Raw genomic sequence first — 41,021 nt, forward strand, 5'->3', positions numbered from 1 at the left:
CGTGTTCCAGCCCTGGCGCCACTGGGTGCTCTACCGGACGAAGCGGCCGGTGCTGCAGGCGCTGCGCGCCCTGTTTCTCGCCGGCTCGACCTTCTTCAATTTCCTCGCCGTGCACGAGCTGCAGCTCGACATGACGATATCGATCGGCTTTTCCGCGCCCTTCATCACGGCGGCGCTGGCGGGGCCGATCCTCGGCGAATGGGCCGGCCCGCGCCGCTGGGCGGCGATCATCGTCGGCTTCGTCGGCGTGCTGATCATCACCATGCCGGGGTTCGGCGATTTGAACCCAGCCGTCTTCCTGTCGCTCGCCGCCGCCTGCTGCAACGCCTGCTACATCCTCTCGACCCGCATGCTCACCCGCTCGGATTCGAGCGTCGGCATGCTGCTCTATTCGGCCGTGGTGCCGCTCATCCTGGTGACGCCGGTGGCCAATCCGCTCGCCGCCGTGCCGTCAAACGTCGTGGTCGGCATCTGCCTGCTGCTCACGGGTTCGCTCGGCTTCATCGGCCACTGGTTCCTGATCCGCGCCCACCACCATACCGCCGTGCCGGTGCTGGCGCCGTTCATGTATACCGGGCTGATCTGGATGATCCTGCTCGGCTATTTCATCTTCGACGACGTCCCCGCGCCGCGCACGCTGGTCGGCGCCTCGATCATCATCGCGAGCGGCCTCTATTTGCTCTATCGCGAGCGCGTCCGCGCGCCGGGCGACGCCTGAACGGGCGCAGAAAGCTGCGGCGCGCCAAACTGAAACGCGCTACAAGCTCCCTGCCCGCCTCGATGCCGTCATCGTCCGGACCATCCCGCATACCATCCAGAACAGAGCGCCCCAGCGCTTCCGGACATCCCATGGACCGCCCCGACAATCGCCAGGCGCGCTTCTTCGTCGCCCTCGCCATCATGGTCGCGCTGCTGAACAGCACGGCCGCCTCGCCGCTCTATACGAGCTACCGCGTGATGTGGTCGCTCGACGCCTTCACCGTGGCGTTCATCTTCGCGATCTACGCCGTCGGCACGCTGATCGCGCTGTTCGTGCTCGGGCGGCTGTCCGACCGGCTGCCGGACCGGCGGCTCCTGATCCTGCTTTCGCTCGGCATCGTCATCGCCGGCGCGCTGATCTTCGCCTCGGCCGGCAATCTGCCGACGCTCCTTCTCGGCCGGCTGCTCGCCGGCGCCGGCACGGGCGGGCTGACGGGCGTCGCCAACGCCGCGCTGATCGAGCTCGATCCCAAGGCCGACGCGCGCGCCAATGCCGTGCTCGCCACCGCCGTCTTCACCGCCGGCTGCGCGCTCGGCCCGATGATCAGCTCGGCCGCGCTGTATTTCGACGCCTGGCCGCTGCAACTGCCCTTCATCCTGATCGCCACGCTGGCGCTGATCGCCATTCTCGGCCTCGCCACGGCGTCCTGGCAGCCGGCGCCGCGCGCGCTGCCCGTCGCCTCGAGCCCGGCCGGAACCGCGGCGCCGGCCGGCCGCTACACCGCCTTCGCCGTCGCCGCCGGCGCGGTCATCCTCGCCTGGGCGGTCGGCTCCACCTTCACCGGCCTCGGCGTCACCTTCGTGCATGAGCTGCTCAAGGTCGAAAGCCAGGCGGCGTCGGGCGTCATCGTCGCCGCCTTCCAGCTCGTCGCCGGCATCAGCCAGCTTGCCAGCCAGCGCGTCGATTCAAACCGCGCCATGATCTGGGGCACGACGCTGATCGCACTCGCCATCCTGCTGTGCGCCTTCGCGATCTGGACCGGTTCGCCGCTGCTCTTCGTGCTCGGAACGGTCGGCAGCGGCATCGGTTACGGCGCCGCCTTCGTCGGCTCGGCGGGCATCGTCAACCGCATCGCGCCGCCGGACCGCCGGGCCACCTGGGTCTCGGCCTATTACATCACCGGCTATCTCGCCAACGCGCTGCCGGTTCTGGCGCTCGGCTTCCTCGGCGACAGGCTGGGCCTGTTCGGCGCCTTCCTGTGCCTGACCGCCTTCACCGCGATCGGCACAATCGTCGTCAACGGCGCGGCGCAGATCGTGCTACGCCCGGCATCGCGCCGCCGACCGTGATCGTCAGTCGAGTTCCTGCGTGCCGCCGCCGGAGACGGTCAGCACCTGGCCGCTGATCCATGCGGCCGCCGGCGAGCAGAGGAACAGCGCCGCATTGGCGATATCCGAGGGCTGGCCGAGCCGGCCGAGCGGAGTGTGCTTCAGCATCGCCTGCTCGATCTCGGGCGTCAGCACGCTCTCAAGCGCATCGGTCTTGGTCGCCCCCGGCGCAATGGCGTTGACGCGGATGCCCATCGGGCCGAGATCGAAGGCGGCGTTGCGGGTCAGGTGATTGACGGCGGCCTTGGAGGAACCATAGGAGGCCATGCGCTGGTTCCTGTTCTCGCCCGCCATCGACGAGATGTTGAGGATCGCTCCGCCGCCGGCGTCCCGCATGTGCGGCGCGCAGAGCTGCATCAGCCGGAACGGCGCGAAGACGTTCAGCGCATAGGCCCAGTGAAAATCCTTCATCGGCATGTCGAACGGCTTCGGGCCGCCGCCGCCGGCATTGTTGACGAGCAGCGTCAGCCGGCCATAGGCGGCGATCGTCGCGTCGACGACGGCAGCGAGATGCGCGTCCTCCGTGACATTGCATTCGAGACCGATCGCCCTTCCGCCCGCCGCGGTGATCGCGTCGGCCACCGCGAGCGCGCCCTCGAGCTTCAGATCCGTGACGACGACGGCGGCGCCCGCCTCGGCAAAGGTCTGCGCGATGGCGCGACCGATGCCGGCCGCGGCGCCGGTGACGATGGCGACGTCCGAACCGAGATCGAGGAGATGGTTGATCGGCATGAGGCACCTGAGCTTTGACCAGACAGGAAAGTCAGACTGGCATGGCCGCCCGCTGCCGTCACCCGCGCCGCTCAGCCCCGGTGTCCGGCCCAGGATGCCTGGATGGCGGGCGAACCTCTTTTTGGAACCTCCCCCTTGAGGGGAGGTCGAAAACGCCCTTTGCGTTTTCGGGAGGGGGTGTCGTCCCCGCGGCTTGCGCAAATCCGACGAAGACCCCCTCCCCAAGACCGCCCGAGGCGGTCTTGACCCTCCCTCAAGGGGAGGGTTCAGGCGCGAGGTTCCGTCGTTGAAGAATGAGCCGCCCCTCAGATCCCGGCATACCATTCGTAGCCGCGATCTTCCCAGAAGCCACCCTTGCCGCCGTCGATGTCGGCGAAGCCGGCCACCGCCTCGATGCGCATGACGTATTTCGCCATCTTGTAACCGAGCTGGCGCTCGACCCGGAGCCTGAGCGGCGCGCCATGCGGCACCGGCAAGGGCTGGTCGTTCATCTCGTAGGCGAGGATGGTCTGGGCGTGATAGGCGTCCTCGAAGCCGAGGCTCTCATAGTATTTCGAGTCCCCCGCCAGCGTCTGCTCCAGCGTATCGGCGCAGTAGAACACGATGTAGCGCGCCTCCGGCTTCAGCCCGGCCTTGTCGAGCAACGCCTTCAGCGGCACACCCTTCCACTTGCCGATGCAGCTCCAGCCCTCGACGCAGTCGTGCCGGGTGATCTGGGTGCGCGACGGCATGGCGCGCAGATCCGCCAGCGAATATTCCGCCGGCCGCTCCACCAGCCCGCCGATCTTGAGCCGCCAGTCGACGAAGCCGTTCGCCGAGAGCGCCAGGTAATCGGCGTCCTGCGGATCGATGCTGCCGTTCGGCTTGAAGTCGGGCGAGATGTCGGCCTCGCTATATTCGCGCGCCATGTCGTTGGGGCCGAGGACGGCGCGCTGCGCCGTGCGGGTCAGCGTCTCGGCCCGGACCAGCATGCGGCGGACCCAGTCGACATTCGAGAGTTCCTCGCAGCCGGAGAGTAGCAGCGCGCCGCCGAGGACGAGCGACCGCTTCAGAAAGCCGCGACGATCCAGACCCTTCTCAGCGCGCATCGGACTTCTCCTCGGGCTCGATGACATAGCGGCCGGTGATCATCGAGCGCAGATTGTTGAAGACGCCGGAGACCAGCACCATGACGAGGTGGACGACGATGAACAGCACCACCAGCGTCGCGCAGATGAAATGGATGGTGCGCGCCGTCTGCCGGCCGCCGAAGAGATCGACGAGCCAGGGAAAGGCGGCATCGACGCCGGGCGACATGGTGAGGCCGGCCAGCACGAGAAGCGGCAGCACGACGAGGGCGATGCCGAAATAGGCGAGCTTCTGCAGCACGTTGTAGTGCCGCGCTTCCTCGCCCTTCGGGAAGCGGAGCCGCATGTGCTCCCATATCGAGCCGCCGATATGGCGGAGCTGGTCGCGCGACGGCACGAGCTCGCGCAGATGGCCGCTGGCCGCGCTCCAGGCGAGATAGACGAGGCCGTTGGCGACGAACAGCCAGGCGAAGAAGAAGTGCCAGCGCCGGCCGGTGGCGAGATCCTGATAGCTCGGCAGCGTCGCCCAGCTCGGGAAGCCGCGCTCGACCCATTCGCCATTCTCGCGCGAGACACCGAGAACGCCGGTGGTGGTGAAGTCGTGGCCAAGAAGGGTGGTGACGCCGACCGGCTTCTCCGTATCCGCCCCCTGCCGCATGGCGAGCACAGGATGATCGAAATGCGAGCGCTGGCCGAGATAGAGCGCCGGATGGGCGTTGAAGATCTGCATGCCGCTCATCAGCAGCACGGCGATGCAGAGGACATTGATCCAGTGCGTGATCCGGACCGCCAGTCGGTGGCGGTAGATCAGGCGGCGTTCAGGAACGCCTTGTTCGGAAATCGCAGACATGGCCGGACTCCGCCGGCCCGGCACGCGGTCAAAACGGCCGCCCTCTTTCCGGGCCCAACCATTCTACGCCGATTTTGCCCAAGAGGTTTCGCTGGGGAGGCTCCCCCTCCATCCAAATCACAAGCCATCATCCTGAGGTGCCCGGCAAAGCCGGGCCTCGAAGGAGGGTCCAGGGAACACCTACAGGACTGTGAGACGGATCCCGGCCGCAACCCCGAGCTACTCTGGATCCTCCTTCGAGGCTTCGCGTGCGCGAAGCACCTCAGGATGATGGCGGAGCGGGGCCGGCACAGACACCCTCGCGCGACCCGAAAGCTCCCCGTCATCCCGGCGGAGGCCGGGATCCATACGGCTGCGCCCTCGGGAGGATCGCGCGGTCAGCAACCCGGCGGAGTGGATCCCGGGTCAAGCCCGGGATGACGGCGAGCGGGGCACGTGGGCCGATGGGTGAGAGGTTCGTGAATCCTCCGGAGAGCACGTACCCCCTCACCCGGACCTATGGCCCGACCTCTCGCCATGGAAGAGGTGAAGACAGAGACGCGGCCTCAGTCCTTCAGCTTCGTGCCGTTCTGGGCGGCGATGAAGTCGGCGATCATCGGCACGAACTTCTCCGCCTGGCCCGACGCCGCCATCGCGGCAAAATTGTTCTTCACCGCCTCGCCCAGCGTGTTCACGGCGCGGGCGTCGTCGGCCATCGAGGCGAGGTAGCGCAGGTCCTTGTAGGCGTTGGAGATGGTGAAGGGATGGGCGTTCTCGTTGCGATCGATGACGTAGTTCATGAAGGTGTCGTAGAAGCCGCAGCGCATCCGGCCCTTGCTGATCACCGAATGGAACGTGTCCGGCGTGATGCCGACCTTCTGGCCGACGGCGAGCGCCTCGGAATAGAGCGCGGCATAGCCGAGCGACAGGAAGTTGTTGAGCAGCTTCATCTTGTGGCCGGCGCCGACGGGGCCGACATGCACGATGGTCGCGGCCCAGCAGGCGATCAGCGGCTCGATCGAGGCGAACACCTCGTCGGAGGCGCCGACCAGCGCCTGCAGCGTGCCGGCCGCCGCGTTCGCCGGCGTGCCGCCGAGCGGCGCATCGACGAAATGCGCGCCGATCGCCTCCAGCCGGCCCGCGAGGCGGGTGGTCGAGGTCGGCTCGGCGGTCGAGCAATCGACGACGATCAGGCCCTTGCGCGCGCCGGCGAGGATGCCGTCGGCGCCCTCGATCACGTTTTCGACGTCGGACGAGCCGGTGACGCAGAGGAAGATGACGTCGGCGCCGCGCGCCATTTCGGCCGGCGTCTTGACCTCGCTGGCGCCGAGCGCGACCAGGCGCTCGACCGCCTCGCGGCGGCGGTTGGCCATGACCAGCAGCGGATTGCCCTTGGTCAGGAGGTTGGTCGCCATCCCCTCGCCCATGAATCCAAGTCCGATGAAGCCAACGGTGCGGTTCGCCATTGCAGCAACCCCTTCCTGGGTGTTTGCATTTGATTTCGTTCGCAGATTAGAGTGCGTCGCGGGTTCAGGACAAGGCGGCGAGCGGCCTGTCCGTCCAGGAATGTCCATCGAATTCGATCGTCCGGCCGTTTCCCGACGCGGCGATCGGATTTTCCTGTTATCGATCACAGCGATCCGGCCGAGGCACGCGCCGGCCGGGATCGCGCGCAGCCACATCCAAGGAGCGTCCATGTCTCGGCCAGAACTTCTCATGCCCGGCCGCATGCAGCAGAACATCAACGATGCCCTCGACGCCAAGTTCGTCGTGCATCGGCTCTACGAGGCGAAGGACCCGGCCGCGACGCTGGCCGAGATCGCGCCCCGCATCCAGGCTGTCGCCGTCGGCGGCGCCGTCGACGCGGCGCTGATCGACAAGCTGCCGAAGCTCGAGATCATTGCCTCGTTCGGCGTCGGCTATGACGCGGTCGATGCCAAGCACGCGGCGACCAAGGGCGTCATCGTCACCAACACGCCGGATGTGCTGACCGAGGAAGTCGCCGACACGGCGCTCGGCCTGCTGCTGATGACGGTCCGCGAACTCTCCGCCTCCGAGCGCTATCTGCGCGCCGGCAAGTGGCCCTCGGGCAATTACCGGCTCAGCGGCTCGCTGCGCGACCGCACGGTCGGCATCGTCGGCCTCGGCCGCATCGGCAAGGCCATCGCCCGCCGCCTCGAGGCGTTCGACGTCAAGGTCGTCTACCACAACCGTCGTCCGGCCGAGGACGTCTCGTACAAGTACTATGCCGACCTGACCGAGATGGCGAAGGAAGTCGACACGCTGCTCTCCGTGCTGCCGGGCGGCGCCTCGACCGAGAAGGTGATCAACCGCGCCGTCCTCGACGCGCTCGGCCCCGAGGGCGTACTGATCAATATCGGCCGCGGCACGGTGGTCGACGAGCCGGAGCTGATCAAGGCCCTGCAGGAGAAGCGCATTCTCGCCGCCGGCCTCGACGTGTTCGAGAAGGAGCCGCAGGTTCCGGCCGAACTGATCGAGCTCGAGAACGTCGTGCTGCTGCCGCATGTCGGCTCGGCCTCGGTCTACACGCGCAACGCCATGGGCCAGCGCGTCATCGACAACCTCTTCGCCTTCGCCGACGACAAGCCGCCGCTGAGCCCGGTCCACGAGACGCCGTTCACCGGCTGGAAGAAGAAGTAAGGCGCTCCAGGGTTTGTGAAATCCCCTCTCCCGCACGCGGGAGGGGGTTTTCCTTCACCTCTCCCTGAGGGAGAGGTGAATAGAGTGCCGGCCTGGAGTCACATTCCGGCCTTTCGCGCCGCCATCGCCCCACGCTCGCCGTCATCCCGGCCTCCGAGCCGGGATCCATTCAGCCGAAGTCCTGGGGAGTTCGCATGCCCCGATACCCGGCTGCATGGATCCCCGCCTTCGCGGGGATGACGCCTGCAAGCAGAGCCCCCTCAGAGCGAGAAACCGCCATCCGACAGATAAACCTGGCCGGTCGTGTAGCGCGACTCGTCCGACGCCAGGTAGATCGCGAGCGCCGCGATTTCCTCGGCCGTGCCGAGGCGGCCCATCGGCTGGCGGTCGATGAACTGCTGGCGGATTTCTTCCACCGTCTTGCCCTGCTTTTCCGCCTGCTCGGCGATGCGGCCGTCGAGCGAGGGCGACTGGATCGTGCCGGGCGCGATCGAATTGGCGCGGATGCCCTGGCGGATATAGTCGGCGGCGATCGCCTTGGTCAGGCCGACGACGGCGGCCTTCGACGCGCCATAGGCGTAGCGGTTCGGGATGCCGCGCACCGAGCTCGCGCCCGACGAGATGTTGATGATCGAGCCTTCGCCCTTTTCCAACATGCCCGGCAGGAAGGCGCGGATGGTGCGGTGCATCGCCTTGACGTTGATGTCGAAGGAGAAGTCCCAGTCGTCATCCGAGGTCGTCAGCACCGTGCCGTGATGCACGAAGCCGGCGCAGTTGAAGAGGATGTCGACCGGTCCGACCTGCTTGGCCAGCGCATCGACCGCCTCGGTCGAGCGCACGTCGAGCGTATGCACCTCGGCGACGCCGCCGGCCTTAAGATCGGCCATCCCTTCCGCCTTCAGGTCGGTCGCGATGACGTAGGCGCCCTCGGCCGCGAAGGCGAGCGCCGTGGCGTGGCCGATGCCGGCGCCCGCCGCCGTCAGAAAGGCGCGCTTGCCCGTGAGACGTCCAGTCATGAATTCTCTCCCGTTCTTCTCAGCTTGTTGTCTTGATCATGTGAATGAGGACGCGATCGGCGAGCTCCTCCCGCCTTTCGATCGCGTAACCGTGTCGCCGGTACCAGGCGATGTTGTCGACGAGCTTTTCGCCCGTGTAGAGCCGGAGCGTCGAAAGCCCGAACTCGCGCGCCCGCGCCTCGGCGAAGGCGAGCAGCCGGTTGCCGACGCCCTCACCCCGCGCTTCCGGCGATGTCGCGACGCTCCAGATCAGGAGGTCCTCCGGCCGGATTTCCAGCACCAGCGCGCCCAAAAGACCCGCGTCTCCGTCGAGCAGCCAGAATTCGTGGCTCGCGAACAGACCCGCATAATCGGCCAGAAGCGGCAGTGGCTCGACGCCGAGCCTGGCGCGGTTCGGCGCATAGGCGGCCCGCTGCAGCGCCTCGATCTCCGCGCGATCCTCCGGACCGCCGCGACGCGGCTGGCTCACGTCTCCGCCCCGCAGTCGAGGCTCGTCTTCTGCCGGCCCTCGGCGTCGAAATTGGCGGGATCGAGCCAGGCCTCGAAGCCCTTTTTCACGCGAGGCCATTCGTGGTCGAGGATCGAGAACCAGGCGGTGTCGCGGTTGCGGCCCTTGATGATCATGTGCTGGCGGAACGTGCCCTCGTAGCGGAAGCCGTAGCGCTTCGCCGCGCGCCGCGACGGCGCGTTCAGATCGTTGCACTTCCACTCGTAGCGGCGATAGCCGAGATCGTCGAAGGCGTGCCGCGCCATCAGATACATCGCCTCGGTGGCGCCGACGGTGCGCTGCAGCGCGGGCGTGAACAGGATGTTGCCGACCTCGATGGCGCGATCCTGCGGCGCGATGCGGAGATAGGTGGCGTGCCCGACCGCCTTGCCCGTCGCCCGATCGAGGATGGCGAAGAGGAGCGGATCCTCCTTCTTCGCGGCCTCGGCGTAATAGGCCGAAAAACCATCGAAATCGGCGAAGGGCCCGTGTCCGAGATAAGCCCAGAGGCCATCATTGGCGGCGCCGGCCGATAGCTCGTAGATGTCGCGGCCATGCGCCGCGAGGTCGAACGGCACGATCTCGACGTAGCGGCCCTCGAGCGGCACGCGAGCCGGGCGCGGCGCGGGCGTCGGGTCGACGGCGACGCCGACCGGATAGGTTTCGGATGTCACGATTGCGAACCTCCGGCGAAGGGCGCGAAGAAACGGTTCAGCTCGGCGCCGGGCTCGGCATGGGCGAGTTCGGTCAACCTGCCCGTCCCGGCCACCTCGCGCGCAAGGCGCAGGAAGCCGCCATAGGCGGCACGCGCCAGCGCGGTCGCGAGCGAGACGCGGCGAACGCCGGCCTCGGCGAGATCGGCGATCGACTGCGCGGGATCGAGCGCGATGACGTTGATCGGCTTGCCGCCGGCGGCGTCGATCACCCGGGCGATAGAGGCGGCATCGAGTTTGCCCGGCACTAACAGCACGTCGGCGCCGGCCTCGGCGAAGGCGGCGATGCGGCGGCAGGCCTCGTCCAGACCGCCGGGATGGCCGGTGAGTAGCGCCTCGCTGCGCGCCGTCAGCAGCACGTCCGGCCCGGCCGCGTCGATGGCGGCGCGCGCCGCGCGCACCCGGTCGACCGCGTGGTCGAATTCATAGAGCGAGCGATCCGCCGCCATGTCCTCGACGGAAAGCCCGGCGACGCCCGCCTCGACGCAAAGCGCGACATTGGTGGCAACCGCCTCGGCGGCGTCGGCGAAGGCGTTGCCGAAATCGGCGTTCACCGGCAGCTCGGTTGCCGTAACGATCTCGGCGATATGCGCCAGCATGGTGTCGCGGTCGACGGCGCCGTCCGGCAGGCCGCGGCTGAAGGCGAAGCCGCCCGAGGTCGTCGCCAGCGCCGGGAAACCGAGGCCGGCGGAAAGCCGGGCGCTGCCGACGTCCCATGGATTGGGCATGACGAAGCAGCCCGCGTCATGCAGCTTGCGGAAATTGGCGCGACGCGCCGCGATCGATGTCATGGTGTTCCTCGCCCTCGACCCCCGCCGATCTTAGCGATCAGGCGTCCGATGTCGATGCATCCGCGCCGCTTTCGCGCCGTTGCGGAAGGTTGATCCCCCGCCGCGCCAGTTCCTCGGCGATCAAGCGGGGCACGGCGCGGCAGCCGCAATTCTCGGCATGGGCGAGATGCCAGTCGACGCGCTGGTCGAGCGTCGCGTTTGGCGGCATCGGATGGGCTTCGTGCCAGGTGGCGTTGAGTTTACCCATGACGTCCCTCTCCCGATGCGCCAAAAAATCAGAACCGAGCCTCGATGTCCCAGTCGTCGTCGAGTTCGTCGCGGATCGCGGCGACCAGCATCTGCCCTTCGGCGCGCCAGACCACTTCCGCCTCGGCGCTCGGGAAACGCGAACCCTTCGGATCCTCGGGATCGAAGATAGCGTCGAAGGCGTCGCTCCACGCCTCGATCCGGTCGAGCAGATCATCGGAAAGGTCGAGATCGTCCGGCTCGATCGCATAGGCGGGCTTGTTGTCCGGAACCAGCCAGAAATGCGTGCCGATGCCCTCGGGCGAAATTCTCAGACGCGGCAAGAGAGCCTCCAACGGAATGGGAATGACGACAATTAAGGCAAGATCGATCCGGATGATATCCGTCCCGGAGCGATCCTCAGAGAGCTCTGCCGGGTTTGGTCTTGAGCCGCTCCTCGAGGGAGGTCGAAAACGCCCTGGCTCCTTTAGGCCGATCGAACGGCTCCACCATCATCCTGAGGCGCTTCGCGTCAGCGAAGCCTCGAAGGAGGCTCCAGCGGTGGCCCCCTCCCCCTTGTGGGGAGGGTCGGGGTGGGGGTACTGGCGCCGATCCATCCGAAGGCAATTCGCGCTCTCCCGAGACCAGCGAGGTGGTACCCCCTCCCTAACCCTCCCCACAAGGGGGAGGGAATGCGCGTCTTTCCCCCCGGGGTAATCTCGGCTCCCCTCTCCCTCAGGGAGAAGTGGAGAGCGTTCCGTGAAGAGCGTTCCCTGGACCCTCCTTCGAGGCCCGGCTTCGCCGGGCACCTCAGGATGATGGTCGAGTTTTGGGAATGCGAGAGATCCCCGAGATATCCTCCGCCGTCATCCCGGCGAAGGCCGGGATCCAGACACACCGGCCCGTGACGATAGAGCTGGCCCAATGCTTCCTGGCCGGTGTTCATGGGCCCCGGCCTTCGCCGGGGCGACGGAGCCCTGCCCGTGGGCCGTGCTCCGCGTGGCGACCTCCCTCCCCTTCACCTCTCCCTGAGGGAGAGGTCGGCTCGAAGAGCCGGGTGAGGGGTTAGGGAACCCTCAGGATAAGGCGCGACGGAGATCTGACTTTTGAGGCCGTAAACCCTCACCCGCCGCACTTCGTGCGTCGACCTCTCCCTCAGGGAGAGGTGAGGAGCGTTCCGTGAAGGGCGTTCCCTGGACCCTCCTTCGAGGCCCGGCTTCGCCTGATACCTCAGGATGATGGGCGAGCCTTGGGCGGAGAAAGTTCCCGGCGATAGCCTCATCCTCCGCCGTCATCCCGGCGAAGGCAGGGATCCATGCAGCCGCGATCCTTGCCGTGCCAGACACCCGATGCTCCGGCTGAATGGATCCCGGATCTCCGCTTCGCTGCGTCCGGGATGACGGCGCGGATGGGAGATACGGAGGCGCAAGGATCTACATCTCAAGAGGATCTGCACCTCAACCGGCCTTTCGCGCTGGCTGCATCATCCCCCCAAAACGACATGACCGGCCGCGAGGGCCGGTCATGCAGAGAGCAAGATGTCGGGAAAGCCTGGGCTTTCCCGATGCCGCTTAGTGGTTGTCGCGCGGGATGCCGTAGGTCTGGTGGACCCGCTGGTACTTGACCGCGGGCTTCAGCACCATGCCGTCGGCGAGCTGGTCGGTCAGCGCGCGCTGGATCTCCTGCCACGGCGTCTGGCTCGGCGGGATCGGGAAGCCGCCGGCGGCGTTGAGGGCTGCGCGGCGAGCCGCCAGTTCCTCGTCCGAGATCAGGATATTGGCCGAACCCTTGTTCAGGTCGACGCGGACGCGGTCACCCGTCTGCAGCAGCGCCAGGCCACCGCCGGCGGCGGCTTCCGGCGAGGCGTTCAGGATCGAGGGCGAGCCCGACGTGCCCGACTGGCGGCCGTCGCCGATGCAGGGCAGCGAAAGGATGCCGCGCTTGATGAGGGCTGCCGGCGGCTGCATGTTCACGACCTCGGCCGCACCCGGATAGCCGATCGGGCCGGTGCCGCGGATGAACAGGATGCAGTTCTCGTCGATGTTCAGCTCGGGATCGTCGAGGCGGTGGTGGTAGTCCTCCGGACCGTCGAACACGATCGCGCGGCCCTCGAAGGCCTCCGGATCGTTCGGGTTCGACAGGTAGCGGTCGCGGAACTCCTTCGAGATCACGCTGGTCTTCATGATCGCGCTGTCGAACAGATTGCCGCGCAGCACGATGAAGCCGGCGTCCTGCACCAGCGCCGTCTCGAAGGTGCGGATGACGTCCGGCAGCTCGATCTCGGCGTTGCGGCAGTTGTCGCCCATCGTCTTGCCGTTGACGGTCATCGCATTCTCATGGATGAGGCCGTGCTTCATCAGCTCGTTGACGACGGCCGGCACGCCGCCGGCATGCTGGTAGTCTTCACCCAGATACTTGCCGGCCGGCTGCAGGTTGACCAGCAGCGGCACCTTGTGACCGACCGTCTGCCAGTCGTCGACGGTGACGTCGACGCCGATGTGGCGGGCGATGGCGTTGATGTGGATCGGCGCGTTGGTCGAGCCGCCGATCGCCGAATTGACGACGATGGCGTTCTCGATCGCCTCGCGGGTGATGATGTCGGACGGCTTCAGGTCTTCCCAGACCATCTCGACGGCGCGCTTGCCCGTCTCGTAGGCGATCTGCTGGCGCTCGCGGTACGGCGCCGGAATGGCGGCCGAACCCGGCAGCTGCATGCCGAGCGCCTCGGCGAGCGAGTTCATCGTCGACGCCGTGCCCATCGTGTTGCAATAGCCGGTCGACGGCGCCGACGAGGCGACGATCTCCATGAACTCTTCATAGTCGATCTCGCCGGCGGCGAGGCGCTCGCGCTGCTTCCAGACGATCGTGCCCGAGCCGGTGCGCTCGCCCTTGTACCAGCCGTTCAGCATCGGGCCGACCGACAGCGCAATCGCCGGGATGTTGACGGTGGCGGCGGCCATCAGGCAGGCCGGGGTCGTCTTGTCGCAGCCGATCGTCAGCACGACGCCGTCGAGCGGATAGCCGTAGAGGAGCTCGACCAGGCCGAGATAAGCGAGGTTGCGGTCAAGCGCGGCGCCCGGACGCTTGCCCGTCTCCTGGATCGGATGGACGGGGAATTCCATGACCAGACCGCCGGCTTCGCGCACGCCCTCGCGGACGCGCTCGGCGAGAACCAGGTGATGGCGGTTGCACGGCGACAGGTCCGAACCCGTCTGCGCGATGCCGATGATCGGCTTGCCGGACTGCAGTTCCTTGCGGGTCAGGCCGTAGTTCAGATAGCGCTCCATATAGAGCGCGGTCATGCCGGGATTGTCCGGATTGTCGAACCAGGACTGGGAACGAAGCTTGCGGGGTGTGGTGGACGACATGGTAAGAGGCTCTCCCGGAAAATCGGATTTGATTTTGGCCTGAGGATGCGCTGAAACATCATACGAAATCAATGGCCGTGTCGTCGCGGCCATCAACAAAATCATACCCCGCAAAGACATAGCCCGGGAGGAAAGAAATGTTCCAGACAGTCGCCAACTTCGAACGCATCGGCGAGGAGAACGCCTTCGCCGTGCTCGCCCGCGCCACCGACCTGGCGCGCCAGGGCCGCGACATCATCAATCTCGGCATCGGCCAGCCCGATTTCCGCACGCCCGACCATATCGTCGAGGCGGCGGTGAAGGCGCTGCGCGACGGCGAGCACGGCTATACGCCGGCGACCGGCATCCTGCCGCTGCGCGAGGCCGTCGCCGCCGACGTTTCGAAGCGCACCGGCGCGCCGGTATCGCCCGACAATGTCGTGGTGGTTCCCGGCGGCAAGGTGACGATGTTCGCGGCGATCCTGATGTTCGGCGAGCCCGGCGCCGACATCCTCTATCCGGATCCCGGCTTCCCGATCTATCGCTCGATGATCGAGTTCACCGGCGCCAACCCGATCCCGGTGCCGATCCGCGAGGAGAACGGCTTCGCCTTCTCGGCCGAGGAGACGCTGGCGCTGATCACGCCGAAGACGCGGCTGATCATCCTGAACTCGCCCGCCAACCCGACCGGCGGCGTCACGCCGAAGGCCGAGATCGACAAGCTCGTCGCCGGCCTCGCCAAGTGGCCCGACGTCGCGATTATGTCCGACGAGATCTACGGCCAGATGATCTATGACGGGCTGGAGCACACCTCGCTGCTCTCCTATCCGGAGATCCGCGACCGCGTCATCCTGCTCGACGGCTGGTCCAAGACCTACGCGATGACCGGCTGGCGCATGGGCTATTCGGTCTGGCCGACGGCGCTGATCGACAAGGTGCGCAAGCTGGCGGTCAATTGCTGGTCCTGCGTCAACGCCCCGGCGCAGTTCGCCGGCCTCGCGGCGCTGACCGGCCCGCAGGACGCGGTGCATGCGATGGTGGCCGAGTTCGACCGCCGCCGCGCCGTCGTCGTCGAGGAGATGAACAAGATCGCCGGCATCACCTGCGCAACGCCCAAGGGCGCGTTCTACGCCTTCCCGAACATCAAGGCGACGGGCTGGAAGGCGAAGCCGCTCGCCTCGGCGCTGCTGGAACAGGCCGGCGTCGCCACCATCGGCGGCCCCGATTTCGGCGTCTATGGCGAGGGCTATATCCGCCTCTCCTACGCCAATTCGACGGAAAACATCCGCAAGGCGATCGCCCGCATCGACGAATTCCTGCAGGCGAACATCAAGGCGGCCTGATCTCGGCGGATCGCAGTCAAAAGAAAGGGCGCGGAACCGACCGGTTCCGCGCCCTTTCCGTAAGCATCGGGGCGATCAGGCCGACGCGCCGGCGACCGCCTTCTCGATCGACGCCTTCAGGTCGGCGTCGAGGCCGAGGCGGGCGGCGAGCATGTCGAGATAGCCGCGCTCGGCCGGATGGTCGGGATTGATGGCCAGGATCGACGCGGCATAAAGCTGGATCGCGTGTTCGGGACCGGTGGCCGAATCCACGATCTTGTTGATGTCGAGCGGAGCGGCGAACTCCTTGTTGAGGAACTCGCGCTCCTCGCCGGTCAGGCCGCCCTCGCCGAGCTTGCCGAGGATCCTCTGCTTCTCGTCGGCGTCGATGCTGCCGTCGGCCTTGGCCGCCGCGATCATCGCCGAGACGATCGAGAGCGCAACCGCATCGGAGCCACCCGGGGCATTGGCGGGATGGAAGGCGGAATCGGCCGGCGGCAACGCCGCCGGGGTGCCGGTCGGCGCCGAACTCGCCGGCGCGTCGGGATTGTTGACCTTGTATTGCTGGTAGGCCTTGTAGGCGAGCGTGCCGATCGCGGCGAGACCGCCCAGCGTCAGCGCGTCGGCCTTGAGTTTCGGGCCCTTGCCGCCGAAGAGAACCGCCGCGAGGCCGCCGGCCGCCGCGGTCGAAAGGCCCGGATTCTGCTTGGCGTATTCGGTCACCTTGCCGACGACGTCGCCGATGCCGCCCCCGCCGGAACCGCCGGCGGCCGAATTGCCGTTGCCGCCGAGAATGCCACCGAGGAGATCACCAAGACCGCCGGCGCCGCCGCCCTGGCCACCGGCCTGACCGCCTTGGCCGCCGAGAACGCTGCCCAGAAGGTCGCCGAGGCCGCCCGCCTCGCCGCCGGCCGGCTGGCCGCCGCCGCTGCCGAGCGAGCCGCTCATCCGGCTGAGATCACCGAAGCTGCCTTGTCCCTGGCCGCCGCCTGCCCCGGTTGCCGCGCCGAGTAGCTGGTCGAGAATGCTTTTGCCGTCGATCATCTCACTCTTCCCTATCTGGAACCGCGTCCATACGCATGGGGGAAGTAGTGAGCACCGATTGCCGCGACAAGGCAAGATGGCGACCGAACGGACAGAATCGTTCCGGCGAGATCGTTTGGCGCGAAAGAAAAAGGCCGCCCCTGCGCAGCGCAGAAGCGGCCCGTTTGTCTCATCCTGCCGTTGCGGAGCGGGCCTTCCGGATCCCTGGAGATCTTTGCAGGCGGCGCCCTTCTACAGAAGGACGATCCGTAATTCAGGCGGCGCGGAGCTCGAACGCTTCGCGCGCCAGCGTGGTGATCGCCGCCCAGTCGCCGGCAGCGATCGCGGCGGCCGGGGCCACCCACGAGCCGCCGACGCACATGACGTTCGGCAGCGACAGGTAGCTCAGCGCGTTCTTCAGGCTGACGCCGCCGGTCGGGCAGAACTGCAGCCCCGGCAGCGGCGAGGCCAGCGCCTTCAGATAGGGCGCGCCGCCGGCCTGCTCGGCCGGGAAGAACTTTGCCGCGCCGTAGCCTTCCTCGAGCAGGAACATCGCCTCGCCGGCCGTGGCGACGCCCGGCAGCAGCGGCACCGGCGAACCGGCCGCATGCGCGATCAGCTTCGGGCTGGCGCCGGGGCTGACCAGGAAGCTGGAGCCGGCCGAGACGGCCTCGTCGAACTGCTTCGGGTTCAGGATCGTGCCGGCGCCGACATTGGCGCCCTCGACCTCGGCCTTGATGGCGCGGATGCAGTCGAGAGCGGCGGGGGTGCGCAGCGTCACCTCAAGCGCGGTCAGGCCGCCGGCGACGAGCGCGCGAGCCAGCGGCACGGCGGTCTTGACGTCCTCGATGATCAGCACCGGGACGACCGGCGCGGCTTTCACGATCGGGAGAAGGGCGGAGAGGTTCTGGGTCATGAACTGCTTTTAGCCAAAGGGGTCTCAGGGCGGAATCGCTGCCGGATCGTATCCGATGAAAGGCGGAAAAAATACCGGCGGGCGGATGGGCGATACTGGTAGCGCCGTGACCACCCGCTCTCGGACGACCTTCGCGCCACCCCACGCTCCCGCGGTCGATCGGTCGCCGAGACCGTCCTCCCGAACAAACCTCCACCATCATCCTGAGGTGCCCGGCACAGCCGGGCCTCGAAGGAGGGTCCAGGAAACGCCCCCTTTGAGGAGGCGGCGGGCAGATTTCGTCCGAGCATTGCAGCGCTCTACTGGATCGTCCTTCGAGGCTTCGCTCACGCGAAGCACCTCAGGATGATGGCGGAAGTGGTTGATAGGCTGGAAGGCTCGAAGCCTCGAAGGTTTGGACAAACCTGCCTTCCCAAGCAGCCCCCTCACCCAACCCTCTCCCACAAGGGGAGAGGGCTTTTGGCCGGCGCGCTTCATCGATCCCGAGCGCGGCGACAAGCGCAGGCGCGCGCCCCTCCCCTTGTGGGAGAGGGTTGGGGTGAGGGTTCTTCACCCCACGCTCCGCCGTCATCCCGGCGAAGGCCGGGATCCATGCAACGGAAGGCTGCAACGGCCGGATCCTTGGCCCTCCCCCCGAGAAAAGACCCTTCGAGCCAAAGCAAGGCCCTCACCCCACCCTCTCCCGCAAGGGGAGAGGGCTTTTGGCCGGCGCGCTTCATCGATCCCGAACCGCAGCGACAACCGCAGGCGCGCTCCCTCTCCCCCAGGGGGAGAGGGTTGGGGTGAGGGTTCTTCCTTCCCCGTCTCCTCCTCCGACCCGACCCTCTCGTGATAAAATTCCGCCAGCCTGTCGAAGTCGCTGCCCCTCGTTCGTCGGGCTTGCTGTAGGGCAGCGGTCGGTTGCGCCCGTGCGAAGTCCGCTTTTTTGAAGGATACACAGCATGACCGGTTTCAATCGCTGGCTCGTCGTCTTCGCGGGCGCCTTGATGGGCTGCGTCGCCATCGGGGCCATGTTCTCGCTCGCCGTCTTCCTCGATCCGATGTCCGCGGACACCGGATGGTCGCGGGCCGGCATATCGAGCGCCATGACGCTCAACTTCCTGATCATGGGCGTGGCCGGCATCGGCTGGGGCGCGGCGAGCGACCGTTTCGGGCCGCGCGTCGTCGTGCTGATCGGCTCGCTTCTGCTCGGACTGGCGCTCGTTCTCGCCAGCCGGGCGACCTCGCTTCTCGCCTTCCAGCTGACCTTCGGCATTCTCGTCGGCCTCGCCGCGAGCGCCTTCTTCGCCCCGGTCATCGCCGCCGTCACCGGCTGGTTCGACACCAACCGCAGCCTCGCCGTCTCGCTGGTCTCGGCCGGCATGGGCATGGCACCGATGACCATCTCGCCCTTCGCCCGCTGGCTGATCACCGCCTATGACTGGCGCGTCGCCATGCTGGCGATCGGCATCGGCACCTGGGTCGTCCTGCTGCCGGCGACGCTGCTGCTGCGCACCCCTCCCAGGACCACGGCTCCCGCCGCGATCCCCGCCGCCGACGGCTCCGCGGTCGGCGGCATGACGATGCAGGGCGCCCTGCGCTCGCCGCAGTTCTGGATCCTCGGCCTCACCTTCTTTGCCTGCTGCGCGGCGCATTCGGGGCCGATCTTCCACATGGTGAGCTATGCCATCGTCTGCGGCGTCTCGCCGATGGCGGCGGTCAGCATCTACAGCGTCGAGGGACTGGCAGGCCTCGGCGGCCGCATCCTGCTCGGCGTCGGCGCCGACAGGCTCGGCGTCAAGCCGGTGCTGGTCGCGGGCCTCCTGGTGCAGGCGATCGTCATCGCCGCCTACAGCCTCGTCGGCCAACTCGAGCAATTCTATCTGCTGGCGCTGATCTTCGGGGCCGCCTATGGCGGCGTGATGCCGCTCTATGCCGTGCTCGCGCATGATTATTTCGGCCAGAAGAACCTCGGCGCCGTGCTCGGCGCGGCGACCCTGCTGTCGAGCCTCGGCATGGCGCTCGGGCCGTGGATCGGCGGGTGGATCTTCGACACCTACCAGAACTATGCGTGGCTCTTCATCGGCTCGTCGATCGTCGGCCTCGGCGCGGTGGCGATCGCCCTGACCTTCCCGCCGCTCCGCCAAAGGCAGGCGCAGCCGGCCTGAGGCGACGCCAAGCGAGAGTGGTCGGCTCACTTTGAGGCGACCCAACAAGTCCTTGGGCATTCCATCGTCGGCTGACGCGATGGAATGCCCGTTGCTACGATCCCGAAAGCGATATCCGTCTATCGATATTGGTTCAAATTCGCGCAGGATCGAGCCCTGCAGCCCGGAGGCGCGGTGCGATCTTTTTCATCTTACTGAACTCAGTCCCCCAAGCGGCTCCGAGGCCAAGCTCTTCGCAGAACTCTTTTCCCGATACCTCTTCTAGATCAACGGCGAACTTAACGACCTGCAGATGAAGCTCAGCCACATAGCCATTACGGGGAGAGGCCTCGATCGCTCGCTTGATGCTTTCAAACACGTACTTCGTAGCCATGTCTCTTCTCCTCTATGCATTATGCATAATTATTAAATCATAATGCATAGAGACGCAAGCAGCATTCTCGCGCCGCTTCTGCCGGTAGGCGAGTTTGACAGTCGGTGCATCGAAGCGCCGCCTGCGACGAATGACCCAGCATAAGGCATGGGTCTATCGCATGCGGCAGGGCATGAGACACAAGCAAAGGCGTGAACGTTCCATGATAGAGCTGGTAACCGCCATCCAGCCTTTGAAGGAGCGCCCGTCTTCCTGCATGATGGCAAGATCCCGCCTCGGCGGGCTGGATGAAGCCTACCGCTGCCGGAAGCGCATGGAACGCCGCCATCCTACGTTCCTGCGAATCCGAGAGTGTCGATGCACTGGCAGCCCTTTCCGCAAGGTCCCTTCCGTTTCTTCGCGCTGGATGTGGAGACGGCCAACAACGATCGGGGCAGCATCTGCCAGATCGGCGTCGCCTGCGTGCGGGCCGATCATTCGATCGAGACATGGGTGACCTTCGTCGACCCGAGGACCGACATCTGGCTCTGGAGCGGTCTGCACGGCATCACGGCCGGCAAGGTGCGGGGCGCGCCGACGTTCCTGGAGGTTCTGCCCGTCCTGGAAACCGCGCTGGACGGCGCGATCATCTATCAGCATTCCGGCTTCGACCGCAGCGCCATTTCCGCCGCCTGTACAAATGCGGGGCGCGCCGCGCCGAGCTGGTCCTGGCGCGACAGCGTTCAGGTCGCCCGGAACGCCTGGCCCGAACTGAAGGGCAATGGCGGGCATGGATTGGCCCATCTCAAGATTCATCTCGGGCTCGAATTCCATCACCACGATGCCGGCGAAGACGCACGGGCCGCGGCGGAAGTGGTGCTGCGCGCCGAAGGCATCCGGCCAACCCGTGCCCCTTCCAGAGCAGCAACCGTGGCGGCGATGCTGGAGAGACCCGATGGAATCGGCAATCTCGACGAATTCGTCCTGCGCAGCCCCTCCCCCACCTGCGACAATTGACCCGGCGAAGGACACGCTCTATCGCATGCGGCATCGCACAATCCGCAAGCGGGGGCCGAAGGCTCAATGATCGTGCTCGAAGCGGTCAGCCATGATTTCGATGGCCGGCCCGTCCTGACCGGGATCGATCTCGCGCTTCCCGAGCGCCGCATCGGCATCGTCGGCGCCAATGGCTCCGGCAAGAGCACGCTGGCGCGGCTGCTGAACGGGCTGGTTTTGCCGAAGGCGGGGCGCGTGCTGGTCGACGGCGTCGACACGAGGAAGGACGTCAAGGCGATCCGCCGCAAGGTCGGCTTCGTGTTCCAGAACCCCGACCACCAGATCGTCATGCCGATCGTCGGCGAGGACCTCGCCTTCGGTCTCAAGGCGCGCAAGATCCCCAAAGCGGAGATCGACGCGCGCATCGACGCGGCGCTGGCGCGCTACGATCTCGGCCATCTGCGCGAGCGGCCGGTGCACATGCTTTCCGGCGGCGAGAAGCAGCTGGTGGCGATGTCGGCGGTGCTTGTCACAAATCCCGAAATCCTCGTCTTCGACGAGCCGACGACGCTGCTCGACCTCCGCAACCGCAACCGCGTCGCAGCCGCCATCGACGCGCTGCCGCACCCGGCCCTCGTCGTCAGCCACGATCTCGAGCTGATCGCCGGCTTCGAGCGCGTGCTGATGATCGAGGATGGCCGCGTCGCCGCCGACGGATTGCCGGGCGAAGTGCTGCCCTTCTATCGCGAGCGGATGCGATGACGATCGGGCTCTTCTATCCGGGCCATTCGAGGCTGCACCGCGCGACGGCCGGCGCCAAGCTTTCGGCACTGCTAGTCGTCTCGCTGGCGCTCTTCCTGGTGCCGTCAAAGATTGCCATCTTCGCCAGCGTGCCGCTCGCCTTCGCCGTCTATCTCTCGACCGGCGCGCCCTTCCGCAGCCTGATGGCGCAGTTGCGCGGGCCGGCGATCCTGCTCGGCGTCATCTTCGCCTTCCATCTCGTCTTCGGGTCGATCGCCGAGGGCCTTCTGACCGTGGCGCGCTTCGCGACGCTGATCCTGCTCGCCAGCGCCGTGACGCTGACGACGCCGGTATCGGAGATGGCGGAGCTGGTCGAATGGGGGCTCGGCCCGCTGCGGCCGCTCGGCGTCAATCCGGAGAAGGTCGGTCTCGCCATCGCGCTCGCCATCCGCTTCGTGCCGCTGATATCAGAGGAATTCCGCCATATCCGCGAGGCGCAGGCGGCGCGCGGGCTGGCCGCCAATCCGCTGGCGCTGATCGTGCCGCTGATCATCCGCACGCTGAAATCCGCCGATGAACTCGCCGACGCCATCGAGGCGCGCGGCTACGAGACTTGAAGACTAAGCCTTGGGGATCGAGGATCCCCCAACAGGAGACGACAATCCGATGAGCCGGGACGTTTCGACGCGTGACATCGTCTATATCGCGCTGTTCGCAGCCCTGATGGCGGCGATCAATCTGGTGCCGGCCTTGCAAGTCGGCTTCCTGCCGGTGCCGATCACCGCGCAGACGCTCGGCGTCATGCTGGCCGGCAGCCTGATCGGCGCCAAGCGAGGTGCGCTTGCCATCCTGCTCTTCGTGCTCCTGGTGGCGCTCGGCCTGCCGCTGCTTTCCGGCGGCCATGGCGGCCTCTCGGTCTTTTTCGGACCGACCGCCGGCTTCATCATCGCCTGGCCGTTCGCCGCCTTCGTCACCGGCTGGCTGACCGAATTGAACTGGCGCCGGATGAACGCCGTCTGGTTCTTCGTCTTCTCGGCGATCGGCGGCATCGGTGTCGTCTACCTGATCGGCATCCCCTGGCTCGCCATGGTCGCCAAGCTGTCGCTCTGGGATGCCGCCAAGGGATCGCTGATCTTCGTGCCGGGCGATCTGATCAAGGCGGCCGTCGCCGCGGTCATCGCCGAGACGGTGCGGCGGTCCTACCCGCTGATGCAGGCGGCGCGCTAACGCTTCGCTACCGGGACGCTAACAGGATCGGCGCTGTTAACCGGCGCCGATCCCGCCGGCTCTAGCGATCAGCTCGATCGAGCGCAGCCGCGCCGAGTGGTCGTAGACGTCCGAGACGAGGATCAGCTCGTCGGCGCCGGTCTCCTTGACCAGCGCCTGCATGCCGGCGCGGACAGTATCCGGCGACCCGACGATCGAGCGGGCCAGCATCTGCTTCGCCTGCGCCCGCTCCATCGGCGACCAGTAGGTCTCGATATCGTCGATCGGCGGCTTGGAAAGCCCCCGCGCACCGCGAAAGATGTCGGCGAACGACATTTGCTGCGTCGTCGCCAGACGCCTTGCCTCGTCATCCGTCTCGGCCGCGATCACATTGACGCCGACCATAGCGTAGGGCCGGTCGAGCTGTTCCGAAGGCTTGAAGCGGCTCCGGTAGATCTCGAGCGCCGGCAAAAGCAGATCGGGCGCGAAATGGGAGGCGAAGGCGTAGGGCAGTCCCAGCTCGGCCGCCAGCATGGCTCCAAAGTTGCTGGAGCCTAGGATCCAGAGCGGCACCTCGGTGCCCGCCGCCGGCACGGCGACGATGCGCTGGCTGGGACCGGCCGGCGCCAGAAACGCCTGCAATTCCAACACGTCCTGCGGAAAATTCTCGGCATTGTCGGGCGAACGGCGCAGCGCCCGCAGCGTGATCTGGTCCGTTCCCGGAGCCCGGCCGAGGCCCAAATCGATGCGGCCGGGGAAGAGCCGCGCCAGCGTGCCGAACTGCTCGGCGATCACATAGGGCGCATGGTTCGGCAGCATGATGCCGCCGGCGCCGACGCGGATGGTCTTGGTGCCGGCCGCGATATGCGCGAGCACGATCGAGGTCGCGGCGCTGGCGATGCCCGGCATGTTGTGATGCTCGGCCACCCAGATGCGGTTGTAGCCGTAGCGCTCGGCATGCGCCGCGACGTCGCGGGCGTTGTCGAGCGCGCCGCGCGCGTCGGTCTCCTCGGTCACGCGGACGAGCTCGAGAATGGACAAAGGCGTCATTTCAGTCCCCCGATCGTCCGGCCGAAACCGGGAAAATTTCGCCCGGCCGCGACCGGCCGGGCGAAAACATCAATCAACGTCGCGCCTTATCGCGCGACGCGGACGCCGATGGCGATCGGCTCGTCGAGCAGGCTCGTCTCGGAGACGAAGCCTTCCGGCTGGCCGTCGGTCGGGCGCAGCGTCTCGGCCAGCGTCTCGGCGCGGACCTGATCCTCATGCGCGAGGATCGCGGCGGCGGCGCCGTTCGCGATCTTCACCTCGATATGGATCCGGTCCGAGATGTTGAGGCCGGCTTCCTTGCGCGCCGTCTGCACCAGGCGGATGAAGTCGCGGGCGACACCCTCGCGCTCCAGCGCCTCGTCGACATGGGTATCGAGCACGACCACGCCGGCGGCGCCGTCGAAGGCAACCGCGTCGAGGCCTTCATTGGCCTTGAAGCGCAGCTCGTATTCGCCGGGCTCGATCGTCTGACCGGCGACGGCATAGCGGCCACCGCCGAGATCTTCCCACTCGCCGGCCCGCGCCGCATTGAGCACGTCCTTCAGACCCTTGCCGAGCCGCTTGCCGATCTTCGGATCGACGGCGAGCACGACCTGGCCGAAGGCGGACGGATCGACCGCCAGCACGACTTCCTTGACGTTCACCTCGTCGGCGATGACGTCCTTCAAGAGCGCCAGCTTCTCGAAGCCCGGATGCGCGATCGTCAGCGAGCGCAGCGGCAGGCGCGTGCGCAGGTTCTTGACCGTGCGGATCGAGGCGGCGGCCGAGGCGACCGTGCGGGCCAGATCCATGCGCTCGACCAGCGCCTTGTCGTCGACTAGCGCCGAAGCATCCGGCCAGTTGGCCAGGTGCACGCTCTCGCCGTCGACCAGCGCCCGGTGGATGTGCTCGGTCAGGAACGGCAGGAACGGCGCCAGGGCGCGCGTCATCGTCACGAGCACAGTGTAGAGCGTGTCGTAGGCGGCCTGCTTGTCAGCGTCCTTCTCCGACTTCCAGAACCGGTCGCGCGAGCGACGGATGAACCAGTTGTTCAGCGCCTCGATGAAGGGCGGGAACGCGTTGGTCGCGCCGGCGAGGTCGAGCTTCTCCATCGACGCCTCGATGCCGCGGATCAGGTCGGCGGTCTTGGCGAGGATGTAGCGGTCGAGCTCGGCCTCGGCGGTCGTCACCAGCCGGCCCTTGATGCCATCGATATTGGCGTAGAGCGTGAAGAACGAATAGGCATTCCAGATCGGCAGCATGACCTGGCGCACCGTCTCGGCGATGGCACGGCCGTCCTTCGGCATGGCGAGATCGCCGCCGGAGAGCAGCGGCGACGACACCAGATACCAGCGCAGCGCGTCGGCGCCGTAGGTGTTGAAGACCTCGATCGGGTCCGGATAGTTCTTCAGGCGCTTGGAGAGCTTCTGCTTGTTCTCGTCCAGCACGACGCCGTGGCAGACGACCGAGCGGAACGGCGCCTTGTCGAACAGGGCGGTCGCCATCACCATCAGCGTGTAGAACCAGCCGCGCGTCTGCGCGACATACTCGACGATGAAGTCGCCGGGGAAGTGGCCCTCGAACCAGTCCTTGTTCTCGAACGGGTAATGCACCTGCGCGAACGGCATCGACCCGCTCTCGAACCAGCAGTCGAGCACGTCCTCGACGCGGCGCATCACCGACTTGCCGGTCGGATCATCCGGGTTCGGGCGGGTCAGGTCGTCGATATAGGGCCGGTGCAGATCCTTCGGGCGCACGCCGAAATCCCGCTCGAGTTCGTCGAGCGAGCCATAGACGTCCAGGCGCGGATAGTTCGGATCATCCGACTTCCAGACCGGGATCGGCGAGCCCCAGAAGCGGTTGCGGCCGATGTTCCAGTCGCGCGCATTCTCCAGCCACTTGCCGAACAGGCCGTCCTTGATATGCCCAGGCACCCAGTCGATGCCCTGGTTCAGCTCGACCATGCGATCCTTGAAGGCCGACACCTGGACATACCAGGAGCGCAGCGCCTTGTAGATCAGCGGCTGGTCGGTGCGCCAGCAATGCGGATAGTTGTGGTCATAGGTCTCGTGCCGCAGGACCGCGCCCTGAGCCTTGACCTCGCGGATCACTTCCTTGTTGGCGTCGAAGACGTTCTGGCCTTCGAAGGACGGCGCCTCGGCGGTGAAATTGCCGGCGAAGTCGACGGGGTCGACGACCGGGATGCCGTTCGACTGCGCCAGCGCCATGTCGTCCTCGCCGAAGGCGGGAGCGATATGGACGACGCCGGTGCCGTCGGTCATCTCGATGAAGGCGGCCGCATGCACGCGGAAGGCGCCCTCTTCGCGCTTCGAGGCGAAGAAGGGGAACAGCGGCTGATAGGTGCGGCCGACGAGATCGGCGCCCGAGACGGTCGCGACCTCCTGGTAATCAGCCAGCTCATGCGCGTAGTTCGCCACCAGCGGCGCGCCGAGGATGACGCGCTCATTGCCCTTCTGGAGCACGGCGTAGTCAGCATCGGCCTTGACCGCCAGCGCCATGTTGGACGGCAGGGTCCAGGGCGTCGTCGTCCAGGCGAGCAGGCGCGTCGGCACGCTCTCGCCCTCGACCGGGTCAAGCAGGAAGCCGACCGTCAGCGCCGGGTCCTGGCGCATGCGGTAGGAGTTGTCGAGGCGCGTCTCGAAGTTCGACAGCGGCGTCTGGGCTGCCCAGCTATAGGGCACGACGCGGTAGCCCTCATAGATCAGGCCCTTGTCGTGCAGCTGCTTGAACGCCCACATGACGCTCTCCATGAAGGAGAGGTCCATCGTCTTGTAGTCGTTCTTGAAATCGACCCAGCGGGCCGAGCGCGTGACATAGTATTCCCAGTCCGCCGTGAACTGCTGCACCGAGGTGCGGCAATGTTCATTGAACCGGGCGACGCCATATTTCAGGATCTCGAGGCGACCGGAGACGCCGAGTTCCTTCTCCGACTGCATCTCGGCCGGCAGGCCGTGGCAATCCCAGCCGAAACGGCGGTCGACGACCTTGCCGCGCATCGTCTGATAGCGCGGCACCAGGTCCTTGACGAAGCCGGTGACGAGATGGCCGTAGTGCGGCAGGCCGTTGGCGAAGGGCGGTCCGTCATAGAAGACGAATTCCGACGCGCCCTGCTCCCGACGCTGTTCGATCGAGCGCTCGAAGATCTCGTTCTCTTTCCACCATGCGCCGATCGCTTCCTCGATCTTGGGGAAGGAGGGCGACGACTCGGCGGCGGGATAGACGGTCTTCGGCTCTGTCATGGCGAATGTCTTTGTTCTTGTCGGAATTCGTGGGCGGAAATCGGGCCTTCGATAGCGCCTTTGCGGCAATGGCGCCACCCCTGACGGCAAGGGCCCTGATATGGGGCGTCAAGCGGCAAACCGAAAGGCCCGGCTGCATAGCCGGCACAGCGCTTGTCGGCGAAACCGGCTCCACCCCTCCCACGGGCGGAAGGGATGGAGGATGTCGTTGACCACGCTCAGCGGCGGCGCGGCGAAATCCGGTTCACATGGCCCATCTTGCGGCCCGGCCGGCTCTCGCTCTTGCCATAGAGATGCAGCCGCGCGCCCGGCTCGGCGGCGAGATCCAGCCATGCATCCGCCTCGGCGCCGACCAGATTGGTCATCACCGCATCCGAATGGCGCTCGGTCGAGCCGAGCGGCCAGCCTGCGATGGCGCGGATATGGTTCTCGAACTGCGAGACCAGGCAGCCGTCCTGGGTCCAGTGACCGGAATTGTGGACGCGCGGGGCGATCTCGTTGACGAGGAGCCGCTCCGAGCCCGCCTCCTCGACGACGAACATCTCGACCGCGAGCAGGCCGACATAATCGAGCGCTTCCGCCACTTTGGCCGCGATCGCCCGCGCCGCGTCGGCGGTCGCGTCCGAGAGCTGGGCCGGCACGGTGGAGGTGGCGAGGATGTGGTTGCGGTGGACGTTCTCGACGATGTCGTAGACCGCCGTCTCGCCGCTTCGGCCGCGAACGACCAGCGCCGAAACCTCGCGCGCGAAGGTGATGAAGCCTTCGAGCACGGCCGGCTTGCCGGCAATCGCCGCGAAGGCGGCCGCCGCGTCGTCGCCGGCGCGGATCGCCACCTGGCCCTTGCCGTCATAGCCGAAGCGTCGGGTCTTCAGGATCGACGGCCGGCCGAGCGCCGTAAGCGCCGCCCCCAGCCCGGCGACGTCATCGACGGCGGCAAACGGGGCGACCGGAATGCCGAGGCTCCGCATCAGCTCCTTTTCGGACAGCCGGTCCTGCGACACCGACAGCGCGCGCGGCCCGGGTAGAACCGCGACCTGCTCGCCGAGAAAGGCGGCGGTCGCCGCCGGCACGTTCTCGAACTCATAGGTCACGACGTCGACGGATCCCGCGAAGGCGGAAAGCGCACTCTCGTTCTCATAGGCCGCGACGGTTCGGGCCGCCGCGACGTCGAAGGCGGGGCTTTCGCCGTCCGGGCAATAGACATGACAACGGAAGCCGAGCTCGGCCGCCGCGGTCGCCAGCATCCGGCCGAGCTGGCCGCCGCCCAGGATGCCGATGGTGGAACCGGGCTTCAGCATCGCATCAGCCTTCATCGGAGGGGCTTTCGGCGACGCGGGCGGTCTGCGCGGCGCGCCAGGCGTCGAGACGTTCCGCGAGCTCGGGATCGTTCAGGGCGAGGATCGACACGGCGAGCAGCGCGGCATTGATGGCGCCGGCCTTGCCGATCGCCAGCGTACCCACCGGGATGCCGCCCGGCATCTGCACGATCGAAAGCAGGCTGTCCTGACCGGAAAGCGCCTTCGATTCCACCGGCACGCCGAGCACCGGCAGCGGCGTCATCGACGCGCACATGCCGGGCAGATGCGCCGCGCCGCCGGCGCCGGCGATGACGACCTTGAAACCCTGGTCGCGGGCGGATTTCGCGAAGTCGACCAGCCGGTCCGGCGTCCGGTGCGCGGAGACGATCCGGTCGTCATGCGCGACACCGAGCGCATCCAGCGTTTCGGCCGCGTGCCGCATCGTCTGCCAATCGGATTGGCTGCCCATGATGATGGCGACTGGCGCCGTCTTGTCTGCCAAGTTCTCGTCTCCGACCTTGGGGGAAGGCGGCGGATTATAGAGAGGGACGCCCCGGCCGCAAGGCGCGGTTCAGGACTTACGCGTCGTTAACCAGAATTGAACCAAGCCACGGCAAAGATTGGCCATGTCCAGCGCCCCGGCTCCCATCCCCCGTCCCCAAACCCCGATCGAACGCGATCCGGCCCCCGCTTCGCGCCGTCGCGAGATCACGTCCAATGACGCCTTGCCGGACCTGCCGGTCGAGCAGCGCTCGCTGGTCATGCGCCTGGCCGAAGAGGTGGCGACGCTCCGCCGCGCCCTCGACGCCAGCCAGCACCGCATCGCGGCCCTCGAGGTCGAAGCGGCGGAGGAGCCGATCTCCGGCCTGTTCAACCGGCGCGCCTTCCTGCGCGAAATCGAACGCGCCATCGCCTTCCAGACCCGCTATCCGATGACCTGCGGCATCGCCCTGATCGACATCGACGGCCTCGACGCAATCCGCTCGGCCGGCGGGCAAGGCGGCCTCAATCGCGCGCTGCGCGCCATCGGGCAGACGCTGCGCGCCGGCATCCGCTCCTGCGACGTCGCCGCGCGGACGGGCAACGAGCAGTTCGCAGTCGTGCTCTGGAATTCGACGCCGGCCGATTGCGGCCATCGCGTCAACGGATTGCAACGGGCGATCGCCGGCCTGCAGCTGTCGGCGGACGCCGGCATCACGTCGCAGTCGGCGGTCGTGATGATCGAAGCGGGCATGACGGTCGACGGGCTGATCGCGGCGGCCGAAACGCTGTTGCCGGGAAGCGCCGGCTGATCAGGCGATGATATCCGGCAGCAGCTGATCCTCCAGCGAGACCATGCGGTCCTTCAGCGCCAGCTTGCGCTTCTTCAGGCGCTGGATGCGCAAGGGATCGATCTTGCCGGTTTCGGACATCACCGAAATCGCGGCATCGAGGTCGCTGTGTTCCTGGCGGAGCCGTGCCAGTTCGAAGCGGATTTCCTGTTCTTCTTCCTCGGTCATTCACCCCAACCTTGCCGAGTTTGGACGGCCCTGGCGCCAAGGATACATGCTTGGCCCCGGCCAAGCGAGAGGCGGATCGCGCCTTGCCCCCTTGAACCTCGCCTCCCCGGGCCACAGATCAGAAGAGAGCCGGGGTTGCCACGACGACGTCCCGTGACGTGGTCGTGCGTCAGTTCCGGTTCGACAGCAACCCGCGTCCATGGCACGATCGCGTGCCGTCATCGATCAACGAAGGGAGGCAGTATTAATGTCCATCGATTCGCATCTTGCCGAACTGGAACGGCGCCACGAGGCGCTCTCCAGGGAGATCGACCAGGCAGCCAACCACCCGAGTGCCGATACGCTTGAATTGGCTGCCATGAAGAGACGCAAGCTGCAGCTCAAGGACGAGATAGCCCGGTTGAAGGGCAACAGCACCGTTCACTGATTGGTGACATCTTACTTGCGAAGCGCCGCGAATTTCGCGGCGCTTTTGCTTTGACGAGCTACTCGGCCGCCACCATGCCGGACGAGTTCGCCCCGCTCGGAGCCGTCTCAGCCGCCGGCCGGCGCTTCGGCTGCGGACGGATCCAGTCGAGATAGGCGGCCAGCGCGAACAGCGCGGCGAGCCCTGCGCCGATCAGCACCGTGTCGGCCACAAGGCTGTAACCCGTGAAGATCGGATCGTTCGGAAGCCCCAGCACGTTCTCGCGGACGATATGGCCGGCGACGCTGAGCAGCGTTCCGAGCCAGAACACCGGCAGGGTGTGGCGCCCGAGGCGGACGATCCAGTTGCCCTCGTCGAGCCAGCGCTTCAGGATCCCCGGCAGCGGGCTGAAGATCACGACATAGGCCAGCGACAGCACATGCAGCAGGCGGAAGACGCCGACCCATGTCTTGTTGAAGCCGGACAGCCAGAACCACTCGGGCAGCCTCGGGAACGTGCCCCAAAGGCCGCCATAGACCAGCCCGGCGGCCGCGACGAGATAGAACAGCGCGAACCAGTAGACGGCGCGGGAAAATGGCAGTCGCTCGCCGCGACGGAGCAGGACGCCGCCGACGAAGCCGATCGTGAACAGGAACTGCCAGGCGAGCGGATTGAAGTACCAGCCGCCATCGCCCGGGAAGTTCGGGATGGTCAGGCGGAAGATGTTGGTGACCAGCCAGAGGGCGAAGCTGGCGCCCAGCACCAGTCCGAGATGGACGCGGGCGAGCAGCATCATCAGCGGCAGCATCGCCATCATGACCATGTACATCGGCAGGATGTTGAAGTTGCCGGTCTGGTAGGTGAGCATGCCGATGCCGGCGAGCGCCTGGACGGGCTGCTCGACGAGCCAGTGCCGCTCGTCCGGCAGCATCAGGCCCGGCGCATCCAGCGAGATCGAGGCGGCCGCGTAGATGGCAAAGCCCGCCGCCATCGCCGCCAGATGGGCGATGTAGAGCGTGCCGATCCGCTTCCCCACCAGTCCCGTCGATGCCACCGCCTGCCCCGACGCGAAACGCGGGAAATAAGCGAGCGCCGCGGAGACGCCGGCAAGCAGGACGAAGATCTCGGCCGCGTCGGAAAGGCCAAAATTTCTATGCGTGAAATTCGAATACAGATTGCCCGGAATGTGATTGACGAAAATCGAGATCAGCGCCAACCCGCGGAAGAAATCGATCCGATAGTCACGCGGCATGGGATTGGGAAAGGCGCGATACATACGAGAACCCTGGAATTCCGGCGATCCGTTACGATGTCGCCGAACTAGCCGGCGAACAAGGCGGGCTTACGGCAGCCGCCCGGCTTCTTCAATGCCAGCTCTTCAATGAACGAGCAGGGACATGGCTCCGTCCCAGGTCAGCTTCAGCCCGATCACGGCGACGAAAACATAGGAAAGACCGTAGAATAGGGTCTGGTCGATGACCCGCACGATCCAGATTCCGGCCACCGTCATCAGCGCCGCGAACGGAAAAAGCACCGCCGCCGTCGTGAGATTGGCCGTGTCGAACTGGCCGAGGAAAAAATACGGCACGAGCTTCACGGCGTTGGTAACCGCGAAAAAGATGACCGAGGTGCCGACGAAGACCTGCTTGTCGAGCCGCAGCGGCAGCGCATACATCTGGAAGGGCGGCGCGCCCGCGTGGCTGACGAAGGACGTGAACCCGGCGATCCCGCCCCAGAACGCACCCTTGGGTCCGCTGGACGGCCGGGGCTCGGCGCGCAGCCGGTCGCCGAACCAGTAGTTCAGCGCGAACAGGATGGAGATCAGGCCGACCAGCAATCGAACGAAATCTTCCTTCACATAGGCGGCCGTCATCCAGCCGACGGCGATGCCGAGGATCGAGGCGGGCAGCATGACATGGAGTGTCCGGCGATCGAACATCCGCCGGTAGAAGAACAGGCTGATGCCATCCATGACGAGAAGGATCGGCAACATGATACCGGCCGCCTGGATCGGCGAGATCACGAGGGCAAGCACCGGAACCGCCAGCATGCCCATTGCGCCGCCAAAGCCGCCCTTGGACAGCCCGGCAAGCGCCACGGCAGGCAGCGCGGCAGCATAAAATGCTATATCGGTGAACATGCGGAAGGCGATTGGCGGAAAGGGCTAGGTCTTCTTGAATCGATTTATCCTGCTTCGCCGTCGAAATCCACCATTTCCCCCGTTTTCCGCGCGGCCGGCCCAATAAAGTCACATTGCGTAATATTCACGAGCTTATTATATAGGTAGTCATGAATACTCCGCCCTCAGAGAATGATCTCGGCTTCCTGATCAACGACGTTGCGCGTTTGATTCGACGTGCCTTCGATCAGCGGGCGCAGAGTTGCCAATTGACGCGCGCCCAGTGGCAGGTCTTGGCCTATCTGTTCCACAATGAGGGCTCGAACCAGGCTTCGGTCGCCGACGCGCTCGACGTCGAGCCGATCACCCTCTCCCGTCACATCGACAGGCTGGAAGCGCTGGGCTATGTCGCGCGCGTTCCGGATCCTGCCGATCGTCGGGCCCGGCGCCTGCACCTGACCGAGAAGGTCCGCCCCCTTCTGGACCAGATGAAGATCATCGGCTCCAACGTGATGGCGGAAGCTCTCGAAGGCGCCTCCGCCTCGGAGACCGAGTTGATGGCCAAGCTTCTCGGCCGCATGCGCGGCAACATGACCGGCCGCGGCTTCGAAACGCTGGTGGCCGAGCCGGCCAAGAGCCCCGCCATCAAGGTGCCGCAAAAGGTCGTCTGACCGGCGCCTTCCAGGGACGAGCGGCTGGCTGCCGCCGCTCTACCCGCGCTTCAGTGGATCCACCACCCGCCGAAGGCCGCGAACAGGACGACGCCCCAGGCCGGAATGCGCGCCGGCACGAGCAGCGCGTAGCAGGCGAACGCCAGCAGCAATTCCCGCATCCCGTGGATCGCCGTCGTGAAGACGGGATCATAGAGCGCCGCCGCGAGCAGGCCGACCACCGCCGCGTTGATCCCCGCGAGCGCGCGACGGACCGGGGCGATCCGCCGAAGGGATTGCCAGAACGGCATGACGGCCAGGACAAGCAGAAGTCCCGGCGCGAACAGCGCCAGCACGGCAAGCAGCGCGCCGGATACCGGGTCCGGCAATCCGGCGGCAACGCCGATCCACGCCGACAGGCTAAAGAGCGGCCCCGGCATCGCCTGGGCGGCGCCATAGCCCGCGACGAAAGCGCGATCCGAGATGAAGCCGGGCGCCACCACGGCATCCTGCAGCAACGGCAGGACGACATGGCCGCCGCCGAACACGAGCGCGCCCGAGCGATACAGCCCGCCGAAGAGAGCCAGCTCCGGCTGCGAGGCGAGATGGGCGGCGAGCGGCAGGCCGAACAGCAGCAGGAAGAACACCAGGAGCGAGGCGAACCCGGCCTCGCGCGAAATGCCGGGATGCGCCGCGACGACCGTCGCCGCGCCCACGGACGGCCCGAGAGCATAGCCGGCAAGGCCGGCGGCGAGCAGGATGGCGATCTGCGTCGCGCCGCCCGGCGACAGCACGGCAAGGATCGTCGCGGCAACGGCGATGCCGCCGAGCCACCAGCCCCTGGCGAGCGACATCGCCATGCCGCGGACCGCTTCCGCCACCACGGCGACGGCGACGACTGCGAGCCCCGACAGCACGCCGGCGTCGAGGCGATCGCCGCCGGCGGCGAAGCCGAACGCCAGCACCGCCATGATCAACGCGGAGGGCAGCGTGAAGCCGACGAAGGCCGCCAGCGCTCCGCCCAGTCCCGCCTTTTCGAGGCCGATCGCCATGCCGAGCTGGCTCGAGGCCGGCCCGGGCAGGAACTGGCACAGCGCCAGCAGATCGGCGAAAGCTTCTTCATCCAGCCATCGCAGGCGGCGGACGAAGCGATCGCGGAAATAGCCGATATGCGCCACGGGCCCGCCGAAGGAGGTCAGGCCGAGCTTCAGGAACTCCAGGAAAACCCGGCCGGCCGACACCTCTGGGGGCGGCTCGGATGGAAGTGGGCCGGTCCGAAGTTCGTTCATGCCGTCAATCTGACCCATCGTCATGACGCGGATACGAAAACGGCGCCCTTGGGCGCCGTTTTCTTTTCGGTTGTCAGTGGGCCGGAGCCGGTGTCTCGCCAGAGGCGGGCGCCGTCGGCTCGTCCTCTTCGCGCTTCGCATGGGCGCTGGAGAGGTACGTGTAGAACATCGGCACGACGAACAGCGTGAAGATGGTGCCGATCGACATGCCCGTCGCGATGACGAGGCCCATCGAGAAGCGCGCCTTGGCGCCGGCGCCCTCCGCGAACAGCAGCGGCACGACGCCGAACACCATGGCGGCCGTAGTCATCAGGATCGGCCGCAGGCGAACGCGAGCCGCCTCGACAATCGCGTCATGACGATTGAGGCCCCGCTCCTCGCGCTGCTGGTTGGCGAACTCCACCATCAGAATGCCGTGCTTGGTAATCAAGCCGACAAGCGTGATGAGGCCCACCTGCGAGTAGATGTTCAGCGACGCCGCTCCCAGATTGAGCGGGATCAGTGCGCCGAAGATCGAGAGCGGCACCGACATCATGATGATGAGCGGATCGCGGAAGCTCTCGAACTGCGCCGCCAGCACCAGGTAGATCACGATGATGGCGAGGCCGAAGACGATCAGCAGCGAATTGCCGGTCTCGAGCTCGGTACGGGACTGTCCGGCATATTCGATGAAGTAGCCGGGCGGCAGCACCTGGCTCGCGATCTGCTGCAGCTCCGCCAAGCCATCGCCCGACGTCACGGTCGGCCGCGGCAGAGCGGCCAGCGTCGCCGAGTTGAGCTGGTTGAACTGCTCGATCGCGGGCGCCGAACCGACCGTGTCGATGGTCACGACCGATGACAACGGCACCATGGCGCCCGATTGCGCGCGCACGAAGAAGGCGCCGAGGCTCTCGGGATTGAGCCGGTACTTCTCCGGCACCTGGGTGATGATGTCGTAGGCGCGAGCCTCACGGTCGAACTTCGAGATGCCGTTCTCGCCGACGAGGAGCGTCAGCGTGTTGCCGATCTCCGCGACCGAGACGCCGAGGGCGGCGGCGCGGTTGCGGTCGATGACGACGTTCACCTTCGGGGTATCGAAGGAGAGCGAGTTCTGCACCACGATGAACTTGCCCGACGCCATGGCGCGGTTCTTGATCTCCTCGGCGACCGCATAGACGCGATCGGCGGGCTCGGTCGACTGGACGACGAACTGGATCGGCAGGCCGCCGCCGGTACCCGGAAGCGAGGGGACTGCGAACACGAAGGCCTGCACGCCCGACACCGTGTCGAGACGGCCCTGCACCTCCTGCTGCACCTGAGCCTGCGAGCGCGTGCGCTCGCCCCAGGGCTTCAGCACCAGGCCGGAGAAGGCCGAGTTGGCGGCGCCGCTGCCGGCGATCGAGAACAGCGCCTGGCGCTCGGGAATGTCGGCGGTCTTCTGCGCGATCTCGTCGACATAGAGCTGCGTGTAGTCGATCGTCGCATATTGCGGCGCCGTGATCAGCGTGAACATGGCACCCTCGTCCTCCTCCGGCGCCAGTTCGGTCGACGTGTGGAGGAACAGGAACACCATCGTGCCGAGGATCGCGACGACCATCATCAGCGTGATCGGACGGACCTTCAGCGAACCGACGAGCCGACGCGCATACCAGTTGCCGAAACGGTCGAAGACCCCGTCGATGAAGTGCTGGATGCGCCCGCCGCCCGGCTTCAGGATGCGCGCCGACATCATCGGCGACACGGTCAGGGCGACGAAGCCGGACAGGATCACCGCGCCGGCCAGCGTCATCGAGAATTCGCGGAACAGCGCGCCAGTGACGCCCTGCGTGAAGGCCATCGGCGCATACACGGCCGCCAGCGTGATCGTCATCGCGATGACGGCGCCGGTGATCTCCTGCATGCCGACGATCGCCGCCTTCATCGGCTTCAACCCCTCCTCGATGTGGCGGTGGATGTTCTCCACCACCACGATCGCGTCGTCGACGACGAGACCGATCGCCAGCACCATGGCGAGGAGCGTCAGCGTGTTCAGTGAATAGCCGAGCGCCCAGAGGATGAAACAGACGCCGATCAGCGACAGCGGAATCGTGACGATCGGGATGATGACCGAGCGGAACGAACCCAGGAACAGGAAGATGACGACGACGACGATCGCGGAGGCTTCCAGGATCGTGCGAGCCACTTCCTCGATCGACGCGCTGATCGCCTCGGTCGAATCGTAGACGAGTTCGATATGCATGCCCTCGGGCAGCGACTGCGCGATCAGGGGCAGTTCCTTGCGCACGCCCGCCGCCACGTCGAGCGGGTTCGCCGACGGGGTCTGGAAGATGCCGAGGAAGACGCCTTCCTCGCCGTTGAACCGGACTTCGGTATCGGTCGAAGCCGCCGCGAGCTCGATCGTCGCGACATCGCGCAACCGCACGATCTCGTCGCCGTTGGAGCGGATCGGCAGCGCCCCGAACGTCTCGGGATCCTGCAGCGTCGTCTTCGCCTCGATCGAATAGGCGTAGAACTCGTTCTTGGTCTTGCCGGGCGCCGACAGGAAGTTGGAGCCCTTGATCGCCGCCAGGACGTCGGTCGCCGTGACATTGCGCGACGCGAGCGCGACGGGATCTATCCAGACGCGCATGGCAAATTCCTGCGCGCCGAGAATGTCGGCGTTGGCGACACCATCGACCGTCGCGAAGCGCGGCTGGATGACGCGGATCAGATAGTCGGTCAGCTGCTGCGGGTTCATGTTGTCGCTGCGCGCAGCGAGATACATCAACGCGAACTGGAAGCCGGTGCCCTTCTGGATCACCGGATCCTCGGCCTCCACGGGCAGCTTGCCGCGCACCTGCTGGACCTTGGCGATGACCTCGGTCAACGCCTTGTCCGGATTGGTGTTCAGCCGCATGAAGACGGAAACCGTCGACACGCCGAGCGAGCTCTTCGACGTCACATAGTCGACGCCCTCGGCCGACGACACCGACTTGGCGATCGTCGAGGTGATGAAGCCCTGGATGACGTCGGCGCTGGCGCCCGGATAGATCGTCGTCACCGTCACCACGGTTTCGTCGACCTTCGGATATTGCCGGATCGACATCGACAGGATGCCCTGCGCACCAAGCAGCAGGATCATCAGGCTGACGACGGTGGCGAGAACCGGACGGCGGATGAAGAGTTCCGAAAAGCTCATGACTTCGAAGCCTCCGGGTTCACCGTGGCGCCCTTGACCGGCGTGACGGAATTGTCGACGGCGACCGGGCTGCCGCTCGACAGCTTGTTCTGTCCCGAGGTGACGATCCGCATGCCGGGCGTGACGCCCTCGACGATCTCGATCAGGTCGCCGGAACGGCGGCCGGGCTTGACGAAGATCTGCTTGGCAACGAGCGCCGGCTTGGCGTCCGCGGGCTTCGCATCCGCAGCCTTGGCATCCGCCGGCTTGGCGTCCGCCGGCTTGGCGTCCGCAGGTTTGGCATCAGCCTTCGCATCGGCCTTGGCGGGGTCCGCCGTTGCCTCCGGAGCGTCCTGCACCGCATAGACATAGGCGCCATAGAGGCTGATCGTGACGGCCGTCTGCGGCAGCGCGATCACGCCGTCCTCGACCGGCAGGTCGACGCGGACGCGGATGAACTGGCCGGGACGCAGCGTGCCGTCGGGATTATCGAGGATCGCCTGAACCGTCACCAGGCGTGAGGCGGCGTCGATTTTCGGATCGATGCCGGTGATCGTGCCCTTGAAGCTGAGATCGTCCTCCCGGAGGCCGAAGCGGGCGGTCTGGCCGATCTTCAGCGAGCCCAGATCCTGTTCCGGAACGGTGAAATTGACCTTCATCTTGTCGAGGTTCTGCAGCGTCGCGACGACCGTACCCGGCTGCGCGTACTGGCCGACGTCGATCTTCGGAATACCGATCGTTCCGGCGAACGGCGCCTTGATCGCCTTCTGGTCGAGGGTTGCCTCGAGCTGCTGAAGCGCGCCCTTGGCCTTGTCCAGATTGTTTTGGGCATCCTGCAGCGAGGCGACGGTGCTGACATTGCGCTGCAGCAGCGCCTGGGCGCGGCTCAACGCGTCCTGGCTGACCGCGACGGCGGTATTGGCGCTGACCAGGCCCGCGCGCTCGACCGCATCGTCGATCTGGACCAGTAGCTGTCCCTGCTCGACCTTGTCATTCGCCTTGAACAGGATCTTCTCGACGATGCCGCCGGCCTGAACCGCGACGTCGACGCCTTCCGAAGCTGCGGCCGTGCCGACCGCCTCGATCCCCGGCGTCCAGCGCGCGGGTTCCACCGTCACGGCCGAAATGGTGACGACCGGCGCCTTCATGGTGGCGAAGAACTGCTCGATCATCTTGTTTCGGAAGAAATTGAACCAGATCAGACTGCCACAAATAGCCACGACGACGATCAGCAGGATCGCTGCAAGGATGAAGCGCTTCATGTTTGGCAATCCAATAAGGCGCGAAGCGCGTCGGGGGACAGGCTGGCGCACGAAAAAGAGAAAGGCCGCGGAGACATGCCACCCGGGCTTGCGTCCTCGATCCTCAGTGCGGAATTAGTGTACCGCGGGCACAGATCTGTCAACGCGCACTGCGGCTTTTTGGCAACTTAGCGCCGCCGCCGTGCCCCGACGGCAACACCCGGTGCAGGCGAAGGGCGGCGGTAGTGCACGCGGACAGCGGGGTTACCGCCCCTGCCCCATTCGGTCCCGAGATCTCGCTCGCGCGACCTTCGCGTGCCCCCTCCTCCGCAGCTCGGCCGCGGCCACCCGGGTTTGAGGGCTTGTGCGGGTCTATTCCGGGCTGGCGCTTTTCCGTGCCGTGGGCTCTTTCACCCCGCCCGGCCGTTGCCCTGGCGCTTTTGCCCCTCTTCCGCGCCTTGGTGCTTGTGGCGGCGTCTGCGCCTGGGACCGCCGGCGTCCGGCGCGCGTCGATTCCCGGCCGTCATTTCGCGGCTGGTGTCGTAAACGCAAAAACCCCGCCGGCGAAGGTGTCGCGCGGCGGGGTTTTTGTTGTGTTTCATCGTAGAGAGAATGTTTCGAAGGGTTTCTGTGCTTTGCAGGCCTGGCAGCGACCTACTCTCCCGTGTCTTAAGACAAAGTACCATTGGCGCGGAGGAGTTTAACGGCCGAGTTCGGAATGGGATCGGGTTCAGGCTCCTCGCCATGACCACCAGGCCGGCGAAGCACAGAAGAAACTGGTTTTGCAGGGTTAGCTGCTTTTGTCGTCGATGGTCATCTGCGTTGGAGCGGATGAGCATGGATTAATGGGAGTGATCAAGCCGATCGAGTTATTAGTACCGGTAAGCTGCATGCATTGCTGCACTTCCACACCCGGCCTATCAACGTGGTGGTCTACCACGACTCTCAAGGGAATACTCGTTTTGAGGTGGGTTTCCCGCTTAGATGCCTTCAGCGGTTATCCCGTCCGTACATAGCTACCCTGCAATGCGGCTGGCGCCACAACAGGTCCACCAGAGGTACGTCCATCCCGGTCCTCTCGTACTAAGGACAGATCCTCTCAATATTCCTACACCCACGGCAGATAGGGACCGAACTGTCTCACGACGTTCTGAACCCAACTCACGTACCACTTTAATCGGCGAACAGCCGAACCCTTGGGACCTTCTCCAGCCCCAGGATGTGATGAGTCGACATCGAGGTGCCAAACGATGCCGTCGATATGGACTCTTGGGCATCATCAGCCTGTTATCCCCAGAGTACCTTTTATCCGTTGAGCGATGGCCCGTCCACGTGGGACCACCGGATCACTATGGCCGACTTTCGTCTCTGCTCGACTTGTCAGTCTCGCAGTCAGGCGGGCTTATGCCATTGCACTCGACGACCGATTTCCGACCGGTCTGAGCCCACCATCGCGCGCCTCCGTTACACTTTGGGAGGCGACCGCCCCAGTCAAACTACCCACCATGCACGGTCCCGGATCCGGATGACGGACCGCGGTTAGACATTCATATTCACAAGGGTGGTATTTCAAGGATGGCTCCACACGAGCTGGCGCCCATGCTTCAAAGCCTACCACCTATCCTACACATGCAAACACGAATGCCAGTGCAAAGCTATAGTAAAGGTTCATGGGGTCTTTCCGTCTGACCGCGGGAACCCCGCATCTTCACGGGGAATTCAATTTCACTGAGTAGGTGCTGGAGACAGCGGGGAAGTCGTTACGCCATTCGTGCAGGTCGGAACTTACCCGACAAGGAATTTCGCTACCTTAGGACCGTTATAGTTACGGCCGCCGTTTACCGGGGCTTCAATTCAATGCTTGCACATCTCCTCTTAACCTTCCGGCACCGGGCAGGCGTCAGACCCTATACGTCGCCTTACGGCTTCGCAGAGCCCTGTGTTTTAGGTAAACAGTCGCTACCCCCTAGTCTGTGCCCCCCCGACCTGGTTGCCCAAGCCGAGGGCCTCCTTCTCCCGAAGTTACGGAGGCAATTTGCCGAGTTCCTTCAGCACCATTCTCTCAAGCGCCTTGGTATACTCTACCAGTCCACCTGTGTCGGTTTAGGGTACGGTCTATACGCGGGAGCTATTTCCTGGAACACCTTCACCGCAGCACCAATCCAATAAGGCACTACGATACACGGCATTCGTCACTACCCGCAGGCTGGGGAATATTCGCCCCATTCCCATCGACTACGCCTTTCGGCCTCGCCTTAGGAGCCGGCTAACCCTGCGCAGATTAGCTTTACGCAGGAACCCTTGGACTTTCGGCGACAGTGTCTCTCACACTGTTTGTCGTTACTCATGTCAGCATTCGCACTTCCGATACCTCCAGGAGCTCTCACGAGTCTCCCTTCACAGGCTTACGGAACGCTCCGCTACCACGTGATCTT

General features: G+C 66.0%; 36 protein-coding genes and 2 rRNA genes (2 of these 38 cut by a window edge). 12 read left to right on the forward strand and 26 right to left on the reverse strand.

Annotation, left to right across the window (positions count from 1 at the left end):
- Together AC6HZP_RS21045 and AC6HZP_RS21050 are read left to right on the forward strand one after the other, a co-directional pair.
- On the forward strand, positions 1-718 hold the 3' portion of the coding sequence (locus tag AC6HZP_RS21045; protein ID WP_497524409.1) for a DMT family transporter. 182 nt of this gene lie to the left of the window's left edge; the window shows 718 of its 900 coding nt (coding positions 183-900); its start codon lies beyond the left edge, outside the window; it ends in the stop codon at positions 716-718.
- Positions 719-849: 131 nt separating this feature from the next.
- Positions 850-2,049: an MFS transporter gene (locus tag AC6HZP_RS21050; protein WP_497524410.1), complete on the forward strand. Its 1,200-nt coding sequence runs from the start codon at positions 850-852 to the stop codon at positions 2,047-2,049.
- Positions 2,050-2,052: 3 nt separating this feature from the next.
- On the opposite strand, the gene hdhA is transcribed toward AC6HZP_RS21050, so the two are convergent.
- From hdhA to AC6HZP_RS21070, 4 genes are all read right to left on the reverse strand, one after another.
- Complete coding sequence (gene hdhA / locus AC6HZP_RS21055) at positions 2,053-2,820, reverse strand: 7-alpha-hydroxysteroid dehydrogenase (protein ID WP_497524411.1); 768 nt, start codon at positions 2,818-2,820, stop codon at positions 2,053-2,055.
- Between the two features lie 305 nt (positions 2,821-3,125).
- Entirely contained in the window at positions 3,126-3,908 is a 783-nt protein-coding gene (locus AC6HZP_RS21060; protein ID WP_497524412.1) for a molybdopterin-binding protein, read from the reverse strand.
- A complete protein-coding gene (locus tag AC6HZP_RS21065) occupies positions 3,898-4,737 on the reverse strand; it encodes a cytochrome b/b6 domain-containing protein (protein WP_497524413.1) in 840 nt (279 codons plus the stop codon). The genes AC6HZP_RS21060 and AC6HZP_RS21065 overlap by 11 nt, the downstream gene beginning before the upstream one ends.
- Positions 4,738-5,282: 545 nt before the next feature.
- The gene (locus tag AC6HZP_RS21070) at positions 5,283-6,458 is read right to left on the reverse strand and encodes an NAD(P)-dependent oxidoreductase (protein WP_497524414.1); all 1,176 of its coding nucleotides are present in this window, start codon (positions 6,456-6,458) and stop codon (positions 5,283-5,285) included.
- On the opposite strand from AC6HZP_RS21070, the gene AC6HZP_RS21075 reads away from it, so the two are divergent.
- Positions 6,412-7,377: a 2-hydroxyacid dehydrogenase gene (locus AC6HZP_RS21075; protein WP_497524415.1), complete on the forward strand. Its 966-nt coding sequence runs from the start codon at positions 6,412-6,414 to the stop codon at positions 7,375-7,377. The two genes, AC6HZP_RS21070 and AC6HZP_RS21075, sit on opposite strands and share 47 nt — an antisense overlap.
- Positions 7,378-7,637: 260 nt before the next feature.
- Here AC6HZP_RS21075 and AC6HZP_RS21080 read toward each other — a convergent pair whose 3' ends face one another.
- The 7 genes from AC6HZP_RS21080 to AC6HZP_RS21110 form a co-directional block, all read right to left on the reverse strand.
- Positions 7,638-8,393 (reverse strand): SDR family oxidoreductase, encoded by a 756-nt coding sequence (locus AC6HZP_RS21080; protein WP_497524416.1) that lies wholly within the window; start codon positions 8,391-8,393, stop codon positions 7,638-7,640.
- A gap of 19 nt (positions 8,394-8,412) precedes the next feature.
- The gene (locus AC6HZP_RS21085; RefSeq protein ID WP_497524417.1) at positions 8,413-8,862 is read right to left on the reverse strand and encodes a GNAT family N-acetyltransferase; all 450 of its coding nucleotides are present in this window, start codon (positions 8,860-8,862) and stop codon (positions 8,413-8,415) included.
- Positions 8,859-9,554 (reverse strand): GNAT family N-acetyltransferase, encoded by a 696-nt coding sequence (locus AC6HZP_RS21090; protein WP_497524418.1) that lies wholly within the window; start codon positions 9,552-9,554, stop codon positions 8,859-8,861. The genes AC6HZP_RS21085 and AC6HZP_RS21090 overlap by 4 nt, the downstream gene beginning before the upstream one ends.
- Entirely contained in the window at positions 9,551-10,384 is an 834-nt protein-coding gene (locus tag AC6HZP_RS21095; RefSeq protein ID WP_497524419.1) for an isocitrate lyase/PEP mutase family protein, read from the reverse strand. The genes AC6HZP_RS21090 and AC6HZP_RS21095 overlap by 4 nt, the downstream gene beginning before the upstream one ends.
- Before the next feature lie 37 nt (positions 10,385-10,421).
- Positions 10,422-10,631, reverse strand: coding sequence for a hypothetical protein (locus AC6HZP_RS21100; RefSeq protein WP_497524420.1), 210 nt, complete (start codon positions 10,629-10,631; stop codon positions 10,422-10,424).
- Between the two features lie 28 nt (positions 10,632-10,659).
- Complete coding sequence (locus AC6HZP_RS21105; RefSeq protein WP_201400895.1) at positions 10,660-10,953, reverse strand: immunity protein CdiI family protein; 294 nt, start codon at positions 10,951-10,953, stop codon at positions 10,660-10,662.
- A gap of 1,227 nt (positions 10,954-12,180) precedes the next feature.
- The gene (locus AC6HZP_RS21110) at positions 12,181-13,977 is read right to left on the reverse strand and encodes an IlvD/Edd family dehydratase (RefSeq protein ID WP_201400896.1); all 1,797 of its coding nucleotides are present in this window, start codon (positions 13,975-13,977) and stop codon (positions 12,181-12,183) included.
- A 137-nt stretch (positions 13,978-14,114) separates the two neighbouring features.
- On the opposite strand from AC6HZP_RS21110, the gene AC6HZP_RS21115 reads away from it, so the two are divergent.
- Complete coding sequence (locus tag AC6HZP_RS21115; protein WP_497524421.1) at positions 14,115-15,299, forward strand: pyridoxal phosphate-dependent aminotransferase; 1,185 nt, start codon at positions 14,115-14,117, stop codon at positions 15,297-15,299.
- Between the two features lie 75 nt (positions 15,300-15,374).
- Here the strand turns inward: AC6HZP_RS21115 and AC6HZP_RS21120 are convergent, their stop codons facing one another.
- Together AC6HZP_RS21120 and AC6HZP_RS21125 are read right to left on the reverse strand one after the other, a co-directional pair.
- Positions 15,375-16,322 (reverse strand): tellurite resistance TerB family protein, encoded by a 948-nt coding sequence (locus AC6HZP_RS21120; RefSeq protein ID WP_201400898.1) that lies wholly within the window; start codon positions 16,320-16,322, stop codon positions 15,375-15,377.
- Between the two features lie 253 nt (positions 16,323-16,575).
- Positions 16,576-17,217 (reverse strand): 2-dehydro-3-deoxy-phosphogluconate aldolase, encoded by a 642-nt coding sequence (locus AC6HZP_RS21125; RefSeq protein WP_201400899.1) that lies wholly within the window; start codon positions 17,215-17,217, stop codon positions 16,576-16,578.
- 941 nt (positions 17,218-18,158) lie between these two features.
- On the opposite strand from AC6HZP_RS21125, the gene AC6HZP_RS21130 reads away from it, so the two are divergent.
- On the forward strand, positions 18,159-19,364 hold the full coding sequence (locus tag AC6HZP_RS21130; protein ID WP_497524422.1) for an MFS transporter: 1,206 nt from the start codon (positions 18,159-18,161) through the stop codon (positions 19,362-19,364).
- A gap of 133 nt (positions 19,365-19,497) precedes the next feature.
- Here AC6HZP_RS21130 and AC6HZP_RS21135 read toward each other — a convergent pair whose 3' ends face one another.
- Positions 19,498-19,737 carry an HTH-like domain-containing protein gene (locus tag AC6HZP_RS21135; RefSeq protein ID WP_497524423.1) on the reverse strand — a complete coding sequence of 80 codons (240 nt, stop codon included), beginning with the start codon at positions 19,735-19,737 and terminating at the stop codon, positions 19,498-19,500.
- Between the two features lie 357 nt (positions 19,738-20,094).
- Between AC6HZP_RS21135 and AC6HZP_RS21140 the strand changes: the two genes are divergently transcribed.
- From AC6HZP_RS21140 to AC6HZP_RS21155, 4 genes are all read left to right on the forward strand, one after another.
- Positions 20,095-20,733 carry an exonuclease domain-containing protein gene (locus AC6HZP_RS21140; RefSeq protein WP_497524424.1) on the forward strand — a complete coding sequence of 213 codons (639 nt, stop codon included), beginning with the start codon at positions 20,095-20,097 and terminating at the stop codon, positions 20,731-20,733.
- A gap of 66 nt (positions 20,734-20,799) precedes the next feature.
- On the forward strand, positions 20,800-21,474 hold the full coding sequence (locus AC6HZP_RS21145) for an energy-coupling factor ABC transporter ATP-binding protein (RefSeq protein WP_497524425.1): 675 nt from the start codon (positions 20,800-20,802) through the stop codon (positions 21,472-21,474).
- Positions 21,471-22,070 (forward strand): energy-coupling factor transporter transmembrane component T family protein, encoded by a 600-nt coding sequence (locus tag AC6HZP_RS21150; RefSeq protein ID WP_497524426.1) that lies wholly within the window; start codon positions 21,471-21,473, stop codon positions 22,068-22,070. The genes AC6HZP_RS21145 and AC6HZP_RS21150 overlap by 4 nt, the downstream gene beginning before the upstream one ends.
- Before the next feature lie 49 nt (positions 22,071-22,119).
- Entirely contained in the window at positions 22,120-22,680 is a 561-nt protein-coding gene (locus tag AC6HZP_RS21155) for a biotin transporter BioY (RefSeq protein ID WP_497524427.1), read from the forward strand.
- A gap of 36 nt (positions 22,681-22,716) precedes the next feature.
- Here AC6HZP_RS21155 and AC6HZP_RS21160 read toward each other — a convergent pair whose 3' ends face one another.
- From AC6HZP_RS21160 to purE, 4 genes are all read right to left on the reverse strand, one after another.
- Positions 22,717-23,709 carry an LLM class flavin-dependent oxidoreductase gene (locus AC6HZP_RS21160; protein WP_497524428.1) on the reverse strand — a complete coding sequence of 331 codons (993 nt, stop codon included), beginning with the start codon at positions 23,707-23,709 and terminating at the stop codon, positions 22,717-22,719.
- A gap of 86 nt (positions 23,710-23,795) precedes the next feature.
- Positions 23,796-26,948 (reverse strand): isoleucine--tRNA ligase, encoded by a 3,153-nt coding sequence (gene ileS, locus AC6HZP_RS21165; protein WP_497524429.1) that lies wholly within the window; start codon positions 26,946-26,948, stop codon positions 23,796-23,798.
- Positions 26,949-27,166: 218 nt separating this feature from the next.
- Positions 27,167-28,261, reverse strand: a complete 1,095-nt coding sequence (locus AC6HZP_RS21170; protein ID WP_497524430.1) for a 5-(carboxyamino)imidazole ribonucleotide synthase — start codon at positions 28,259-28,261, stop codon at positions 27,167-27,169.
- Positions 28,251-28,715 carry a 5-(carboxyamino)imidazole ribonucleotide mutase gene (gene purE / locus AC6HZP_RS21175; RefSeq protein WP_497526835.1) on the reverse strand — a complete coding sequence of 155 codons (465 nt, stop codon included), beginning with the start codon at positions 28,713-28,715 and terminating at the stop codon, positions 28,251-28,253. Before purE ends, AC6HZP_RS21170 begins: the two co-directional genes overlap by 11 nt.
- Positions 28,716-28,872: 157 nt before the next feature.
- On the opposite strand from purE, the gene AC6HZP_RS21180 reads away from it, so the two are divergent.
- Entirely contained in the window at positions 28,873-29,538 is a 666-nt protein-coding gene (locus AC6HZP_RS21180; RefSeq protein WP_497524431.1) for a GGDEF domain-containing protein, read from the forward strand.
- On the opposite strand, the gene AC6HZP_RS21185 is transcribed toward AC6HZP_RS21180, so the two are convergent.
- A complete protein-coding gene (locus AC6HZP_RS21185; protein ID WP_018181485.1) occupies positions 29,539-29,745 on the reverse strand; it encodes a YdcH family protein in 207 nt (68 codons plus the stop codon).
- A gap of 247 nt (positions 29,746-29,992) precedes the next feature.
- On the opposite strand from AC6HZP_RS21185, the gene AC6HZP_RS21190 reads away from it, so the two are divergent.
- Positions 29,993-30,172: a YdcH family protein gene (locus AC6HZP_RS21190; protein WP_201400909.1), complete on the forward strand. Its 180-nt coding sequence runs from the start codon at positions 29,993-29,995 to the stop codon at positions 30,170-30,172.
- A gap of 58 nt (positions 30,173-30,230) precedes the next feature.
- Here AC6HZP_RS21190 and AC6HZP_RS21195 read toward each other — a convergent pair whose 3' ends face one another.
- Together AC6HZP_RS21195 and AC6HZP_RS21200 are read right to left on the reverse strand one after the other, a co-directional pair.
- Complete coding sequence (locus AC6HZP_RS21195) at positions 30,231-31,427, reverse strand: OpgC family protein (protein WP_201400910.1); 1,197 nt, start codon at positions 31,425-31,427, stop codon at positions 30,231-30,233.
- Between the two features lie 102 nt (positions 31,428-31,529).
- A complete protein-coding gene (locus AC6HZP_RS21200) occupies positions 31,530-32,291 on the reverse strand; it encodes a sulfite exporter TauE/SafE family protein (RefSeq protein WP_201400911.1) in 762 nt (253 codons plus the stop codon).
- Positions 32,292-32,539: 248 nt separating this feature from the next.
- Here AC6HZP_RS21200 and AC6HZP_RS21205 point away from each other — a divergent pair, with 248 nt between their 5' ends.
- Complete coding sequence (locus AC6HZP_RS21205; RefSeq protein ID WP_497524432.1) at positions 32,540-32,941, forward strand: MarR family winged helix-turn-helix transcriptional regulator; 402 nt, start codon at positions 32,540-32,542, stop codon at positions 32,939-32,941.
- Positions 32,942-32,991: 50 nt separating this feature from the next.
- On the opposite strand, the gene chrA is transcribed toward AC6HZP_RS21205, so the two are convergent.
- The 5 genes from chrA to AC6HZP_RS21230 all read right to left on the reverse strand — a co-directional run.
- Positions 32,992-34,209: a chromate efflux transporter gene (gene chrA, locus AC6HZP_RS21210; protein WP_497524433.1), complete on the reverse strand. Its 1,218-nt coding sequence runs from the start codon at positions 34,207-34,209 to the stop codon at positions 32,992-32,994.
- 73 nt (positions 34,210-34,282) lie between these two features.
- Positions 34,283-37,366 carry an efflux RND transporter permease subunit gene (locus AC6HZP_RS21215; RefSeq protein WP_497524434.1) on the reverse strand — a complete coding sequence of 1,028 codons (3,084 nt, stop codon included), beginning with the start codon at positions 37,364-37,366 and terminating at the stop codon, positions 34,283-34,285.
- Positions 37,363-38,607: an efflux RND transporter periplasmic adaptor subunit gene (locus tag AC6HZP_RS21220; protein WP_497524435.1), complete on the reverse strand. Its 1,245-nt coding sequence runs from the start codon at positions 38,605-38,607 to the stop codon at positions 37,363-37,365. The genes AC6HZP_RS21215 and AC6HZP_RS21220 overlap by 4 nt, the downstream gene beginning before the upstream one ends.
- A 620-nt stretch (positions 38,608-39,227) precedes the next feature.
- Positions 39,228-39,342 (reverse strand): 5S ribosomal RNA (gene rrf, locus AC6HZP_RS21225).
- Positions 39,343-39,437: 95 nt separating this feature from the next.
- Positions 39,438-41,021: ribosomal RNA gene (locus tag AC6HZP_RS21230) — 23S ribosomal RNA — on the reverse strand; it runs 1,168 nt beyond the window's last position.

The organism is Kaistia sp. SLG-1, from assembly GCF_059699055.1.

Bases quoted from the DNA above. Each gene is read 5' to 3' on its own strand.
- AC6HZP_RS21050 (WP_497524410.1), top strand. From the start codon at position 850: ATGGACCGCCCCGACAATCGCCAGGCGCGCTTCTTCGTCGCCCTCGCC.
- hdhA (WP_497524411.1), bottom strand. From the start codon at position 2,820: ATGCCGATCAACCATCTCCTCGATCTCGGTTCGGACGTCGCCATCGTC.
- AC6HZP_RS21060 (WP_497524412.1), bottom strand. From the start codon at position 3,908: ATGCGCGCTGAGAAGGGTCTGGATCGTCGCGGCTTTCTGAAGCGGTCG.
- AC6HZP_RS21065 (WP_497524413.1), bottom strand. From the start codon at position 4,737: ATGTCTGCGATTTCCGAACAAGGCGTTCCTGAACGCCGCCTGATCTAC.
- AC6HZP_RS21075 (WP_497524415.1), top strand. From the start codon at position 6,412: ATGTCTCGGCCAGAACTTCTCATGCCCGGCCGCATGCAGCAGAACATC.
- AC6HZP_RS21070 (WP_497524414.1), bottom strand. From the start codon at position 6,458: ATGTTCTGCTGCATGCGGCCGGGCATGAGAAGTTCTGGCCGAGACATG.
- AC6HZP_RS21080 (WP_497524416.1), bottom strand. From the start codon at position 8,393: ATGACTGGACGTCTCACGGGCAAGCGCGCCTTTCTGACGGCGGCGGGC.
- AC6HZP_RS21095 (WP_497524419.1), bottom strand. From the start codon at position 10,384: ATGACATCGATCGCGGCGCGTCGCGCCAATTTCCGCAAGCTGCATGAC.
- AC6HZP_RS21100 (WP_497524420.1), bottom strand. From the start codon at position 10,631: ATGGGTAAACTCAACGCCACCTGGCACGAAGCCCATCCGATGCCGCCA.
- AC6HZP_RS21110 (WP_201400896.1), bottom strand. From the start codon at position 13,977: ATGTCGTCCACCACACCCCGCAAGCTTCGTTCCCAGTCCTGGTTCGAC.
- AC6HZP_RS21115 (WP_497524421.1), top strand. From the start codon at position 14,115: ATGTTCCAGACAGTCGCCAACTTCGAACGCATCGGCGAGGAGAACGCC.
- AC6HZP_RS21120 (WP_201400898.1), bottom strand. From the start codon at position 16,322: ATGATCGACGGCAAAAGCATTCTCGACCAGCTACTCGGCGCGGCAACC.
- AC6HZP_RS21125 (WP_201400899.1), bottom strand. From the start codon at position 17,217: ATGACCCAGAACCTCTCCGCCCTTCTCCCGATCGTGAAAGCCGCGCCG.
- AC6HZP_RS21130 (WP_497524422.1), top strand. From the start codon at position 18,159: ATGACCGGTTTCAATCGCTGGCTCGTCGTCTTCGCGGGCGCCTTGATG.
- AC6HZP_RS21135 (WP_497524423.1), bottom strand. From the start codon at position 19,737: ATGGCTACGAAGTACGTGTTTGAAAGCATCAAGCGAGCGATCGAGGCC.
- AC6HZP_RS21140 (WP_497524424.1), top strand. From the start codon at position 20,095: ATGCACTGGCAGCCCTTTCCGCAAGGTCCCTTCCGTTTCTTCGCGCTG.
- AC6HZP_RS21145 (WP_497524425.1), top strand. From the start codon at position 20,800: ATGATCGTGCTCGAAGCGGTCAGCCATGATTTCGATGGCCGGCCCGTC.
- AC6HZP_RS21150 (WP_497524426.1), top strand. From the start codon at position 21,471: ATGACGATCGGGCTCTTCTATCCGGGCCATTCGAGGCTGCACCGCGCG.
- AC6HZP_RS21155 (WP_497524427.1), top strand. From the start codon at position 22,120: ATGAGCCGGGACGTTTCGACGCGTGACATCGTCTATATCGCGCTGTTC.
- AC6HZP_RS21160 (WP_497524428.1), bottom strand. From the start codon at position 23,709: ATGACGCCTTTGTCCATTCTCGAGCTCGTCCGCGTGACCGAGGAGACC.
- ileS (WP_497524429.1), bottom strand. From the start codon at position 26,948: ATGACAGAGCCGAAGACCGTCTATCCCGCCGCCGAGTCGTCGCCCTCC.
- AC6HZP_RS21170 (WP_497524430.1), bottom strand. From the start codon at position 28,261: ATGAAGGCTGATGCGATGCTGAAGCCCGGTTCCACCATCGGCATCCTG.
- purE (WP_497526835.1), bottom strand. From the start codon at position 28,715: ATGGGCAGCCAATCCGATTGGCAGACGATGCGGCACGCGGCCGAAACG.
- AC6HZP_RS21180 (WP_497524431.1), top strand. From the start codon at position 28,873: ATGTCCAGCGCCCCGGCTCCCATCCCCCGTCCCCAAACCCCGATCGAA.
- AC6HZP_RS21185 (WP_018181485.1), bottom strand. From the start codon at position 29,745: ATGACCGAGGAAGAAGAACAGGAAATCCGCTTCGAACTGGCACGGCTC.
- AC6HZP_RS21190 (WP_201400909.1), top strand. From the start codon at position 29,993: ATGTCCATCGATTCGCATCTTGCCGAACTGGAACGGCGCCACGAGGCG.
- AC6HZP_RS21195 (WP_201400910.1), bottom strand. From the start codon at position 31,427: ATGTATCGCGCCTTTCCCAATCCCATGCCGCGTGACTATCGGATCGAT.
- AC6HZP_RS21200 (WP_201400911.1), bottom strand. From the start codon at position 32,291: ATGTTCACCGATATAGCATTTTATGCTGCCGCGCTGCCTGCCGTGGCG.
- chrA (WP_497524433.1), bottom strand. From the start codon at position 34,209: ATGAACGAACTTCGGACCGGCCCACTTCCATCCGAGCCGCCCCCAGAG.
- AC6HZP_RS21215 (WP_497524434.1), bottom strand. From the start codon at position 37,366: ATGAGCTTTTCGGAACTCTTCATCCGCCGTCCGGTTCTCGCCACCGTC.
- AC6HZP_RS21220 (WP_497524435.1), bottom strand. From the start codon at position 38,607: ATGAAGCGCTTCATCCTTGCAGCGATCCTGCTGATCGTCGTCGTGGCT.